At 64.4% G+C, this 56,266-nt stretch carries 55 protein-coding genes (2 of these 55 only partly in view); 12 read left to right on the top strand and 43 right to left on the bottom strand.

The genetic code is table 11. The annotated features are described in order from the left end of the window. From ada to PBR20603_RS02315, 3 genes are all read right to left on the bottom strand, one after another. Positions 1–358, bottom strand: the 5' portion of a protein-coding gene (gene ada, locus PBR20603_RS02325; protein ID WP_246174333.1) for a bifunctional DNA-binding transcriptional regulator/O6-methylguanine-DNA methyltransferase Ada. 833 nt of this gene lie to the left of the window's left edge; the window shows 358 of its 1,191 coding nt (coding positions 1–358); its start codon is at positions 356–358; its stop codon lies off the left edge, out of view. 88 nt (positions 359–446) lie between these two features. Further along, positions 447–1,436, bottom strand: coding sequence for a copper resistance D family protein (locus PBR20603_RS02320; protein WP_150557919.1), 990 nt, complete (start codon positions 1,434–1,436; stop codon positions 447–449). Beyond that, complete coding sequence (locus PBR20603_RS02315; protein WP_246174332.1) at positions 1,436–1,846, bottom strand: copper resistance CopC family protein; 411 nt, start codon at positions 1,844–1,846, stop codon at positions 1,436–1,438. The genes PBR20603_RS02320 and PBR20603_RS02315 overlap by 1 nt, the downstream gene beginning before the upstream one ends. Before the next feature lie 675 nt (positions 1,847–2,521). Here PBR20603_RS02315 and PBR20603_RS02310 point away from each other — a divergent pair. Together PBR20603_RS02310 and PBR20603_RS02305 are read left to right on the top strand one after the other, a co-directional pair. After that, positions 2,522–3,772: a GTP-binding protein gene (locus tag PBR20603_RS02310; protein ID WP_150557918.1), complete on the top strand. Its 1,251-nt coding sequence runs from the start codon at positions 2,522–2,524 to the stop codon at positions 3,770–3,772. Beyond that, the gene (locus PBR20603_RS02305) at positions 3,769–4,254 is read left to right on the top strand and encodes a 6-pyruvoyl trahydropterin synthase family protein (RefSeq protein WP_150557917.1); all 486 of its coding nucleotides are present in this window, start codon (positions 3,769–3,771) and stop codon (positions 4,252–4,254) included. The genes PBR20603_RS02310 and PBR20603_RS02305 overlap by 4 nt, the downstream gene beginning before the upstream one ends. Positions 4,255–4,269: 15 nt before the next feature. Here the strand turns inward: PBR20603_RS02305 and PBR20603_RS02300 are convergent, their stop codons facing one another. After that, complete coding sequence (locus PBR20603_RS02300; protein ID WP_150557916.1) at positions 4,270–4,989, bottom strand: pirin family protein; 720 nt, start codon at positions 4,987–4,989, stop codon at positions 4,270–4,272. A gap of 393 nt (positions 4,990–5,382) precedes the next feature. On the opposite strand from PBR20603_RS02300, the gene PBR20603_RS02295 reads away from it, so the two are divergent. Both PBR20603_RS02295 and PBR20603_RS02290 read left to right on the top strand, forming a co-directional pair. Beyond that, on the top strand, positions 5,383–6,252 hold the full coding sequence (locus PBR20603_RS02295) for a PhzF family phenazine biosynthesis protein (protein WP_150557915.1): 870 nt from the start codon (positions 5,383–5,385) through the stop codon (positions 6,250–6,252). Positions 6,253–6,275: 23 nt separating this feature from the next. Next, complete coding sequence (locus PBR20603_RS02290) at positions 6,276–6,857, top strand: IMPACT family protein (RefSeq protein WP_150557914.1); 582 nt, start codon at positions 6,276–6,278, stop codon at positions 6,855–6,857. A gap of 97 nt (positions 6,858–6,954) precedes the next feature. Here PBR20603_RS02290 and PBR20603_RS02285 read toward each other — a convergent pair whose 3' ends face one another. The 4 genes from PBR20603_RS02285 to PBR20603_RS02270 form a co-directional block, all read right to left on the bottom strand. Next, positions 6,955–7,473 (bottom strand): cupredoxin domain-containing protein, encoded by a 519-nt coding sequence (locus PBR20603_RS02285; RefSeq protein WP_246174331.1) that lies wholly within the window; start codon positions 7,471–7,473, stop codon positions 6,955–6,957. Between the two features lie 227 nt (positions 7,474–7,700). Then, positions 7,701–8,192: a hypothetical protein gene (locus PBR20603_RS02280; protein WP_150557913.1), complete on the bottom strand. Its 492-nt coding sequence runs from the start codon at positions 8,190–8,192 to the stop codon at positions 7,701–7,703. 61 nt (positions 8,193–8,253) lie between these two features. After that, positions 8,254–8,658: a hypothetical protein gene (locus PBR20603_RS02275; RefSeq protein WP_150557912.1), complete on the bottom strand. Its 405-nt coding sequence runs from the start codon at positions 8,656–8,658 to the stop codon at positions 8,254–8,256. Continuing rightward, positions 8,655–9,059 carry a hypothetical protein gene (locus PBR20603_RS02270; RefSeq protein WP_150557911.1) on the bottom strand — a complete coding sequence of 135 codons (405 nt, stop codon included), beginning with the start codon at positions 9,057–9,059 and terminating at the stop codon, positions 8,655–8,657. Before PBR20603_RS02270 ends, PBR20603_RS02275 begins: the two co-directional genes overlap by 4 nt. 659 nt (positions 9,060–9,718) lie before the next feature. Between PBR20603_RS02270 and PBR20603_RS02265 the strand changes: the two genes are divergently transcribed. From PBR20603_RS02265 to PBR20603_RS02250, 4 genes are all read left to right on the top strand, one after another. Next, on the top strand, positions 9,719–10,234 hold the full coding sequence (locus PBR20603_RS02265; RefSeq protein WP_150557910.1) for a hypothetical protein: 516 nt from the start codon (positions 9,719–9,721) through the stop codon (positions 10,232–10,234). A 289-nt stretch (positions 10,235–10,523) separates the two neighbouring features. Next, positions 10,524–10,790: a hypothetical protein gene (locus PBR20603_RS02260; protein ID WP_150557909.1), complete on the top strand. Its 267-nt coding sequence runs from the start codon at positions 10,524–10,526 to the stop codon at positions 10,788–10,790. 567 nt (positions 10,791–11,357) lie between these two features. Then, on the top strand, positions 11,358–12,398 hold the full coding sequence (locus tag PBR20603_RS02255) for a porin (protein ID WP_150557908.1): 1,041 nt from the start codon (positions 11,358–11,360) through the stop codon (positions 12,396–12,398). 250 nt (positions 12,399–12,648) lie between these two features. After that, positions 12,649–13,497, top strand: a complete 849-nt coding sequence (locus tag PBR20603_RS02250) for a 3-hydroxybutyryl-CoA dehydrogenase (protein ID WP_150557907.1) — start codon at positions 12,649–12,651, stop codon at positions 13,495–13,497. A gap of 93 nt (positions 13,498–13,590) precedes the next feature. On the opposite strand, the gene PBR20603_RS02245 is transcribed toward PBR20603_RS02250, so the two are convergent. The 12 genes from PBR20603_RS02245 to PBR20603_RS02190 form a co-directional block, all read right to left on the bottom strand. Next, positions 13,591–15,546, bottom strand: coding sequence for a hypothetical protein (locus tag PBR20603_RS02245; protein ID WP_150557906.1), 1,956 nt, complete (start codon positions 15,544–15,546; stop codon positions 13,591–13,593). Between the two features lie 315 nt (positions 15,547–15,861). Then, entirely contained in the window at positions 15,862–17,994 is a 2,133-nt protein-coding gene (locus PBR20603_RS02240) for a hypothetical protein (RefSeq protein ID WP_150557905.1), read from the bottom strand. 146 nt (positions 17,995–18,140) lie between these two features. Further along, positions 18,141–20,258, bottom strand: coding sequence for a hypothetical protein (locus PBR20603_RS02235; RefSeq protein ID WP_150557904.1), 2,118 nt, complete (start codon positions 20,256–20,258; stop codon positions 18,141–18,143). Positions 20,259–20,904: 646 nt separating this feature from the next. Next, entirely contained in the window at positions 20,905–21,852 is a 948-nt protein-coding gene (locus tag PBR20603_RS02230) for an NAD(P)H-dependent flavin oxidoreductase (protein ID WP_150557903.1), read from the bottom strand. 364 nt (positions 21,853–22,216) lie between these two features. After that, positions 22,217–23,140, bottom strand: a complete 924-nt coding sequence (locus tag PBR20603_RS02225; protein ID WP_150557902.1) for an MBL fold metallo-hydrolase — start codon at positions 23,138–23,140, stop codon at positions 22,217–22,219. A gap of 43 nt (positions 23,141–23,183) precedes the next feature. Then, positions 23,184–23,615 (bottom strand): MaoC family dehydratase, encoded by a 432-nt coding sequence (locus PBR20603_RS02220; protein ID WP_150557901.1) that lies wholly within the window; start codon positions 23,613–23,615, stop codon positions 23,184–23,186. 34 nt (positions 23,616–23,649) lie between these two features. Further along, positions 23,650–23,892, bottom strand: coding sequence for a DUF1289 domain-containing protein (locus PBR20603_RS02215; RefSeq protein ID WP_150557900.1), 243 nt, complete (start codon positions 23,890–23,892; stop codon positions 23,650–23,652). A 34-nt stretch (positions 23,893–23,926) separates the two neighbouring features. Further along, positions 23,927–24,364 carry a thioesterase family protein gene (locus PBR20603_RS02210; RefSeq protein ID WP_150557899.1) on the bottom strand — a complete coding sequence of 146 codons (438 nt, stop codon included), beginning with the start codon at positions 24,362–24,364 and terminating at the stop codon, positions 23,927–23,929. Between the two features lie 78 nt (positions 24,365–24,442). Further along, complete coding sequence (locus PBR20603_RS02205; RefSeq protein WP_150557898.1) at positions 24,443–24,961, bottom strand: YbaK/EbsC family protein; 519 nt, start codon at positions 24,959–24,961, stop codon at positions 24,443–24,445. A 57-nt stretch (positions 24,962–25,018) separates the two neighbouring features. Continuing rightward, complete coding sequence (locus PBR20603_RS02200) at positions 25,019–25,954, bottom strand: hydroxymethylglutaryl-CoA lyase (RefSeq protein ID WP_150557897.1); 936 nt, start codon at positions 25,952–25,954, stop codon at positions 25,019–25,021. A 47-nt stretch (positions 25,955–26,001) separates the two neighbouring features. Continuing rightward, complete coding sequence (locus PBR20603_RS02195; RefSeq protein ID WP_150557896.1) at positions 26,002–26,955, bottom strand: 2-hydroxyacid dehydrogenase; 954 nt, start codon at positions 26,953–26,955, stop codon at positions 26,002–26,004. A 283-nt stretch (positions 26,956–27,238) separates the two neighbouring features. Next, complete coding sequence (locus PBR20603_RS02190) at positions 27,239–27,790, bottom strand: YaeQ family protein (RefSeq protein ID WP_150557895.1); 552 nt, start codon at positions 27,788–27,790, stop codon at positions 27,239–27,241. A 144-nt stretch (positions 27,791–27,934) separates the two neighbouring features. Between PBR20603_RS02190 and PBR20603_RS02185 the strand changes: the two genes are divergently transcribed. Then, positions 27,935–28,771 (top strand): alpha/beta fold hydrolase, encoded by an 837-nt coding sequence (locus PBR20603_RS02185; RefSeq protein WP_150557894.1) that lies wholly within the window; start codon positions 27,935–27,937, stop codon positions 28,769–28,771. Between the two features lie 82 nt (positions 28,772–28,853). On the opposite strand, the gene PBR20603_RS02180 is transcribed toward PBR20603_RS02185, so the two are convergent. The 3 genes from PBR20603_RS02180 to PBR20603_RS02170 all read right to left on the bottom strand — a co-directional run bounded on the left by PBR20603_RS02180 (position 28,854) and on the right by PBR20603_RS02170 (position 31,613). Continuing rightward, complete coding sequence (locus PBR20603_RS02180) at positions 28,854–29,237, bottom strand: helix-turn-helix domain-containing protein (RefSeq protein WP_150557893.1); 384 nt, start codon at positions 29,235–29,237, stop codon at positions 28,854–28,856. 579 nt (positions 29,238–29,816) lie between these two features. Then, entirely contained in the window at positions 29,817–30,560 is a 744-nt protein-coding gene (locus tag PBR20603_RS24500; RefSeq protein WP_343041907.1) for a helix-turn-helix domain-containing protein, read from the bottom strand. Between the two features lie 129 nt (positions 30,561–30,689). Next, positions 30,690–31,613 carry a DMT family transporter gene (locus tag PBR20603_RS02170; RefSeq protein WP_150557892.1) on the bottom strand — a complete coding sequence of 308 codons (924 nt, stop codon included), beginning with the start codon at positions 31,611–31,613 and terminating at the stop codon, positions 30,690–30,692. Between the two features lie 366 nt (positions 31,614–31,979). Between PBR20603_RS02170 and PBR20603_RS02165 the strand changes: the two genes are divergently transcribed. Next, positions 31,980–33,218, top strand: coding sequence for a diguanylate cyclase (locus tag PBR20603_RS02165; protein WP_150557891.1), 1,239 nt, complete (start codon positions 31,980–31,982; stop codon positions 33,216–33,218). Here PBR20603_RS02165 and PBR20603_RS02160 read toward each other — a convergent pair whose 3' ends face one another. The 4 genes from PBR20603_RS02160 to PBR20603_RS02150 all read right to left on the bottom strand — a co-directional run bounded on the left by PBR20603_RS02160 (position 33,219) and on the right by PBR20603_RS02150 (position 36,957). Then, on the bottom strand, positions 33,219–33,464 hold the full coding sequence (locus PBR20603_RS02160) for a hypothetical protein (RefSeq protein ID WP_150557890.1): 246 nt from the start codon (positions 33,462–33,464) through the stop codon (positions 33,219–33,221). A gap of 18 nt (positions 33,465–33,482) precedes the next feature. After that, positions 33,483–33,623, bottom strand: a complete 141-nt coding sequence (locus PBR20603_RS24040) for a hypothetical protein (protein ID WP_174977750.1) — start codon at positions 33,621–33,623, stop codon at positions 33,483–33,485. A 1,005-nt stretch (positions 33,624–34,628) separates the two neighbouring features. Continuing rightward, entirely contained in the window at positions 34,629–35,843 is a 1,215-nt protein-coding gene (locus tag PBR20603_RS02155; protein WP_150557889.1) for a porin, read from the bottom strand. 214 nt (positions 35,844–36,057) lie between these two features. Then, positions 36,058–36,957, bottom strand: a complete 900-nt coding sequence (locus PBR20603_RS02150) for an NAD(P)-dependent oxidoreductase (RefSeq protein WP_150557888.1) — start codon at positions 36,955–36,957, stop codon at positions 36,058–36,060. 278 nt (positions 36,958–37,235) lie between these two features. On the opposite strand from PBR20603_RS02150, the gene PBR20603_RS02145 reads away from it, so the two are divergent. Further along, positions 37,236–38,039, top strand: coding sequence for an AraC family transcriptional regulator (locus PBR20603_RS02145; RefSeq protein ID WP_150557887.1), 804 nt, complete (start codon positions 37,236–37,238; stop codon positions 38,037–38,039). 25 nt (positions 38,040–38,064) lie between these two features. Here PBR20603_RS02145 and PBR20603_RS02140 read toward each other — a convergent pair whose 3' ends face one another. From PBR20603_RS02140 to PBR20603_RS02065, 16 genes are all read right to left on the bottom strand, one after another. Further along, positions 38,065–40,086 (bottom strand): acetyl/propionyl/methylcrotonyl-CoA carboxylase subunit alpha, encoded by a 2,022-nt coding sequence (locus PBR20603_RS02140; protein ID WP_150557886.1) that lies wholly within the window; start codon positions 40,084–40,086, stop codon positions 38,065–38,067. A 216-nt stretch (positions 40,087–40,302) separates the two neighbouring features. Continuing rightward, positions 40,303–41,358 carry a biotin synthase BioB gene (gene bioB, locus PBR20603_RS02135; RefSeq protein WP_150557885.1) on the bottom strand — a complete coding sequence of 352 codons (1,056 nt, stop codon included), beginning with the start codon at positions 41,356–41,358 and terminating at the stop codon, positions 40,303–40,305. A 60-nt stretch (positions 41,359–41,418) separates the two neighbouring features. Next, on the bottom strand, positions 41,419–42,222 hold the full coding sequence (bioD, locus tag PBR20603_RS02130) for a dethiobiotin synthase (RefSeq protein ID WP_150557884.1): 804 nt from the start codon (positions 42,220–42,222) through the stop codon (positions 41,419–41,421). Continuing rightward, positions 42,215–43,423 carry an 8-amino-7-oxononanoate synthase gene (gene bioF / locus PBR20603_RS02125; RefSeq protein WP_150557883.1) on the bottom strand — a complete coding sequence of 403 codons (1,209 nt, stop codon included), beginning with the start codon at positions 43,421–43,423 and terminating at the stop codon, positions 42,215–42,217. Before bioF ends, bioD begins: the two co-directional genes overlap by 8 nt. Next, positions 43,420–44,796 carry an adenosylmethionine--8-amino-7-oxononanoate transaminase gene (gene bioA / locus PBR20603_RS02120; protein WP_150558295.1) on the bottom strand — a complete coding sequence of 459 codons (1,377 nt, stop codon included), beginning with the start codon at positions 44,794–44,796 and terminating at the stop codon, positions 43,420–43,422. The genes bioF and bioA overlap by 4 nt, the downstream gene beginning before the upstream one ends. Positions 44,797–45,108: 312 nt before the next feature. Continuing rightward, complete coding sequence (locus PBR20603_RS02115; protein WP_150557882.1) at positions 45,109–45,900, bottom strand: enoyl-CoA hydratase/isomerase family protein; 792 nt, start codon at positions 45,898–45,900, stop codon at positions 45,109–45,111. Positions 45,901–45,934: 34 nt separating this feature from the next. Next, entirely contained in the window at positions 45,935–47,542 is a 1,608-nt protein-coding gene (locus PBR20603_RS02110; RefSeq protein ID WP_150557881.1) for a carboxyl transferase domain-containing protein, read from the bottom strand. A gap of 96 nt (positions 47,543–47,638) precedes the next feature. Next, the gene (locus PBR20603_RS02105; protein WP_150557880.1) at positions 47,639–48,061 is read right to left on the bottom strand and encodes a YchJ family protein; all 423 of its coding nucleotides are present in this window, start codon (positions 48,059–48,061) and stop codon (positions 47,639–47,641) included. Positions 48,062–48,080: 19 nt separating this feature from the next. After that, positions 48,081–48,686, bottom strand: a complete 606-nt coding sequence (locus tag PBR20603_RS02100; protein ID WP_150557879.1) for a 2-hydroxychromene-2-carboxylate isomerase — start codon at positions 48,684–48,686, stop codon at positions 48,081–48,083. A 174-nt stretch (positions 48,687–48,860) separates the two neighbouring features. After that, positions 48,861–49,538, bottom strand: a complete 678-nt coding sequence (locus PBR20603_RS02095) for an SDR family oxidoreductase (RefSeq protein WP_150557878.1) — start codon at positions 49,536–49,538, stop codon at positions 48,861–48,863. 54 nt (positions 49,539–49,592) lie between these two features. Further along, positions 49,593–50,777 carry an acetyl-CoA C-acetyltransferase gene (locus tag PBR20603_RS02090; RefSeq protein ID WP_150557877.1) on the bottom strand — a complete coding sequence of 395 codons (1,185 nt, stop codon included), beginning with the start codon at positions 50,775–50,777 and terminating at the stop codon, positions 49,593–49,595. A 163-nt stretch (positions 50,778–50,940) separates the two neighbouring features. Further along, positions 50,941–51,621 carry a carbonate dehydratase gene (can, locus tag PBR20603_RS02085; protein WP_150557876.1) on the bottom strand — a complete coding sequence of 227 codons (681 nt, stop codon included), beginning with the start codon at positions 51,619–51,621 and terminating at the stop codon, positions 50,941–50,943. A gap of 48 nt (positions 51,622–51,669) precedes the next feature. After that, positions 51,670–53,475 (bottom strand): bifunctional isocitrate dehydrogenase kinase/phosphatase, encoded by a 1,806-nt coding sequence (gene aceK, locus PBR20603_RS02080; protein WP_150557875.1) that lies wholly within the window; start codon positions 53,473–53,475, stop codon positions 51,670–51,672. A 95-nt stretch (positions 53,476–53,570) separates the two neighbouring features. After that, positions 53,571–54,752, bottom strand: a complete 1,182-nt coding sequence (locus tag PBR20603_RS02075) for an isovaleryl-CoA dehydrogenase (protein WP_150557874.1) — start codon at positions 54,750–54,752, stop codon at positions 53,571–53,573. 98 nt (positions 54,753–54,850) lie between these two features. Beyond that, positions 54,851–55,327 (bottom strand): PaaI family thioesterase, encoded by a 477-nt coding sequence (locus PBR20603_RS02070; RefSeq protein ID WP_150557873.1) that lies wholly within the window; start codon positions 55,325–55,327, stop codon positions 54,851–54,853. A 192-nt stretch (positions 55,328–55,519) separates the two neighbouring features. Continuing rightward, a complete protein-coding gene (locus PBR20603_RS02065) occupies positions 55,520–55,957 on the bottom strand; it encodes a MerR family transcriptional regulator (RefSeq protein ID WP_150558294.1) in 438 nt (145 codons plus the stop codon). 130 nt (positions 55,958–56,087) lie between these two features. Between PBR20603_RS02065 and PBR20603_RS02060 the strand changes: the two genes are divergently transcribed. Next, positions 56,088–56,266 carry the 5' portion of an MBL fold metallo-hydrolase gene (locus PBR20603_RS02060; protein ID WP_150557872.1) on the top strand. Its footprint extends 928 nt past the window's final position, so only the first 179 of its 1,107 coding nucleotides appear in the window; its start codon is at positions 56,088–56,090; the stop codon falls past the right edge of the window.

The following is a 56,266-nucleotide window of genomic DNA, read 5'->3' as shown; positions in this document are numbered from 1 at the left end:
CGGTCACCAGTGCCGCGTGACGCGCGTCGAGCGCGCCCTGATCCGGCTTGCATCGCTTGCACGGACGAAAGCCCGCGCGCTCGGCCATTGCCATGTCCTGATGGAACGCAACGTTCTCGCGCCGCGCGAGCCGTGCGCCGCATGACGGACGGCAATACACGCCGGTCGTGCGCACGGAGTAGAAGAATTCGCCGTCCGCCTGCTTGTCGCGCGCGACGACGGCGGCCCACCTGGCGTCGTCGGTCGCATAGCGCGACACGGCCGGCGCCTGCGCCGCCCGAGCCTGCGCGTCGCGCGGGTCAGGGGATGCGGTGCCGGGGCGAGGCGGACGTTTGGCGGTCATTAGGTTGGTAGGCATCACGGTGTTCTCCCGATGACTGAAGTATTGCCTTCAGTGTAGGGAGCCGGTCGTGATGCTGCGCTCCGTTTCTTGCTATCGAATTCGATCAGACGCCCGGGGGCATCGTGGTGCCCAGCTTGGCCGCCAGACTCATCACCATCACCAGCACGAGTGCCTCGATGGCGACGACGCGCGCGAAGGCTGTCGTATCGAGCGGCGCCTCACCCGTATCGAGTGCAAGACGCGGCAGAAAATGCCAGCGATTCCACGCACCGAGCAAGGCAGCACAGGCGACGAGCACGAGCTTCGTGACAAGCCATGCCAGATACGGCGTGTTCTGATCGGTGAACCACTGCGAGGGCGTCTCGCCGAGCGTGCGCCAGGCGTTGAACGCTCCCGTCACCAGCGCGACGAACATCGCCAGCGTGGCGACCGACGAAAGCCGTTCGCCGTAGGCCGCACGCGCGCCGACCGGCCAGTGACGCCAACCCGGGATCACGCATCCGGCCACGACCAACGCGCCGGTCCATGAGGCGGCGGCGCCGACATGCAGCGTATGCACGCCGATGGCGAGCCACGGCATGGAGGCATCTGCCGCGTGCCCCGTCCCCGCGCGGGCTAACGCGAGCACCACGGCGCCGGCCGCGTAGACCGTGCGCGCGTAACGTTCCTGACGATGCTCGCGTCGATGATGCCGATCGCGAGGATCGTCGGCAACGGGCAGCACCGCGCGCAGGCGGCGGCGTGCGTCATACCAGGCCCAGGCGCCCGCACACAGCAGCGCGACGCCGAACCCGGCGACCCACTGCATCCGGCCGAAATGGGACTGCGTGAGCACCAGCCACACATCGCCGAGCATGGCGGACGTGCTCTCCCAGTCACCGCCCGTCATCGCCTCGGTACTTGCGAGCACATACGCGATCCACGCGAGCCCGGCGAGCCCGGCGGCAAAGGCGGGCAGCACGCGCAAGGTGAGCCCGCGCCGCACGGCGTGCGGGCTGCGCAGCAGCAACACGCCCAGGGCGAGCGCCAGCGCGAGATTCAGCAACCCAGCCGTGGCGGGTTGCCACGTGCCGGCGGCCAGATCGCCCGGCATCACTTCACGGTGAACTTGAAGTTGCCTTGCGTGCGATGGCCGTCGCTCGCCACGGCGATCCAGTTCGCCTGGTAGGTGCCGGCAGGCAGTACGGGAAGCGACAGTGTGAGTGTCTTGCGCGTGGCGTCGAGTTCGGGCTTCGCCTGCGTGACCGGCTTGCCCTGGGCGTCGACGACGCTCAACTTCGAGAGGGCGCCTTCGAGCGCCGAGTCGAACGTGACGCGCACCGCCTTCGGCGCTTCGACGGTGGCCTGCGCGGCAGGCTCGCTCGACACGGCGTGCGCATGTGCCCACACCCCCTGAGAGAGCCCGGCCAGACCGAGGACTGCCGCAAGCGTGAGTCCCCGCGTCGCGCGACGCAGCATAGCGGTGGCACGAGGGGCGTTGGTAGCGATCTTGGAAGTACGCATATCGAGTTCGGCGAAAAGACGGAAGTGTCAGGAAAGCGGCGTTTGCGGGCGAACTGGTGGCTTGCGCACGGCATCCGCACTCGGTGCCAGCACGGCCGGTCTGGCCCGCACAGATACGCGACCTGCGCCGCTCGCGCAGTATCGCAGACCTTGCAGACCGGTGCAGCCGCCCGGCGGTTCCGGCCAGGCACGTCACGCGGCAATGTGCCGCGCCAGCCGTCGTGCAGCATGCCGGGAATTTGCAACTGAGTTGCAAAATAATGACATCCACCGTATCATCGCGACATATTGCAACTCGGTTGCATTAATTCGGTTGCATTAATTCGGTTGCATTAACTCGGCTACGGATCGCGCGGCGATGAGCGGTGAAATGAGCGGTGAAGCCGGTGCGAAGTGCGGGCGCTGCCACGTCGTTCTCGCGGGTCTTGCGCCATGCGGTGTCCGGTGAACGGCTGGCATCGCCACGAATGCGCGCCGACGCGCCCGTCTCGCGTGATGCCGTGCCGGTCCCCCGGCGGCACGCGCCAACGGCATCGCGAATTGCCGTGCCGGCCATCCCAGGCGGCGGGTGCGGCAGGACATCCCGGGCAGGGTGACGTCGGCGCGCATCCTTCGGGGGATCGCGTACGCTGAGCGCGCCTTTGCCCGCCCCAAAGAACACAGGACTTTACCGTTATGACGCTCCCTCTCGCGAACTCCGGCGGCACCGATCGCCGTCTGCCCGTCACCGTGCTTTCCGGCTTTCTCGGCGCGGGCAAAACCACGCTGCTCAATCACGTGCTGCGCAATCGCGACGGCCTGCGTGTGGCCGTGCTCGTGAACGACATGAGCGAGGTGAACATCGACGCCTCCTTCGTGGAACGCGGTGCGGCCAACGCGGGCGCAGCGCTGTCGCGCACGGAAGAGCGTCTCGTGGAAATGAGCAACGGTTGCATCTGCTGCACGCTGCGAGAGGACTTGCTCATCGCCGTGCGCGAACTTGCGCAGGATGGCCGCTTCGACTACCTGCTGATCGAGTCGACCGGCATTGCCGAGCCGATGCCGGTGGCTGCGACGTTCGAGTTTCGCGACGAGGCCGGTCAGTCGCTCGCCGATATTGCCCGTCTGGACACGATGGTGACGGTCGTCGACGCGTTGCATGTACTCGAGGACTTCCACAGCCTCGACACGCTCGCGCAGCGCGGCGAGGTGGCGGGGGAGGAAGACGAGCGGCGGCTTGCCGAACTGCTGACCGAGCAGATCGAGTTCGCAGACGTGGTGGTGGTGAGCAAGGTGGATTGTGTCGACGCGGCGCGTCTTGATGCCGTCAAGGCGCTGATCACCGGTCTCAATCCGTCGGCCCGCATCGTGCTGGGCGAGCGCGGGCAGGTGCCGCTGACCGAGGTGCTGGGCACGGGGCTTTTCGATCCGGAGCGCGCGGAGCAGATGGCCGGCTGGGCGCAGGCGCTTGCGGGCGAGCACGACTCCGAGGCCGACACGTACGGCGTGACGAGCTTCGTGCTGCGCCAGCGCGAACCGCTGCATCCGGCGCGCTTTGCCTCGTTCATGTCGATGCCGTTCGATGGCCTCATCCGCGCCAAGGGCTATGTCTGGGCCGCGAATCGTCCGGCGTGGGCGCTCGCCTACTCGCGCGCAGGCAACACCGCGACGCTCGAGCCCGTGGGGCATTGGTGGGCGGCCACCGATGCGGATCAGTGGCCGCCGGAAGGCGACCCGCAGCGCGTGGCCATCGAGGCGAACTGGGAAGCACCCTGGGGCGACCGCATCAACGAAGTCGTCTTCATCGGACGCGACATGGATCGCGACGCGATCGAGAAGGCGTTCGACGCATGCCGTCTGAGCGTGGTCGAACTGTCGCTGGGCGACAGTGCGTGGCGCGACGCCGAGCACGCGCTGCCACTGGAAATGGAAAGCGAGAGCGCATGAGCGGCGCGGAATCGGGCAAGCCGCGAAGCGTGCGCGAGCGCCCGCTCAAGCGCACGGCGCAACGCAGTAACCAAAGTCTTGCCGTCGCGCAAACGCGCGCGCAGTTCACGCTGTCGCGCAGCTTCGTGTTCGAAGCCGCGCACACACTGACCCGGCGCGATATCGATCCGCCGGGTATCGACGCGAGCCGCCGCATCCATGGTCATAGCTACCGTGCCACGGTCGAAGTGACGGGCCACCCGCAAGGCGAGAGCGGTATGGTGCTCGACCTTGCCTGCTTGGACGCCGAGCTGGTCCGCGTCAGCGAGCGGCTCGATCATCGTCTGCTCGACGACGTTGCCGGTCTTGGGCCGGCCACGCTGGAAAATCTTTGCGCGTTCATCTGGCGTGCGCTGGCGCCACATCTCACCGGGTTATCGCGGGTGACGGTCAGTCGCGACGCGCGTGGCGATGCCTGTTCGCTCACCACGCGCGACGCCTGACTCACCCGCCTCGCCTTAGAAGTCGGGCGTTTCCACCGGACGCAGGTCGAACACCAGGACTTCGGCGCCGGTGCCGTTCGAGAGCGTGAGCGCGGTTTCGTCGCGCACGCGCACGCCATCGCCTTCACCCAGCGCCACGCCATTCACGCTCACGCTGCCGCGTGCGACATGCACGTAGGCGTAGCGGTTCGGTGCGAGCGTCAGTGTGGCCGACTCATCGCCGTCGAACAGACCGGCATACACCCGCGCATCCTGATGGATGTGCAGCGAGTTGTCGCTGCCGTCCGGCGAAATGATCATGCGCAGACGGCCGCGCTTCTCTTCCGGCGTGAAATGCTGTTGCTGATACTCCGGCGCAATGCCCGTCTGATTCGGCACGATCCAGATTTGCAGGAAGTGCACCGGCGAGGTGGGCGAGTGATTGAACTCGCTGTGTGCCACGCCGCGCCCGGCGCTCATCAACTGCACGTCGCCCGGCTCGATCACCGAACCCGTGCCCATGGTGTCCTTGTGTTCGAGCGCGCCTTCAAGCACGTACGAGAAGATCTCCATGTCGCGGTGCGGGTGCTTGCCGAAGCCCTGTGCCGGGGCCACGCGGTCGTCGTTGATCACCAGCAAATCGGAGAAACCGACTTGCTTCGGATCGTAATAATTCGCGAACGAGAACGTGTGGCGTGAGCTCAGCCAGCCGTGATCGGCAACGCCTCGGTCTGCAGCTTTTCTGATGTCCAGCATGATGGGCTCCTGTGTGTCTTCATCGATTCGTTAAGAGGCTTGGTTGGCCTCGATGAATGTCATTTTAGAGTCCTGACGGAGAACTACAATCTGTCTGGTCTGTGAATAATTGTCATCTGAATTGTGACAATAGGGGGCGGCGAATATTGCCTGCTTTCCGGTGACGAGACGGATGAGTCTTACGGTGCGGGGTGCAAAAGGCCGAAAGGGCCGAAAGCGCCCGCATTGGCGCGCGTACCGCCGCCCGATGTGCGAGACTACGATCCTTCTTTCGCAAGGCCGGTCGGCCGGCCAACGCAGCACGGCTGGCCGACCGGCGGTTATCGGCGCCTCCTGCTCAAGCGGCTCGAGGGCCGTACCGTCTTCTGCCGCACCCCCAACTGGAGATTTGTCATGAGCCGCACCTATGCATTTCGTATCGTCAATGTGTTCGCTGAAACCACCTTCGGTGGCAATCCGCTGTGCGTGTTCGAAGACGGGCGCGGCCTGAGCGACGACGAAATGCGATTGCTGGCACGGCAGTTCAATCTGTCGGAGACGACGTTCATTCTTCCCTCGGAGACGGCCGACGCGCATGTGCGCATCTTCACGCCGGGCTACGAGATGCGTTTCGCCGGGCACCCGACGCTGGGCACGGCTCACGTGCTGCGGGCCATGCGTGCGCTGGGCGACGACGTGATGTTGCAATTCGCCGCGGGCCTCGTGCCGGTCAAGGCCGACGGTGACCACTGGACGTTGACGGCGCCGTCGTCGGGCGAGCCGAAGATCGAGAAGGCGAGCGAGGCCGATGCGGACATCGCCGCGCTGGTGCGATTGAGCCGAGACGATCTCGCGCAATCGCCGCAATGGGTCGACACCGGTGCCGATCAACTGCTGATCCCGCTGCGCGACGCCGACGCTGTCGCACGGGCACAACCCGACAGCGCACGCCTGGAACGCTGGCCGCTCTCGAGCCTCGAGCGCAAGACGGGCTACGTGTTTTCCATCGATGGCGAGAAGGGCGGCGAGTTGCAAGTCACGGCGCGCTACTTCTTCACGACGCAGGGCGGCGGTGTGAGCGAGGATCCGGGCACCGGATCGGCTTGCGCCAATCTTGGCGGCTGGCTGATCGGGCAGGGCTACCCGCTGCCGGTGCGCGCACGCGTGACGCAGGGTGACGCCATCGAGCGTCCGTGCCGCCTGACGCTTGAAGTCACGGCAAATCGGGAGATTCGCGTGGGCGGCAATGTCATCGAACTCGCGCGCGGCGAGGTGCGCCTGTAAGGCGCGCGAGGGACGAGCGCCGTATGTACGCATTGGCAACACAGGTCGAGACCGAGCTGGACATCAAGAAGAGCCGGTTCATCGGCATCGTCATGCCCGTGGCCTCGCGAGAGGCCGCGATGCGCGAGCTCGACGCGTTGCGCGTGCGTTATCCCAACGCCACGCATTATTGCTGGGTGTTGTTGTGCGAAGGGGCGTCGGGTTTCGACGACGATGGCGAGCCCGGTGGCACGGCGGCCAAGCCCATGTACAACGTGCTCATGCACAAGGGGTTGGCGAACGTGTTGGCGGTTGTCGTGCGGTACTACGGGGGCATCAAGCTCGGCGCGGGCGGGCTGACCCGGGCCTACGGACAGGCGGTGAGCGAAGCGCTGAAGCTCGCGACGCTCACTGCTGTCGAGCCCACCACCGAGCCGCGTTACCGATGCGCCTTTGCTCACGAGGCGACACTGCGCCGGCTGGCAGAGCGTCATGCCGCCGAGGTGCTCGACGCCGCTTACGACGACGCGGTCACGCTCAGATTGCGGCTGAAGGCGCGTGACGTGGCGGCGTTCGAGGCCGACGCAACGCAAGCGCTCAGCGGCGCGCTGGCGCGGTGCGACTGATCGGCTATGAACGCCGGCAGTCACACCGGACTCGCGCGGGATGCCGGTGGGGCCGACGCGTTTCCAAAGCGCCCGCCGCACCGCCTTGGCTCGGCGCTTAGCGCACGTTGACGACGCCGCGCATGCCAGCTTCGAAGTGTCCCGGTTCGAGGCAGGCGAATTCCACTGTCCCCGGCTGGGTGAAATGCCACACGAGCGTCTTGCGCTCACCGGGCTCCACTGTCACGGCATTGGGTTCGGCGTGAGACATGCCGGGCATCTGCTGCATCATCTTGGCGTGCTCTGCGAGCGATGCCGCCGTGCCCAGCGTCATTTCATGACGGATCTTGCCGTTGTTGGTGACGACGAAGCGCACTGTGTCGCCGCGACGCACCGTGAGTGTGGCTGGCGAGAAACGCATGGTGTCGCGCATATCGACGTCTACCGTGCGGGTGGCCTGCGCCTCGTTGCCCGGTTCGCCGATGGCGGTTGCCGCACCGCCGTGACTGTGCTGCATGTGCATGGCGTGCGGCTCGTCGGCAAGCGCGGGGGCGGCGAACAACAGCGAGGCGGCGCCGAGAACGAAAGGAACGCACAGGGCATGGGGGAAGCGCGCAGGCACGCGTGAGCGAATCATGATTTGACTCCGGTTTTGCCCGCGTCGGCGGGCTGACGGTGGGTAGAGGGTAACGCTGAAGTGCTGCCCTGCCACGGACTCGCGGCACGACTGGCCGGCGAACGCGGGCCGGTCAAGAAACAGGGCGGGAAGTCGGTTCGACGGGGAACCGAGACGGTGGGCTATCGGCCGGGGCTGGCTTGGCATCCGCAGATGCAGCCGTCGCCCGTGGGTCCGATGCGGGACCGTCAGGCGACGCGGGCTTTCGGAGGGCGCTCGGGCACGGCAACGACGGCGCTGCTGGCCGACGTGCGCAGAAAGGGGATGGCGGTGGACGGCTGCGCGTCCGGCAGGTGGATGACGACACTTGGCGGGAGCGCCGTGCAGACGACGCAGGCGGTGCATGCCGGGCAACGGGTGTGATGGCCGTGCGCATGACCTGACGATGCGGGGTCCGGCGATGTGTTCTGAAGCGCCATCGGATGTGGCGTCACGTCGTCGGCTGCGGCATCGTCATGGTGATGCATGCCGGGCATGGCTTCGCCGTGCCCGGACGTCATCATCGTCTGATGTATGGCCAACATGGCCGTGGCGTGATTGTCGCGCGCGGCCCGCATTGCCGACGCCGATGCCGATGCGGTGCTTCCCGGCGCGCAATGCGTGCGCAGTGCGGCCACGGCCTGCAACGGCAACGTCACGCACAACAGCCACAACACGAGAAGTTTGCGCCAGCGATTCATGCCGCGCAGTCTAGCATCGCCCGCGCGCCGCTCGCAAATCGACGCGAAGGTGCTGCGCACTTCAATGCTCGAACAGATGAAACGCGTCGAAGTGTGCGCGCCAGCGGGAGAGTGCGATGAGATTGACGACACACACCACAGCGACCAGCACGAACAGCGGCGCAGAGACTTCGATAGTGTCGCTGGCGAGAAGCGAGATGAGTGTCAGCCCGATCATCAGTGCCAGCATTCCCCGGTGCAGCCACGCGGCCAGCCGAAGATGCCGTTCGGATTGCGCGACGAGCACCACCAGCGAGACATAGAACGGGGCGGCAAGCAGCGCCAGCACGCACAGGGCGAGCAACACGCCGAGCACGCTGGCGAGCAACTCGTGTCCGTCCGCAGCACTCGATTGCACGCCGACCACCGTTGCGGCGGCGAGATAGAGCACCATCAAACCATCCAGAACGATCGCGAGTCGGCTCATGGCCTTTCTCCGGCTATCGATGACAGGTCAAGCCACACCGCCGCCGCCATGATGCTAGCGCAATCGGACGCTGCGTGAATACGGTAGATCGACACGTTGCCGCTGTCGTCGACACAGAACAGATCGCGCTCGAGATCGGCAGCGATGTCGAGCCGTTGCTGGCATCGGTAGAAGCCCAGCGGGGTGAGGTCCTGAACGAGCGCGGCGAGTGTCTCGGGATAGAGATAGAGGTGTCGCGGCCAGTGCGCATGACGAAACCGGAACTTGCCAACGGCGCCGAGCACATGAGAGACCGTGCCGCCGTGGCCGCGAACGTGCTGCATCAGGCGCCACATGTCGTGCGCCGTGCCGGCGTCCGGCATATCGGGGCGCAGACCGCCAGGAAGGGTGAGGTGTCCCATCGTTCACCCCGCGTAACGCACAACGACGCGAGCGCATTGCAAGCAATGCACCGCTGATGACGTCCACGTATCCACAAACACTCCGTTGACTTCCCGAAAGTGAGTGCCCGGCGAATGTTGATCTTGTGTCTTGATAGTTGCAGAGCGATGCTGCGCGCGAAATCCGCACTTTCGCTTAATCCGTCGGTATGAGGTGTGGCTCGGGGCTGACTGACGATGGGCAGAGCGGCAGAGGGGCAGAGGGACGCACACAAATGGAAACCGGCGGGCTAAGCCGCCGGTTGAGGCCCCATCGGGGCATCGCCAGCCGCGTGTACCGGCGCGGCATGGTAAGGGCCAAGAAGACTTGGCACTTGGGGGTATGGCCGTCATGCACTGAACCACCATCGGTTCCCGGCCGTGCCCATGCAGTTTCACTGCGAGTTGAGTATAGGTCGCTTGCGACGCTCGCGAATCGTCCTTTTGGATGAGCGCATGTCGCGCGCGAACTATCCGGCGTACACGCACTCGAATTGGCGCGCGATTTCCCCTGTGACCGTGGTTTCATCCGCGCCGACTTTGCGTTCTAATGGCACCATTCATAGCCGATTTCGCAAGTGGCGCAGTCCTGCATGGCAACCACGTTGCGCGCCACCGCATCCAGTTAGAACATTCCAACAATGGCAACGAATTCACGACAACGATGGGCCCTGCTGGCTTGCCTTTGCGCAGCGCAGACGGCCTTCGCCGCCGACCAGTGTGAGGGCATCCTGATGCTGGCGAAGAGCGCGCAGAGCGGTTTTGAAGATATCACCGGCCCGCTCGCGGCCAAGAACGAGCGTGGCGAAAGCTATCAGGCCACTTACTCGGTACCCGGCGGCGACTGCAAGGTGTTCCGCGCAACGGGCCTGGCGCCGACCTACGAGTGCATCTGGGATTACCAGAAGATCACGCCGATGGATTTGCGCAGTCAGGCGCAAGTTTTTGCCACGCAGGTCTCTCGCTGCACCCGGGGCGTGACCACGCTGCGCACGACGACGACAAACACGGCCGGTCTGCCCGCCGAATGGCAGAGCGCGAGCAAGAAGTACGCGCGTCCGGTCAACTTCACCGTCACGGCGCAGGATCTGGTGATGCCGCGCGGCGAGCGTTTGCGCGAGATCTCGCTGTCCGTCGAGAAACAAGTCGAAAAGTAAGTCGAGTGTTGCATTCGCCGACGTTGAATACCGTCTCGACGTCGGCAGGGTGGGACGGCCGCGAAGCCCCGCCGGATAAGGCGTTGGCGCACTTCTTCGGTGGCCGTGTTGCCGCCGTTACAAACGGTTGCAGACCACGCCAGGCATTAACACTTTTTCGGTCGACGCTCGTTCGGCTGACCCGGTACAGTCACTCTTGAGGCGTATGGCGCACATGCAATCTGCAGGTGCCGAATGCGTCCCGTGCCAACCGGCCCCACTCAGGGCCGGGTGCCGTGGCTGAACCCAAATGCGTGCCCGACTTCGCTACTGTTTCCTGTTGCTGCTTGTGTGTGCCTACCCCGCCTGGGCCGAGGGTGGGCGTGGGCGCGACGTGCTGGATGTGAACAAAGCATCGCTTCGGGAAGACATCAGCCGTTTCAACGCCGATCGCGGCCGTGGACAGGCGGCCTATCCGAACTGGGCGGCGCCGGCGGAACCGCGCGAGCGTCAGTACACGCCACAGGGCGAGCCGCGTGGCCCGCGCGGCGGCGAAGGCAACCGTCGCCATCGCTAGCCGCCGTCGCGGCACGCTGAGGTTCGCCATCGCCATCGCCATCGCCATCGTCGAGGCCATAGCCGAAACCGATTCCAATTCCATTACGGCGCCCGGTGTCGTCGCCATCCCTTCTTGATGGCGTCACAGCGCCCCGCGAGTTGCCCGGCGTATTTCCGCTTTTTTTTCCCCTCTCCCCTCCCGGATGCACCGAATGTTGCACATGTGCAACATTGAAGACGGCCGACTTTGCTCAAAGACGTCCGCCGGTCGCGCTTAACCTGTGCCGTTTAATCCCGCATGTCGCAGCGAATGTGAGTGATCGCTAACCTGCTCATATAAGGGATATATCGATCTCGTTATACCGGGATTAACAGTGGCGCGGGTGGTCGGCCGATTTTTGTCTCCCCACCATTTCCCGGCCACCTCGTGTGGTGCTTTTTTCGTGCGGCTCCGGCCTATCAGTGCATGGCGGGGCTGTGCGAGAATCACGGCCGTTTATCAGGGAGGCGCTTCTGCAGCAGGCGCCAGCAGGTCTCGCACAAGGCGGGAACAGGCACACAAAATACATAAACCAAGGAGAAGTCAATGAAGCGGAGTATGGCCAAGGGCATTGGCGGGGCACTCGTGTTGGGCGCGTGCATGAGCGCACCGGCATTCGCACAATCGAACGTCACGCTGTACGGTCAGGTCGACGCCTGGATGGGCGCGGTCAAGAACCCGGGGGGCGATCGTGCCTGGACGCAGGGCGGCGGCGGCATGTCGACATCGTACTGGGGCATGAAGGGTAACGAAGATCTCGGTGGCGGCCTGAAGGCTGTGTTCGTGCTTGAGGACTTCTTCCGTCCGCAGAACGGTCAGTACGGCCGCTTCCAGGGCGACTCGATGTTCTCGCGCAACGCCTATGTCGGTCTGTCGTCGGATACCGCCGGCACGGTCACGATCGGCCGTCTCACCACGTCCTACTTCGTCTCGACGATTCTGTTCAACCCGTTCGTCGACTCGTACACCTTCAGCCCCATGGTGTTCCACACGTTCATTGGCCAGGCCGGTCAGGGCATCGTGGGCGATTCCGGCTGGAGCAACGCGGTCATGTACACGACGCCGAACTTCAAGGGGCTGTCGGGTAGCGTGTCGTACGCCTTCGGCAACAAGGCGGGCGAAACCGGCCAGAACAAGTGGAGCGCATCGGCGCTGTACTTCAACGGCCCGTTCGCTGCGACCGTGGCTTATCAGCAAGTCAAGTTCGACGCCGTGCCTGACGACCTCGCCGGCATGGCCGGTTTCCGCAGCCAGCAGGCCCTGCAATTGGGCGCGACGTATGACCTGCAGGTCGTGAAGCTCTTCGGTCAGTATCAGTACATTCGCAACAACATCACCGGCGGGGGCGTGTCGGAGAACGGCGGCCAGCTCGGCGTGTCTGTGCCGCTGGGTAACGGCAGCGTGCTCGCGTCGTACGCGTACACCAAGAGTTCGGGCGCGAGCAACGTCAACCGCAAGACGTGGGCGCTCGGCTACGACTACAACCTGTCGAAGCGCACCGACATCTACGCTGCCTACATGAACGACAAGGTCAGTACGCTTTCGGGCGGCGACACCTTCGGCGGTGGCGTTCGCATGAAGTTCTGATATTCCGGCGCACGCGTACACAAGACGCGTGCCGGGAAGATCGCAGAAGGGGGCAGACGCCGTTTGGCAGGCGTCTGCCCCCTTCGTTCGTTGACCGGTGAGCGATGGGCGCGACACGCCGCGCACTTGCGTCAGTGTGTTTCGCACAGCGGTTCCATGTGCCACCGATTCGACATCTCCACGCTATGATTTGTGCACCGCGCAAGACGGTATTCCCGCCACCTTTCAGCACAAACGGAGTAGAGACGACATGACGATTCAACACGTAGGCATCATTGGCGCAGGCACGATGGGCAACGGCATTGCACAGGCGTGTGCGGTGGCCGGATTGCCGGTGACGATGGTCGACATCAGTGATGCGGCCGTGCAGAAGGGGGTGGCGACGATTGCCGGCAGTCTCGACCGCCTGATCAAGAAGGACAAACTCACTACTGCCGACAAAGAGGCAGCGCTTGCACGTATCGCAACGGCGACCGACTACGCCGCGCTGGCGAAAGCCGATATCGTGATCGAAGCGGCGACCGAGAACTTCGATCTGAAGGTCAAGATCCTCAAGCAGCTCGAGGGCGTGGCAAAAGACGGCGCCATCCTTGCGTCGAACACGTCGTCGATTTCGATTACCAAGCTCGCCGCCGTGGTCGCCAGGCCGGAACAGTTCATCGGCATGCACTTCTTCAATCCGGTGCCGCTCATGGCACTCGTGGAAATCATTCGCGGTTTGCAGACGAGCGACGAGACGCACGCGCGTGTCGACGCGCTTGCACGCCAGCTCGGCAAGTCGCCGATTACGGTGAAGAACGCACCGGGCTTCGTCGTCAACCGCATTCTGGTGCCGATGATCAACGAGGCATTCTTCGTGCTGGCCGAGAACCTCGCGTCGCCCGAAGAGATCGACGAAGGCATGAAGCTCGGCTGCAACCATCCCATCGGACCGCTCGCGCTGGCCGATATGATCGGTCTGGACGTTTGCCTGTCCGTGATGAATGTCTACTACGAAGAGTTTGCGGACTCGAAGTACCGTCCGTGCCCGCTGCTCAAGGAGATGGTTGCCGCCGGATACCTCGGCCGGAAGACCGGACGCGGCGTGTACACGTACTGACGATGGTTTGACCGCCCGGGATCGGCGTACGTGTCGTACCGATCCGGGCGGGAAATGCGCGCAATGGAAGATAGGGAGCGCGTCAACAACGAATCAATTCGATGAAGCGGGTCCAGCGTCCGATAACTCGGTGTCTTCCGACGACGGGCTGTTGCCTCTGCTCTCGGTGTTCGACGTCGATTGACCGGGCGAATGCGCTTCACCGGTCGAGCCTCTCGGGTGCGCCTTGGGGTTGCCCAGCGGACGCGTAACGGAGACGGTATAGGGACTCCCGGGCGTATGTCCGATATCGACGAGTGCCCGGTTGATGATGCGGCCAGCGTCGAATCGGTTGGCCGCACCGGCAAACGAAATGGCTTTCGTTCTGCTCCACGGGTCCAGAAGTATCGTCGAATGACGCGTCAGATACGCGGCTTCCCGGAAGAACTCGTGGCTGATGCCGTCCCGGCGCAGCGGGTGCGGAGGCTGTAGCGTCGAGCGGTCCATCAACGCGATAAGGTGCTCGGATTCCGTGTAAAGCACCATGACATGAGGCGACCGGTTTTGCGGCTTGATCGTGATCATGCGAATCCGGTTTTTCGAGATGCCGTTGTCCAGGAGGAAATGAAAAAGAATTTCAGCGTTCTCCTGACAAAATGCTTCGGTCGAGGGGCCCCACTGGTAATAGAGCGTCGTGATCTCCGACGCAATGCGCTGTTGCTTGACCAGCGGTGCGTCTGGATCAATCTGCTTTTTCATGGCGCCGCGCAGCGCGGCACGATGATTGATGATTGAATTGTCGCGAATGGAATGCAGATCGGCGCGATTTGTTCGTCGCAGATGCAATTCACTTAATTCGGCAAACGCGTATTGAATCGCCTCTTGTACGCCTTCGTCAGGAAGATGACGCACGGCACTGAAAATGTCGTCGTAGCTGGCGGCTATGCTGTCGGGCGGCTGAGCGAGCCGGCTCGGAACACACCCGCCACCGCACATTCGTAACGGCGCATGGGCGTGCCATTGCCCCGTGTTCGCGTCATACGTGACCGGCACTTGCGCCCGGCTTTCGCTGCCTTGGGGCGCGTCGATCAGCCAATGATCGGCACTTATGCCGCGCTGGGCCCGGTAGTAGCCTGCTTCGCCCTTCAGGTAGTAATGCCCATTCACCACGACGACACGCGATGGAACGTCTGCCGGAAGCTGTTCCGCCGGCAGTTGCTGTTCATAGCCACGCAGATGCGCTTGCTCGTCAACGATGTAAAACGGGCTTGCCGGAGCGGGGGCGGGTGCCTGATCAACGGTCGACGGGAAGGGCGCCGCGCGCGCCACTTCTACCGCGCCGGCTGCTTCGTCTTCGACAGGCTCGCTGAACGGATCGCCGGGGTCGACGTTCTCAAGTCTCGGTTCGAGGGGTTTTGCGCCGACACGTTGCACCGGCCGATATTGCGTCACGGGTCTCGGTGCTGAGGGCGAGCCGGCCGGCCCGGACGATTCTGCGTGAGACCGCGATGCCGGACCCAGGCTGCGAGGGTCGCCATATTGCAGAACGCCAGCGATCTTTTCGGCGCTGGGGACCCTGCCGTCCAGTTCGTCCACGGCGATGTCCGCCAGCTCGCCCGGCAGCCGCAACATGCGAACGTTGGGCAGCAAGCCGGTCGCGAGGTCCAGCGTATCGGTTCCGATCTGAACACCGCGGCGCACGCCCGGATCGACCTCCTGACCGCTAAGCGCCTCATAGGCATCCCCCACCGATTCCCCCAGATAGTGGAAGGGCGCTCGCGCGGCAGCCACCGCCTTCAGGAAATCATGAAACGTGTAATCGGACTTGATTGACGATAGCGCCAGGGGCTGAATGATCACGTCGCCGACCTCGGATGATGCCGGGGCGTGCGTGCGAGGCAGTGCTTCAGGCGCGAATGTCGCGGCGACCGCATAGTCTGCCAGATGCTCCGGGGCGGGGCGCGGCTCGCGTTTCGGCACCATGCCCGCAGCGGGTGTTGCGAGATTCGCCACGAGCATGATCGCAAACGCGGCGGGCCAGACGGTCCCCTCCGGTCGCTTGCTGCTCACGCTCCGCTCGCGACGCACTGCGGCGCGAGAGCCTGCGTCGGAGCGCACGCTGCGCGCGCCGCGAAAGGTATGCGGAAAACCTGCTGCGGCATTCGGCTGGCGTCTGACAAACTGGATTTCACTTGGTAGTCCGTAACATGTGTGAATGCTTGAGGCGCGGTGGTGCAAAGCAAATGGCATGAGTTTCTCCGAAGCGCCCGATGAGCACCATGTGCCGGGGCTGACATGCAATGAATACGCAGGGAAATTCGCTGCCGCGCTCGCCATCATCAGTGAGGCGTGCAATTTGGAGAGCGGCGCGGCGGCCAGGCGGTGTTATCGCATCGCAGGTGGGCCGCCGTGAGGCAGATGGCTGCGCGGGCTTGCGCTTGCGCCGGATGCTGCAGAAGCACGGCCGGAGCTTCCGGATGCGTCCGAACTCCCCGCACTTCCCCGGCTCGCCATGCTGCCTTGGCCGGCTGTGCGGGAGCGTTGCCCACGGAGCGGACGTGTGATCGATACGACGTACGGGCTGCCGGGTCGATGCCCGGTGTCAGCAAGGGCGGCGTCGAGTGTATCGGCCAGGCGCTGTTCAGACGTCGCATGTGCAAACGAAGTCGCTTGGGTTGAACTCCAGGCGTCCAGAAGCACCGTGGTGTCGCGCGTCATGAATAGCCATGCCGAGAATGACATGTCGTCTACACCGTCGGTGTAGCCGATCACGGGCGGTTGCGGTGTGGCCAGTTCCAGCAAGTCGAGAATGACTTGCGACTCGGTGTAGAGCACCACGACATGGGGCGGCCGGTCACGGGGTTGAACGGTAATCATGCGAATCCGATCGTCGGGGACACCGTGCTCCAGCAAGAAGTGGAAAAGCACTTCGGCATTTTCCTGACAAAAGGCTTCGGCTTCGGCTTCACGGCTCCAGTAGTAATGCGTCGTCGCGATCGCGGCTTCGCGCTGTTGGACGAGCAGGGAGGCTTTGGGATCGATCAGCTTCATGGCCTCGGCCAAAGCCGCGCGGTGTCCTGTCATCGCGTTGTTCCGCATCGGTCTCAGTTCGCCCCGATGGGTTCGCATCAGGCGCAAACGGCTCACATCGTGGAATGCCCGTTCGATGGCGGTGCGCACGTGTGCTTCGGGAAGATGACGTACCGCGTCGGCGATCTGCTGATACTTGATCGCAATGCCGTCGGGGGTGGCTTTGCGGCTCGGTGCGCAGCCACCTCCGCCGCACAGGCGTAACGGCGCATGGGCGCGCCATTGACCGGACGCGGCGTCATATGTCACCGGAACCTGTGCTTTCGCGTCGCTGCCCTGGGGGGCGTCGACGAGCCAATGGTTGCCGTCGCGTGCACGCGTCGCGCGGTAGTAACCGGCTTCACCCCGGATGTGGTGATGGCCGTTCACGAGCATCAGCCGCGCGTGACGGTCTGTCGGTAATGCGTCGGGCGTCAGGATGCGTTCATATCCCCGCAAGAATGCGCGTTCGCTCTCGATCTTGAAGTCGGCAGGCGAAGGGTTGACCGTGTCGGGGCTGTGCGGTGCCTGCGCAATGGCATAGCTTTGCGCTTCGTCGGTATCGCGTGCGCGCTCGTGCACGAGAGGCGCCTGCGGTGGCACGGGAGCTCCGTCGGCCTCGGGGCGGACGTATGTTTCGACGGGCTCTGACGGCAGCCGTCGGACGACATGGGCGGCGTTGGCGGCGTCGGGCAGGAAGGGCAGATTGACGACCCGCTGCGTGGCACGTCCCCCTTCCGACCCGGCAAAGTTGCGCGGGTCCACCCGTTGAACCGTCTCGTCCATCTCGCCTGACGTCAGCGGCGTGCCCCCCACTTCATTCGCGATTCTCAGTTGCTGCACTTGCGGAATCAGGCCGGTCGCCATACCGATCAAACCCGCGATCTGTTGCAGCGTCGCACCCGTTCTCGGGTCGAGCGCGTTGCCACTCAGTAGCTCGTGAAAGACGCAAATGGATTCGCTCAATTTGCGCAATGGCTGGTCTCCGGCGGATATGGCTCTCAGCACGTCGCCGAAGGCGTAGTGCGTTCGAATGGGCGAGTGTTCGATAGACACGCGCAAAACGTCGGCCTGCTCGTTCTCTCGCATCACGCTGATTTCTGCCGGGGGCGGCGCCGGATTCGCCGGAATACGACCGCCTTCGCCCGGATCGGCCGGATGCATGTCTTGGTCGCGTTGTGGCTCGTCGGTCGGGAGGGCATTCGGCGTGCCCGTATTGGCGGCAACGAGCATCACTGCGAAGGCGGTCCGCCAGGCCATCGGTGAGGCCGGGCTCAAGCGTATGCGCATGTCTACGGCGTGTGCGGCATGCGTTGCGCGCGCGAGGCACACGTGACGCAATTCCGTGGCGAAGGGCGCGCGCGGTCTGGGTTCCCGGTGATTTGCCGTGGGCGGAATGCCGTAGTGAGGTGTGGCGTTGGTGAGACGGTGATGTGACAGATATGGCATGACCCTATTTCCATAAGGTGTGCGACGCGTTGAAAGGAGCGGGCCCGGGCGGCTCACGCACGGCATCGGCGTTACGGGGTCCGCAAGCGCACCGGGGTAATGAGGTAACGGGGTAACGAGGTAACGAGGTAACGGTCAAGCCGGAATCAAAGCGGCGTGTCGTGGTCACGTTTCGGCGATGCGCCGGGTGGGGTCCGATGCGACGGGCCGGAGCGTATCGAGTCGCCCGCCGAACTGCCCTGGCTCCGCATGCTGAGGGAACTCCCGCTTGACGACGCGGCACGCTCCCGAGGCGCCGGGTACGGCCGAGTCAGCGATACCGTATAGGGACTGCCGGGAATTCGCCCTGTGTCGGCGAGTGCGATTTCGAGCATGCGCCTCACGTCGTCGGCGTCGTTGGTCCAGGGAAACGACGACGCCTTGATTCGGCTCCAGGGGTCAAGCAGTACGGTGGAGCCGCGCGACAGGAAGAGGGCGCCAGCAAACATGTCACCGGGAATGCCGTCATCGTGACCGAAGACGGGCGGCTGCGGCGTCGTCAGATCGAGCAGATCGATAAACGGGTCGGACTCCGTATAAAGCACCATCACATGCGGCGGGCGGCCTTGCGACCTCACGGTGATCATCCGGATGTTGTTGCCGGGCACGCCGCGTGTGAGCAGATAATGAAACAGGATTTCCGCGTTCTCCTGGCAGAACGCCTCGGAGCCCAGGTCGGCGAGACTGTATTCAATGTAGTTGTCATAGTGCATCGCCGTGATGAGGGCGGCCTCGCGTTGCTGTTCGAACAACGTCGAATGCGGATCGAGTCGCATCAACTGGCGCACCAGAATACGACGGTGCTCGACAATCGAGTTATCGCGCAATGACCGTAGGTCTTCACGATTGGTGCGCATCAGATGCAAGTGCGCGAGATCGCTGTATGCCTGCTGTATCGCGTCGCGCACGTCGCGGTCGGCAATATGGCGAATCGCCTCGGCGACGTCGTTCTTGCTCATGGCGACGCTATCGGGTGTGGACTCCCGGCTCGGGCCGCACCCCCCGCCGCACAACCGCAACGGCGCATCTGCCTGCCACTTGCCGGTCTGCGCGTCGTATCTCACCGGCACTTGCGCACGGGTGCCGCGCGGCGCATTGATCAGCCAGTGATCGGCGCTCTGGCCGGGCGTCACATGGTAGTAGCCGGATTCCCCAACGAGATAACGACGACCGTTGACGGCGATCAGCTGGCGATCCGGCATGGAAGGCATGGCGTGCGACGGCAGCGGCTGTTCGTATCCCTGCAGGTAATGATGTTCGCCTTCGATGCGCATTGCCTTGGCAGAGGCGGCATCATCGGTGTCCGGCAGGTGTGACCTGTCGTCTCGCTGGTCAGCGATGACGGGCGCGGGTTGACTATCGGGGTCGAGATCGTCGGCAACGCCGTCGGACGGCGCGACCGCAAGGGCATCGTCAACGGGCGCAGGCTCATGCATGGAGGCGCGTCTGAACCAAAGCGGGGGGACTTCCGGTGCTTCCGGTGCTTCCTGTGGTTCTGGCACGCCGTTCCCGAACGTGCGCGGGTCGCTCAGTTGCACCAAGCTGGTCAGCTCTGCCACTTGCGGGAATTTGCCATCGAGTGCGTCGGCAGTCAGCCCGGCCAAATGAGCGGGCAATCGCGCCAATTGCACCCTGGGTATCAAGCCCGTCGCGGCGTCGACAACGCCACCGATGCGCTTGGCCGTCTCAAGTGCCGGTGGATCGACGTCTTCACCGCTGATCGCGCTGTACACGTCCCCCAGGGTTTTGCCAAGACTGCGGAACGGCGCACTGGCGCTGGCGACCGCTCTGAGAAACTCCCGAAGGGTGTAATGAAGTTTGATGCCCGGCGCAGGCAGTGGATACATTTCGACTTCGGGCGATGCGTCAGCCAGCCCCACCGATGCGCTCGCCGAGGCATTGCCGGCCGCGTCCTCCCACTCCCGCTGTCCACCTTGAAAGCGGGGAAGCGTGGGCATGGCCAGCGCGGAGGGAGCGATGAGGTTTGCGACCAGAATCACCGCGAATGCGCTCGACCACGGGCTGGCGGACGAAGACGACTCGATACGGGCACTTGGCCGGCCCGATACGGCACGACCGAGGCGTTTGCGGCAATTGCGAGAGCCGTTAAATTCGCGAGGGAAGGCCGGCGTGGCGAGCGCATGTGTCTCGCGGGAGACGTCAATACGCTCGGTCTGGTAGCAGGGGGGAGCATTAATCGCACGACAATGCGACGAATACCGCATGAAATGACCTCCTGAAGATTGGCTGAATGTGTTGATGGCCGGACGGGCGCAATGCCGGTCCAGCCATTGACGAAGACTGCCATCGGGAGAGCCGGCCTGTTTGCGCTTCGGCCGGGGGCGTTATCGATTCCGTCGCAATGCGGCGAGACGGTGACGGAATTCATGCCGCGTCATGTGTCATGTGTCACCTGGCAGCGGCGGCATCGCGCTTCGACACTGAACGGGGTCTGGCGTGTGACTCGGATTCGGGGCGGTTCAACGGCCCGGGACGCGACAGCATGGTTCCCTCGCTGCCGGACACGTTTTCAAGACTGTGTCCCTGCTGCCCCCGCAGCCGGCACTTCCCGGGCTGGAGATGTTGCGCTGACGTGGTCGGAAAATGCGCAAGCCGAAGGGCCGAAGGGCCGGGTGACTGGATGAGCGGCACGGTGTACGGTTGGCCGCTTTGGTGCCCGGTGTCCCCGATCGAGTTATCGCCAGAGCCCCTTGTGTCGGGGCGGCTGGGGATCGAGCAAGGGACTGGCGTCGGAAGAATGATCCGGTGGATGACCAACGAGACGTTCGTTGGCGCCGGGGGAGTGTCGTGCGTTGCGCCGTCGGCGTGACGATCCGGGCGCACGACACACGCTCGCGCGTGCGTGAGCGCTCAGATGGCGAGCCGCCGGCGCGTGTCGTCGTATTCCTGCTTCAGACGCGCGATGATCTCGGCCGCCGGGCGAACGTCGTCCATCAGCCCCACACCCTGACCGGCGCCCCAGATGTCCTTCCACGCCTTTGCCTTGGCGAAATTCATGGCGGTCTTGTCGGCCGTGGGCAGGTCGTCGGGATCGAGACCAGCATTCAGAATGCTCTGGCGGATGTAGTTGCCCGACACACCAGTGAACAGGTTCGTATAAACGATGTCGTTGGCACTCGCGTCGACGATGGCTTGCTTATAGGGATCGCTCGCATTCGCTTCCGTTGAGGCGATGAAGCGCGTGCCGATGTACGCGAGGTCGGCACCCATGGCCTGTGCCGCGAGGATCGACCCGCCGTTGGCAATCGCGCCGGAAAGCACGATGGGGCCGTCGAAAATCTTGCGCACTTCGCCTACCAGCGCGAACGGCGAGAGCGTGCCCGCATGTCCGCCTGCGCCGGCGGCAACGAGGATCAGCCCATCCACGCCAGCTTCGAGCGCCTTGTTCGCATGACGCAAATTGATAACGTCGTGCAGCACGATACCGCCGTAGCTGTGGACGGCATCGAGCACTTCCTTCGGCGGCGCGCGCAGGCTGGTGATGAAGATCGGCACGCGATGCTCCACGCACACGCGCACGTCATGTTCGAGCCGCTGATTCGATTGATGCACGATCTGGTTGACCGCGAGCGGGCCCACGACGGCGTCCGGATTCGCGGCCTTGTACGACGCGAGTTCCTCGGTGATGCGAGAGAGCCAGTCTTCGAGAATCTGCGGCTCGCGCGCATTGAGCGCGGGGAACGAGCCGACAATACCGGCCTTGCACTGTGCGAGTATCAGTTCCGGGTAGCTCACGATGAACATCGGCGAGGCCACAACGGGCAGCGCCAGGTTTTGCAGAATCTTGGGAAGGGCCATGAAGTCTCCTTAAGCAGGACGTTCGGCGGTCGGTACCCTTTGCGTCGGTGCGCAATTTGCAGCGGTCCATTTTCGCGAACGATCGTTCGATTATAGGGGGATTCGTGCGTTGCCCGGTGAGCGGGCACTCGAAGAAGTCTTCGGTTCTGACGCACCGAATGGCCCCGTATCAGGGAAAGTCCCCTTGGGGGGGGATGGGGGACGCGTCTAGGATGAAATCGCGTGCCAGGTGGCGTCGGTATCATGACGTCACAGGACGAACGCCGCGTTAGCGACCGCAGCGTTCGTCCGGCACGTCACGTCCTCAAACGCCGCTTGCCGTGACTGGCAGGCGGCGTTGTTTTTTTGCCCCGCGCGGCGACACTCATACGGCGTAAAGCGTGTCCGTCTCGCTGTCATGGCGCAGCGCGCCCGCCTTCGCCAGTTCCGCCACGAGCGAGTCGAGCAGATCGGGCCAGCCCGACGGGGGCGCCAGCATCGCGGCCGCACTGCGCCACGCGCGCGCGGTATCGAGCGTGGCCTTGAGCGTCGCGCCTGCCATCTCTGCCTCAGCCATCAGACGAAAGACGATCAGCACCTTGAGTGCGTTGCGCGCGTTGCGTGCGGGATCGCTTTGCAGATAGTCGAGGCGTGCGCGTGCGGCGCGCAGGGCGCCGTCAATGCCGCCGAACGGCTTGCCGTGTCCGGGAATGACCAGCGAGACATCGAGCTGCTCGATGAGATTGAGCACGGCGGCTTGTTCGGCGAATCCCGACTCGCCATCCAGTTCGGGGAAGATCACGCCGAATCCGCGCTCCCATAGGGCGTCGCCGGAAATCAGGATGCCGTCGGTGGCGTTGTAGAGCATCAGGGCGTGCGGGTCGTGACCCGGGGCACCGAGCACCAGCCATTCGTGCTCGCCGAACGTCATGGCGTCGCCCGGCGAGAGCGTGTCGTCGAAGGTGAAGCGCGCGCATTGCTGCCCCGTCGCTTCGAACGACAGGCGCTGCTCGTCCCAATGGCGGACCGGATCGGCTTGCGCCGCCGGCACCCACGTGCGGCAGCCGTAGCGTGCCTGTAGCGCGGCGTTGCCGCCGCAGTGATCAGAGTGCAGATGCGTATTGACGAGCCGCGCGAGCGGCTGACCGTCCGGCAGCGCGTGCGCGACGAGCGCCAGCGTCTGTTCCGAGTGCGAGACGTAGCCGCTGTCGACCAGCGTGGGCTCGTCGCCGAGGAACAGGACATTGTTCGATGAGAGCCAGCCGCGCTCGAACACGCGCAGCCCGGCAGGAAGGGCAAGCGAGGTCATGGGCGTATCTCGTGAAGTGATGACACGGGGGATGGGCGGTGTTTCAGGCCGGTTTGGCGCACACGAGGATCTTCGCCGTGGCGGCAATTACCGTCTCGCCGCGTTGGTTGATCGCCTCGCCGTCGAGCGAAACGATGTCGCCCGTGAGCTTTTCTTTCCACAGACTGTCGGTGACCGTCCAGCGCACGGTGATGTCGTCGCCCGCATGCACGGCGCGGCGCAGTTTCATGTCGAATTCGAGCCCGAGCGGCTGGGCTGTCTTCGAGTAATGCGTGGCGAGCAGGGCAGCCAGATATGACATCTGTTGCGTACCGGAGGAGATCAGTCCGCCGAAACGCGAATCGGCACCCGCGTAGTCCGCGTCGTGATGCAGCGGATTGAAGTCGTGCGCCAGCGTGGAGAACTCGCGGATCGAGTCGGGCGAGAAGTGATGCGTGGCGGAGAACGTCTCGCCGATGGCAACGATTTTTCCCATATGCGGTAACGAAAGAGTAGGGCGCCGGGGCGCATCATGAGTTGTCTGCGCCGGGGGCGCCGATGACCACGCGACGATGCTGTACCGGCGGTTCCTCGTGCTCGGCACGCCGCGCGGGCAGCAACGACCAGATATGGCGCTTGTCGTCGTCGTCCATGGACGACCACGCGGCGATCTCACTGAGGGTGCGCCAGCAGCCCGAACACCAGCCGGTTGCCGGATTCATGCGGCAGATGTTGGTGCAGGGCGACGGGACGGAAGACGCGTGTGTCGTCATGGCAGCCATAAGGCGACGGTGGGTGGCGCGGCGTTCAGAGGGACAGGCCGAGCTTGGCCGCCTTCTCGCGCAGCTTGCCGTGAAAGCGCGCCTCATCGACGATGACGCGCTCATGCGTTCCTGCGCTGACTTTTTCCAGGCCGTCCCAGGCTTCGACTTCGAAGCGCAGTGTCCGGCCCGCGACGTCGACGAGCTTGCCCTGAATACGCAGCGTGTCACCTGCTGGCGTGGCGGCCAGATGCGAGAACGAGACGAGCGTGCCAAGCGATTGCTCGCGCGGCCAGTCGAGATACGGGCGAATCGCCTGCAGGCACGCGCATTCGAGAATGCCCGCGAGATAGCCCGTGGCCAGCACGGCCGGCATGTCGCGGCACAGTTCGACATCGTCATACAGTTCGGGGACCACGGCCTTTTTCGGCACGCGATAAGTCCACTCGAATGTCAGGCCCGGTACAAGTTCGGGGCTCGGCATGGCACGTCTCCTTGATGTTGTTCTTGGCTACGACGCTCAATCTTGCCGCCGCCGTGGCGCCGGCATTCGCTCAGACGCTCAGTCTCTGAGCGCCACGTCGACGACCGGCGCGCCCGTCATCGCAACGAGCTGCTGCGGCGTGAGGTTGAACACGGCATGCGGGTGCCCGGCGGCGGCCCACAGGCTCGCGAGCTTGAGCAGGTCTTCGTCGATCAGCGTGACCGGCGAGACGACATGCCCGATCGGGCTCACGCCCCCGATCGAATAGCCTGTCTTCTCCTTGACGAAGCGGGCATCGGCGCGGGCGAGTTCACCGACTTGCGCCGCCACCTTTTTCTCGTCGACGCGATTGATGCCGCTGGCAATCACCAGCACAGGCGTGTCGTCCGATGCGCGGCGAAAGATGATCGATTTCGCGATCTGCGCCACGTCGCAACCGAGTCCGGCGGCGGCCTCGGCAGACGTCTTGCCGGTGGCCGGCAGCAGCACGATCGGCTGATCGTGGCCTATGCCGGCGAGCAGTCGCGCGACGTGGCGTGCGCCTTCGGGAAGATCCTGCGCGTGCGCAGGTTCGGGAATCTGGGGTGTTTCGCTCATGTCGGGTCGATGTCCTCGAATCACATGGGGGGCGCGGATACCTTGTCCGGCACGGTGTCAGGCGCTGGCGGGGGCGGTGTCTTGCAGCTTCGCGAGCATGGCGCGTCCCACGCGCGATGCGTTCGGGCGGCCGATCGCCTGCGAAATGAAGTCGCCGGTGCGCACCACGGCCTCGAGATCGATCCCCGTCTCGATGCCCAGTCCGTGCAGCAGGTACAGCACGTCTTCCGTGGCGACGTTGCCCGTGGCGCCCTTGGCGTACGGACAGCCGCCGAGACCGGCAACCGACGAGTGGAAAATCGTGATGCCGGAGAGCAGCGCCGCGTAGATGTTCGCCGTCGCCTGGCCATACGTATCGTGGAAGTGACCGGACAGGCGCTCGATCGGGAACACTTTCGCGCAGGCTTCCATGACGTCACGGGTGCGCGAGGGCGTGCCCACGCCGATCGTGTCGGCGATGTCGATCTCGTCGCAACCGAGCGCCGCGAGCCGCTGCACGACGTCGACCACGCTGGCGACAGGGACTTCGCCCTGATACGGGCAACCGAGTGCGCACGAAATGCTGCCGCGAAGACGCAGGCCGGCGTCTTTCGCCGCGCGCGCCACCGGCTCGAAGCGCGTGATGCTCTCCTCGATGGAGCAGTTGATATTGCGTTGCGAGAACGCTTCGCTCGCAGCGCCGAAGATCACCACTTCATCGGCCTTCGCGGCCACTGCGCCCTCGAAGCCGCGCATGTTCGGCGTGAGTACCGAATAGATCGTGCCGGGACGGCGCTTAATGCCGGCCATGACCTCGGCGCCGTCGGCCATCTGCGGCACCCATTTGGGCGAGACGAACGACGCCGTCTCGACATTGGCGAAGCCGGCAGCCGACAGGCGGTCGACCAGCGCGATCTTGATGTCGGTCGGTACCGGTTGCTTCTCGTTCTGCAGACCGTCGCGCGGGCCGACTTCGACCACTTTTACGCGCTGCGGCAGTTGGGACGTCACCATGAGTTGTCTCCTCGTAGGGGCTGGCAATGGATCTGGCGGGGCGGCGTTTAGTATCCGCGCGTCAGATCGACGATGCCGGTAATGGCTTCGCCGCGCTCGAGGGCGGCAATCTTGCCCGCGATCTGCGCGACCGTCTCGTCGCGCAACGTCAGGGCCGAAATGTGCGGTGTGACGGTGACGCGCGGCTCACGCCAGAACGGATGGTCGGCGGGCAGCGGTTCCGTGCGAAACACGTCGAGCGTTGCGCCGGCGATCTGGCCGCTTTCCAGCGCGGCCAGCAGGTCGGGTTCGACCAGATGTGCGCCGCGTGCCACGTTGATCAGGAACGCGCCCTGCGCCAGCTTCGCGAACAGGCTGGTGTTGAGCACATCGACCGTTTCCGGCGTGAGCGGCAACAGGTTGACGAGAATGCGCGCACCGGACACGCAGGCGTCGAAGCCCGCACTGCCGTGATACAACTCGACGCCGCTGCCATCCGCGCCCTCGCTGCGTTGGCTGCGGCTCCACGCGCGAACCGGAAAGCCGAACGACTTCAGCGTTTTGGCGACGTGCGCGCCGAGCGTGCCGTAGCCGAGCACTGCGACAGGGAAGTCCGCGAGACGGTTCGGCTTCTGAAACTTCCATTGCCCTTGGGCTTGCTGATCGTCGAATACGTCGAGACGGCGGAAGTAGCGCAGGGCGGCGGCGCTCACGTACTGCGCCATCTGGTCGGCCATGCCGGCGTCTTCCAGACGCACCAGCGGCACGCCTGCCGGCAGGCGTTGCGCTCCTTCGCCGCGCGTGCCGAGCACCCCGTCGACACCGGCCCCCATATTGAAGATGGCTTTCAGGCGCTCGCGCGGTTGCAGCACTTCCGCGTTCGGCTTCCAGAGCACCAGATAGTCGGCCGGCGCGGTATCGCCGGGCTGCCAGGCGCGGATGCCGGCCTGCGGCAGATGCTCGGCGAGGCCGGTCTCGTACGGGGCGGTCTTGCCGTCCGGGGAAAAGATCAGGATGTCCATGAGGTGCGGGGCAAACGCGTATAGGAATGAGGCACGGCGACAGGGCTGGCGGTCTTGCGACACCTCCGCGCATCGAACGACGCCGGGGCGTGCGGTCGACCCGGTAGGCCGGTCATTCCGGGCGCGGTCTCGGTTACTCGATTGACGTTAACGTCAAGTGTAACGCAGCTTGTGGTGTGCCGCGTACTGGGGCGAGGCCGGAGGGGGGAGAGGCAAGCGGTGAGAGGCGGGGGACGGAGCGGCTGGGACCTCCGCCCCGCGTCAGTGGTGCGACGGGAACGGGTCAGTCGTTGGCGGCGGCGCGCAGCGTGACGAGGTTGACCGGCAGGTTGTGGTTGTCGTCCGCGATCCAGACTTCGCCGTCCTGAATCGTGCATTGCAGGCGCATCGTGCGCGAGGCCAGTGCCGTCAGCGCTTCGGCGGACGCTTCATCGAGCATGCGCACGGTGAGATTCGACAGGCGGGTGATCTGCGACTCGGTCGCTTGCCACCAGATCGCGGCCGGCTTGCCGCCGTAGGCCAGAACGTCCACATGCTCCGCCCGGCCGGCTGCCTTGACGAGGCGGCGCGCGTCGGGCTGCCCGACGTCGATCCACCGGACGATGTCGCCCCCGAAGTCGTGTTCCCACAGATCGGGCTCATCGGCCGTGGAGATACCCTTGCCGAACGAGAGGCGCTCGCCCGCGTACAACATGAAGGCGAGCAGGCGCACCATCATGCGTTCGTCGGTTTCCGACGGATGCCGGGCCAGCGTCAGGCTATGGGAGGCGTAATAGTGGCGGTCGAGGTCGGTGATTTGCACCTCGGCCTTGTAGATAGTGGCTTTGAGTGCCATGCCGGGAAACCGCAGGAATGAAGAAAGTCGCAAGCATACACCAGCACCCGGTGCCCGCTCTTTTGCCTCGCACGGCTTGCCGCGCCGCAGCGAGGGGGCAGCAAGCTCGGTATACTGGCTGCCCGACTTTCCTGATGTATCTCCATGCCGGTTTCTGCACCGCAAACGATCGACGTCAACGGCTATCCGATGGCGTACGTCGAAACCCCCGCACCTGCCGACGCCGTCGGCGCACCGCTCGTGCTGGTTCACGGCTCGCTTTGCGATTGTCGCTACTTCAAGCCGAACATGACGCCGCTGGGACAACGGCGGCGAGTGATCTCGGTGAGCCTGCGCCACTATTGGCCGGAAGCCTGGAGCGGCCGTGACGGCACGTTCTCCGGCGAGCAGCACGCCGAGGATCTGGCCGCGTTCATCACGGCGCTCGGCGTCGGTCCCGTTCACGTGCTTGGCCATTCGCGCGGCGGCTATGTCGCGCTGCGCACGGCACTGCTGGCGCCGGACACCGTACGTTCGCTGATCCTTGCCGATCCGGGGGTGGAGATCAGCGGCGGCCCGGTTCAGGTGCCGCCCGACAGCGAACGAGGTAATTTCCGCCAGGCGGCGCTTGCCGCGATCGAGGCGGGCGATATCGACGGCGGTCTGGCCATCTTCATCGATACGGTGAGCGGACCGGACACGTGGCGCCGCATGGTGCCCTGGTTCAAGCAGATGGTGCGCGACAATGCGCTTACCTTGATCGGTCAGGTGGCCGAGCCGCGCACGCCGTTGCCGATCGATGCCCTCGGCGCCTTGCATGCGCCGGTCTTGCTGATGGGCGGCGCGGAGAGCCCCGCGCCCTATCCGGACGTGTTGAACGCGCTCGCGCACGCCATGCCGGAAGCCCGCCGCATGGTGATTCAGGACGCATCGCATGGCATGAACCTCGCCAATCCGATTGCGTTTCACCGCGCGGTGGACGCCTTCCTCGGGAACGACTAACGCCCGGAACCGATGGACGCCTGGACGACGGTGTTGCCTGACACCTGACGCGAGCCCGTCGCCTCGACTTCTCGTTTCATCCTCATTCGTCGCGCAGCACGCCAGGACCCAGCCGCAGGCTCAGCGTACGGACCAGATCGGCCATCCACGCCTGATCGCGGTCCGACAACTTCTGCATTGCCCGGTTGAGCGACGGATACGGATCGCACGGCGCCGCCGCACCCGGTCCAGCGTCTGCTGCCATGCCGTTTGACGAATCGAACGCCAGCAGCTCATGCGGCGGCAGCCCCAGCGTGTCCGCCAGAATGCAGATGTTGCGCAGCGAAATATTGCGCTTGCCACGCTCGACACCGCTCAGATAAGAACGCGCCAGTCCGCTTTCCAGCGCCAGCTTGTCTTGCGCCCAGTTGTATTTCTTGCGCAAGCCGGCAAGGTGTCTGCCGAATCGAAATAAATTGGTGTCCATAAGAATGTTTTCCTTGTTAGGGACGAGAAGATTGAAACAAAAATCCGGTATTGAGGACGGTGCCTCGGGTATCCCCCGTTTGCGAGGCACGAACTGCCGGGGCCGCAATGCGGATTTTTTGCGAACTTTCGGAGAAGGCACAAAATGCGCGAGTTTTCCGAGGGTAGTGATGGCGCCAGTCTGCGTACCGCTGCGAAGGCATTGCGATACGTCTTGTCGCACTCCCATCTACCGGAGCCGCGCAGTGTGACACCGGACATGCGGAACCAAGCCGTGAGGGGATTCTGAAAGGTTCTGCTTTGGGATGTCACTCGATGTCGACGGGGCGAGTCCCATCCTGCGTCGAACCGTACGAGGTTGCAGCAGGCGTCAACCTGCTGTCATGCCCGTGGTGACTGGCGTACACGCGTTCTGCAACAAGCTGTGAGGCGTCGTTTGGCGCAACGCCGGACGCCCGCAGAGGTGATCGCTTTCGATAGGGGGCTTGGTAACTCTTACTGGACGAACGATCGCGCAATGCCCCCGAGATACGCGGGGGACTTTGCGCAATGTCCTAAGAATCAAATGCCCTGCTATCGCTCACTCTTCCTCGCCGCTGGCAAAACGCCGCGAGTCCTCGCGCGCGATGGCATCGGATCTGTGCGTCGAGGCAGGTTCACCGGAGGTGTTTGCATTGCCAGACGACATGTGCTCCGGCTCGCGGACGTGCGTTGCCGTATTCGCGCAGTTGGCCCTGTCGTCGTCGACGCGATAGCCCGCTTCCATGGACGCAGCGAATTGATGAGGTGCGGGCGAACCAGGGCCGACGAGGGCGCGCTGCGGGGCGTTGCTGAATGACGGGCGCGACGCAGTGGCGTCGTCAATGTCGTCGAGGTCTTCCCCCTCGTCGCCAACGTTGTCGCCGTGCGTGGAGGGCGACGCTGCGCCGCAGTCTGTGCCGGGGCGTGCGACGGCCGGGGCCGCGTGACTCAGACGCGAACTGAGGCTTCGGATGATTTCGGCGAGCCAGACCTGGTCGCGGTTTTCCAGCCGGCACAGGGAGCGGCTGATTTGGGGCAGCGGTGTGCGCTCTGACGGCGCCGTGGTGTCTCCGGCGCCGGACGCCGCCTGAGCGAAGCGCAGCATCTCTGACGTTGGCACACCGAGCGTATCGGCCAGCACGCAGATATTGACGAGGGCGACGTTGCGTCTGCCGCGTTCGATACCGCTGACATACGAGCGTGCCAGACCGCTCTCGAGAGCAAGTTTCTCCTGCGACCAGCCGCGCGCCTTTCGCAGGCGTGCCAGATGGTCTCCGAACAGCGCGAGTGGATTCGTTTGCATGGCGGAACTCCGTTGACGAGTCACACAGCGTAATCAATCCCCCCGCGCCCTGCGACGTTATATCGCTCTCCTCCCCATGCGTGACAGGCGGGCCTCTATAAAGAGTCGGTGACGCTAATAGCGCAAAATTTATCGGACGCTTCCCAATTCATCGGACAGCGCGGGTATCGGTTCACGCGCTTTACGGATCGGCAAGTGCCAGTTTTCCCCCAGCGCGACGCCCGCCAGAATGAGTGCGCCACCGATGAGGTGATAGCTCGCGAGATGCTCGCCAAGGCCGAACGCGGCGATGAGTGCCGTGAAGATCGGTACGAGGTTGATGACGACGGTGGCGCGTCGCGGGCCGATACGCGCGACACCGATCATCCAGATAAACGGCGCGGCCACCGAGACGGGGAGGGTGGCGAAGGCCAGTTGTGGCAGGTTGTCCATCGAGACACCTGCCTTCGGCGAAAACAGATAGAAGGGCAGCAGGACGACAACAGCGCACATGATCTGCACGTAGAGCGACGGCAGCGGCGCGAGCGGCAATTGCCACTTGCGCAGCAGCACGCAATAGATCGCGTAGGCGAGCATGGCGGCGACCATCATGGCGTCGCCGACGCCGATACCCTGATCCGCCAGATGCAGAAAAGAGCCGTGCCCGACCACCTGCAACACGCCGACGATCGACAGTACGCCGCCGGCGAGCGCACCCGCAGTGAGCGCGTCGCCCAGCACGATGACGGCAAGCGTCAACGTGGTGAGGGGCAGCAGCGCCAGAATGATCCCCATGTTGGTGGCACTCGTGTAGTGCGCGGCCGAGTAGGCGAGGCCCTGATAAATCGCCATGCCAAGCACGCCGAGCGTTGCGTACTGCGGCAGATGTGGCAGAAACGTCCGGCGTGCGCGCCACAGCGCCGGCAATGCGAACGGCGTGAGAATCAGCCAGGCGGCGAACCAGCGCAGAAATGCAATCTCGGCAGGGAAAATGTGACCGACAGCGAGCTTGTTGACGATCACGTTAGCTGACCAGATCAGTACGGCAGTCAGCGGCAGAATGAAATTGAACATGGGTCAGGTGCCGGCGGGTTGTACGGCCGGCGAATCATGAAAGCGGGCGGGAAGTCGGAAGTGGGGGCCGGGCGACGCCGGTCGTGCGCGTCGTGTGGCAGTACACGATGTTGCGAATTGTCCGCCTGAAAGTGCCGGGTCGCATAGCGGATTTAAGACAAACGATAAGGCATTTCAGACGCGACGTTGGCGCCCGGCAACGACCGCTGGTTGGACCGGTTCGACCAATCTGTCCTGGCGCCACGCGCCGCAGGTAGAATGGCGCCATGCCAGGCTCAGAAACGTGGATCGCGTAGGCGCCATGCCGAGCCAGGCCCCACGGTGCGGTGGCATCGTGCGTGTTTCGTGATGGATGATCGGAGCAGCATGGTGTCATTGAGTGAGCAAGACCGTTTGGCGCACGCCGACGGTTCACATCAGCAGCGTAATGCGTCGTCCCTCTCTGCCATTGACCCGGCAGTCGCGGGGAAGGGAAAACGTTTCGTACGACGTATCTATCGTCTGCGCACGATTGGCCTGGGCATCGGGTTCCTCTGCGTTGCCGGCGTGTTCTATCGCCACGAGCCGTCCGCGCCGCTGTGGCTCTGGGCGCTGCTGATCTTCAACGGATTTGTCTGGCCACATCTGGCTTGCGTGCTGGCGCTATCGCGCCCCGTCCCTTATCGCGCCGAGCGCGCCAACCTGCTGGTCGATGCCGCATTCGGGGGCTTCTGGGTCGCCGCGATGCAATTCAATTTGTTACCGAGCGTGGTGGTGCTGACGATGATGTCGATGGACAACATCGGCGCGGGCGGCATTCGACTGTTTCTTCAGGGATTGCTCGCGAACGTGGCCGGTGTGCTGATCGGCATTGCGGTGCTCGGCTTCACATGGGCACCGGCGTCTGACACGTTCAATGTCATCACCAGCTTGCCGATGTTGATTCTGTATCCCATCGCGCTGGGAAAGGTGACGTATGACCTGGCGCAGAAACTGGCGCAGCGCTCGCGTGAGATGGAGTATCTGTCACGGCACGACGGGCTGACGGGTTTGCTCAACCGACGGGCATGGGAGCAACGGCTGGCCGAGATTCATGCGCATTGCCGGCTCACAGGGCAGCCGGCGTGTCTGGTACTGATGGATCTGGATCACTTCAAGCGCATCAACGATACGTTGGGCCATGCGGCGGGCGACACAGCGTTGCGACGCTTTGCCGGGCTGCTGCGTCAGCGCTTGCGTGAGATCGATGCCGTTGGCCGGTACGGCGGGGAGGAGTTCGGCGCCGTGTTGGTGAATACGGGCGGCGTGGCGGGCCAGGATCTGATGTACCGCCTGCTCGCCGATCTGCGTGCCCGGGTTGCACAAGCCGAGGCGCAGATCCAGACGCAGATGGCACAGACGGTATCGTTACCCGAATGCACTGTGAGCATTGGGCTGGTGCCGATCTCGAAAGCCTTCGATACCCCGCAATCGTGGCTTCAACTCGCCGACCGTGCGCTGTATCGCGCGAAACGCGCGGGGCGCGACGGCATGGTTGTCCTCGATGCGGAGGGCGCGGTGAGGACAGTTCGAGAGGGCGGCACCGACGCTGACGGAGGCACCGGCGCAACCGCCGGCGCGCGCTGATCAGCGCGAGCAGAGGCGCGAGAATGCGCTGCGCAGGGCGGCGGGCAGTGCGGCAGCGAAGCCGAACGGACGTGCGAGCGCAGCCAGCCCTTCGCCGTTGAGCACGCGAGCGCCTTCCAGATGCGTGGCCAGCAAGCAAAAATCCTCACGCTTCATGCCAACGCGCTGGCATGCCTTGTCAAGCTGTTTCAGATCGTTCGGGTGCAACGAGATGGTCAGGGTGATGCGCTCTAAGTCGGTATTCATTCTGTCAATTTTCTCTTTTCAATCCATCGGGCATGCCGCGCGGATGGGATGCGCATGCCAAGCGCCCACGCGATAACGCAGGCGAGCGTGACTCGACGGCGCGCGATCGGCCGGTGTGGCCGACATGGCAAACACGTCGAGCGCGGAGAAAGACGCCATCGTGGCGGCGATGTCCGTTCTGACGATGCCTGCGATGTGTGATCGGGGCGTCGGGTTGTCTGATGCAACGCGTGGGCAATACGAGGCTGTGGGCGCGCAATCCGCCGCCTCAAATGCGGGCGGCGGTACGGCTCTGACGCGTGGGAGCGATGCCTCGTAACAGCAGGGAGGGATGACTCTCCATCCGGGCATGGCGTATGCGCCGGAATACAGCATGAGTACTGCGAACTACCATTGCGGGTACTGCTTGAATTCACTACGAAAACGGCTGTTGCCAAACGTCGGCAACGGGTGGTGCGGTGATGCGAGACCTTCCGTACTGCAGGACTGCGGGTGATGCGTGTACAGCGATGCAGACGTGAAACTTCCGATGCTGCGACTTGCTGAACTGCTACTGCGGATAAAGCGGAACTACCCGAACGACTTAACTTCCGACTGCTACTGCTACTGCTACTGCTACTGCTACTGCTACTGCTACTGCTACTGCTACTGCTACTGCTACTGCTACTGCCGGACGACGCTGATTTATGCGGCGTCCTTAAACTGGATGCGCGAGCAGCGCGTATTGCGGTGGCTACGGCGATATCGCAACACGCGCTCCAGGTGACTCGCTGCGGCTGTGCGTGCCGCGCGACGATGCAACTGCATCACACGCGCTGCCGAGACCGTAACGGCGACGGTGGCAACGACCAACCAACTGACGAAAACCACGGCATTTCTCCCGGATGACTGCAGCGTCTGAAAAACCGGAGCGCGTCGAATTCAAAGGGAAATCCAAAAAGCGTGGTTACTGCCGGTTGCCACTGCATCGAACATCAATGGAGTTGAATTCTAAATAGATTCCCGAATAGGGTAAACCCTTAAAATCGCGAATAGTGTATTTTTTTAGACGAATCCATTCCATTTTCCAAACAATCGTTTGAAATTTGAGCGGCGGAATGCATCGAGAGAATCGGCCCGAAACCGCATGCTTCAACGCGTTCGGGCCGATTGCCGGACGAAGAATCAGAAGCTGTGCTTCAAGCCCATGCCGACCAGCAATTGGGTCCGTGCGCCGGCGTCGAGACCGTACGAACCGACCGAGGCGGTAGCTTTCACAACGCTGCCGCGATCCAGCGTCTTGCCGACAGCCTGCTGGTAGCCGCCGATAACGTATGTCGACGTACGCTTGGAGAGCGCATACGTCACGCCGGCGTTGAACTGGTTGTAATGCGCACGGACAGCGCGAGCGCCGCGCAGGCGGGTATAGCTGTAACCGATCCCCGTGTTGATTGCCGGCGTCAGCGCGTAAGTGGCGAAGGCGTTGACCGTGTCGAAATTCGCCGTGCCGGTGAAATCCGAAAGACCATCGCTCGCGTATTGCGCGTTTGACAACGACAGCCCCAGAATTGCCGGGCCTACCGCGTACTTTCCGCCCACGCGCACAATGCGCACCTTGCTTGCCGCTCGGAAGCCGCGGTTGATCGCTGAGCCGAACAGCGAGCCCGCGCTGCTGGTCCAATCGCGATAGCCATAGTCGTGATGCTGCCTGTCGAGCATCCGCTTGCTGCCACCATCCGCGACGAAGAAGCCTGCGCCGAGCGAAACCGGACCATTACTGTAGGCACCCGCGAAGCCAAAAGTGCGGCCGGCCCCGTCCTTGCCTGCCACATTGCCCGTCGCGTACATGCCCTCGAATTGCAGGCCGCCGAAGTTCGGCGTGGCGTAGCGGATCGAGTTGTTGACGCGCGCGCCGTTGTCGTAGTTGTCGACGTCGCCAGGCGTGGCGAAGAAGCCGCCGAAGTAGCCGTCGGCGGTCGTGCCCTGCACGAGATTGACGACCGGGTCGTATTGACGGCCGATCGTCACTTCGCCCCATTGGGTGCTCTTCAGGCCGACGATGGCCTTGCGCCCGAACGCACGGCCGCCGTTACCCATCTCGCCGTTGACCGCGTTGAATCCGCTCTCCAACTGGAACAGTGCGGAAAGCCCCTGACCCAGGGGTTCCGTGCCGCGCAGGCCCCAGCGGCTGCCGGAGATGATGTTGCTCGTGATCATCGACTTCGACTGCGGGCCGTTGCGGGTGGCGGTGTGATTGGCGTGTACGAAACCCGAATCGATCGTGCCGTAGAGGGTGACGTTGCTCTGCGCACTGGCACTGGCAGGCAGCGACAGCAGCGTGAGCGTGGCAGCCAGCGCGAGGGCGCGCAGACCGGTGGGCGTATGTGGGAGTTGAGTCATGGTGTCGAGCGCCTTGCCGCGCATGGTTGAAATCGACACCGAGAATATTTCCGAACACCTATTCGGATTCCTTATGAAAATTCCGAATGAGCGAAAATCCGCATGGCAGCGACCGCTTCTCTGGGTCGCTGCCGGAGTTTCTAGGAACCCTCCTCAAAATTTCTCGCTGAATAACGCAGTAAGCGGTAGCGCGGAGACATCCCCGCTGAGGGTGTCAGGACTTGGCCTTCGGCAGACCGGCGCGTCGCAGCGCCACACGCGACAGCGCGGCCCAGTCGAGCTGGCCTTCGCCGTGTGCGAGGCTGTCGAGATGGTTGTCGCGCAGCACAGTGCCGAACGGCATCGGCACGTTCGCGGCTTCGCCCGCAAGCAACGCCAGGCGAACATCCTTGGCGCCGAGCACAAGTTTGAAGCCGGCCGGCTCGAAGACCTCCTTTGCAATCGCTGCGCCGTAGCCCGTATAAGCGGGTGTCGCGAACACTGCGGTGGTGATCATGTCGAGGAAGTCGGCGCCGGCCACACCGTGACCTTGCGCGAGCGCGGCAGCTTCGCTCATCGATTCGATGGCGCTGGCGATCATGAAATTCGCAGCGAGTTTCACGACGTTGGCCTGCTCGGGCGAGTCTCCGAAGCGCCAGGTGCGTTGACCCAGCACATCGAAGATCGGTTGAACGGTGTCGATGACCGCCGTCTCGCCCGCCGCCAGAATGTTGAGATTGCCCGCCTCGGCGACATTCACACGCCCCAGCACCGGTGCTGCGACATAGCGCAGGCCGAGTGACTCACATTGCGCCAGCATCTCCCGGGCGAACTCGAGCGAGACGGTGGCCATGTTCACGACGATGGCGCCGCGCGGCAGCGCGCCCAGCGCACCGCCGCCGGCACCTTCGCAGAGTACGGTGCGCGAAGTGTCGTCATCGGCCAGCATGGCGATCAGAACGTCTGCACCGCGAGCGGCATCTGCCGGGGTAGCGCCCGGCGTGGCGCCATCTGCGGCCAGCGCGTCGACGGGGCCGCGCGAGCGATTCCACACGCGCAGTGCGAATCCCGCCTTAAGCAGATTGCGCGCCATGGGGGCGCCCATCGTGCCGAGTCCGAGAAATCCGATATTCATACGTTCTCCTGATGCCAAGGATGTAGGTGTCGCGCGGGGGAAGAGGGGGCAAAAAGCCCACAGCCAATGGTCAACAGGCAATGGGCTCGCCAGCCAGGGGCGCCACGCACGGGTGCGGCCCGCGTTGTTCGAGAGCATGACACCGAACACGAGTCGACGCAGAGGAGACGGGGCGAGGTGCGCCCGGGGGAGGTGCGCCGCCAGCGACGGGAGTCGCGGCACGGGTAAGATGCGCGTGATGCCGCCCGTCGCCGGGCGCGCCCGTTCCCGCCATCGCCATGACCCTCCGCAATAACTGGCCGAGTTTCAAGAAGCTGCCGTATCCGGTGTATTTCCGGTACGACGAGTTCGACGCCCAGACGGCGTGGCTGCCGCATCGTCACGACTGGGGAACGCTCAATTACGTCGCGAATGGCGTGATGCAGTTGGAGATCGAGGGAACCCGGCTGCTGTCGCCGCCGCAATATGCCGTGTGGGTTCCGCCGAAGGCCGCGCACGCGAGCTTCAACGCGCATGCGGTGATTTACCGGTCGGTGTACATCGACGCGTCACTCGCGAGCGTGCTCCCCGCGAACGTCGCCACCTTGCGAATCAGCGCTCTGCTGCGGGCGATCCTGTCCGATTTCGCCGAGCGAGGCGTGGCATGTCCGCGCACCGAGGCCGACCGTCGTCTCGCGCAGGTGCTTATCGATCAGCTGGCGCTCGCCCCGGCCGAGCCGCGTTTCTTGCCGCTGGCCAGATCCCCGTCACTGGCGCGTGTGCTGGAGGCATTACAGCGCGAGCCTGCCGACAACCGCACGCTCGCCGCGTGGGCCGAAACCGTCTCCATGACGGAGCGCACGCTGGCGCGCCATTGCCGCACGGAGTTGGGGATGACGTTGGGGCAGTGGCGGCAGCGCATGCGCTTTCTGCGCGCCATCGAGGGGTTGGAGGCGGGGCGCACCGTCAAGTCGATTGCGCTCGATCTGGGATACGCGACGCCTTCCGCCTTTATCGAGATGTTCGCGCGCCAGTCGGGACTGACGCCGCAGCAGTTCCGGCGTCAGGCGATTCCGGGCGCGGCAGGACACGATCCGGCGTGATACCGGATCGCCTCCCGATTGGCAGTTACCGCTTGAACGCCAGCAACTGCGCGCCCTCCGGCACCTGATCGCCGACGGCGTACAGCACCTCTTCGATCTCCCCGTCGGCCGGCGCGCTGATGGTGTGCTCCATCTTCATCGCCTCCATCACGAGCAGCGGCGCGCCTTTCTCGACCTTCGTGCCGGCCGGCGCGAGTACCGCAATGACCTTGCCCGGCATGGGCGCCGTCAACCGGCCCTCACCGCCTTCCTGGGCGCCTGCCTGTGCCAGCGGGTCATGCCAGCGCAGCGTCCACGACAGGCCATCCGCGAAGACGTGGGCGGTCTGCTGCTCGAAGTCGACGTGACCTTGCACGCGCCGCTCGCCGAGCGTCACGCGGTAAACCCCGCCGTCGTGAGCGTAGCGATACGGATAGGTCTGCCCGTCGACCGTCAGCGTGCTGGCCTGCGCACCGCTCGTGAGAATGACGTCAAGACGCGTCTCGCCATGATCGAACGACAGGGTGCGCTGGTAATCGCCGTTCAGACGCCAGCCGGTGGCGAGTTGCCACGGCGAGTGATGGTCGATGCTGTCCTGATACTTGCGGCGCCCGATCACGGCTTCGCGACCGAGCTGTGCGGCCACAGCCAGCGCCAGCGTGGTCGCGGGCACCGGGGCGGCCGCCGGGAACAGCGTGTCGCGATGGCGCTCGATCAGACCGGTGTCGAGATCGGCGCCGGCGAACGGTTCGCTGGCGACCAGGCGTCCGAGGAAGGCGATGTTCGTCTGCACACCGACCACGCGGTACTGACCCAGCGCGCGGCGCATGCGCGCGAGCGCTTCGTCGCGGTCCTGTCCCCACACGATCAGCTTGGCGATCATCGGATCGTAGAACGGCGAGATGGTGTCGCCTTCGCGCACGCCCGAGTCGATGCGCACGGCGGCCGGTGTCGCCGCCCCGCCGATCTCGAATTGAACCGCCGCGGGCGGGCGCAGTGTAGAAAGCGTGCCCGTCGACGGCAGGAAGTTGTTGTCCGGGTTTTCCGCGTAGATACGCGCTTCGAGCGCATGGCCGTGAATGCGCAACGCTTCCTGCTTGCGGGGCAGCACTTCGCCTGCAGCCACGCGCAATTGCCACTCCACCAGATCGAGTCCCGTGATCATTTCCGTGACCGGGTGCTCGACTTGCAGGCGCGTGTTCATCTCCATGAAGTAGAACGAGCCGTCCTGATTGGCGATGAACTCCACCGTACCGGCACCGACATAGCCCACGGCGCGCGCGGCGTTGCAGGCGGCTTCGCCCATCGAACGGCGGCGCTCGTCGGTCATGCCCGGTGCGGGCGCTTCTTCCAGCACTTTCTGGTGACGGCGTTGCACCGAGCAGTCGCGCTCGAACAGATAGACGCAGTTGCCGTGCGTGTCGGCGAACACCTGAATCTCAATGTGACGCGGACGCGTCAGGTACTTCTCCACGAGCACGCGCTCATCGCCGAAGCTGCTCGCCGCTTCGCGCTGGCACGACGCGAGCGCGGCGCGGAAATCCTCGCTGCGCTCCACCACGCGCATGCCCTTGCCGCCACCGCCTGCGCTGGCCTTGAGCAGCAAGGGGTAGCCGATCTCGTCGGCGCGTGCGTGCAGGAAGGCGGCGTCCTGATTGTCTCCGTGATAGCCGGGGACCAGCGGGACGGCCGCGCCTTCCATGAGCGTCTTGGCGGCGCTCTTGCTGCCCATCGCATGGATGGCGCCGACCGGCGGGCCGATGAAGACGATGCCCGCCTCGTGGCATGCGGCAGCGAACGCCTCGTTCTCTGACAAGAAGCCGTAGCCCGGGTGGATGGCTTGCGCGCCGGTGGCCTTGGCGGCGTTGATGATGGCGTCGATGCGCAGGTAACTGTCGCGCGCGGCGGCACCGCCCACGTGTACCGCTTCGTCGCACACGGCGACATGTTTGGCGTGCGCGTCGGCGTCGGAATAAACGGCCACGGTGCGAATGCCCAGGCGTGCGGCCGTTGCCGCGACGCGACAGGCGATTTCGCCGCGGTTGGCGATGAGGATCTTGTCGAACATATTGCCTCCGGAAAATGATCGATTGGGGCGGCGCTTGCACCTCGGACCTGCACCTTGCACCTCCGCTTGTGACGGAGGGCCGCGGCACTTGCGCCATTCTCGTTGCTATCCAACTTCGCCGCCACGGCGGATCGTCTTCTGCGATCTCGTTGCCGTCGCGGCGCTTAATCTGTCAACACCTTCTTCAACGCCAGCCCGTTGTCATGCAGAACGCACTCAGTGCGTGGCGCAGGCCGTGAGGCCATCGCACTCGCCGGCATCGGCGGCGCCGAGCTTTTCCTCGGTCGAGGTGCGCATGCCAAGGCGCGCGAGCAACGCGCGGTCATGTTCGGCTTGCGGGTTCTGCGTGACGAGCAGCTTCTCGCCGTAAAACATCGAGTTGGCCCCGGCAAGGAAGCACAGCGATTGCAGGGCGTCGTCCATCATCTCGCGACCCGCCGACAAACGCACCATCGCGCGCGGCATCGTAATGCGCGCCACCGCGATCATGCGAACGAAATCGAACGGATCGACGTTCTCGTTGTGTTCGAGCGGCGTGCCTTCGACCTTCATCAGATTGTTGATGGGCACCGACTCGGGATACGGCGACATGTTGGCCAGTTGCGCGATGAGGCCGGCGCGCTCGCGGCGTGTCTCACCCAGCCCGACGATACCGCCGCAGCAGACCTTCAGCCCGGCGTCGCGGACTCGGGCGAGCGTGTCCAGACGGTCCTGATAAGTGCGCGTGGTGATGATCTGGCCGTAGAACTCGGGCGACGTATCGAGGTTGTGGTTGTAGTAATCGAGACCGGCCTCGCGCAACTGTTCGGCCTGTCCGTCACGCAGCATGCCGAGCGTGACGCACGTCTCCAGACCCAGCGCCTTGACGCTGCGCACCATCTCGCCCACGGCGTCGACCTGATGGGGCTTCGGGCTGCGCCACGCGGCGCCCATGCAGAAACGGGTGGCGCCGGCGTCCTTGGCGCGCTGCGCGGCGGCAACGACTTCCTCTACCGGCATGAGCTTCTCGGCTTCCACGCCAGTGTCGTAGCGTGCCGATTGCGGGCAATACGAGCAGTCCTCCGGACAGCCGCCCGTCTTGATCGAGAGGAGCGTCGAGAGCTGTACCGCATTGGCGTCGAAGTGTTCGCGATGCACCTGCTGTGCGCGGAAGATCAGATCGTTGAACGGCAGCGCGAAGAGCGCCTCGATCTCGGTGACGGTCCAGGGCTTGTCGTTGCGGCGCAGCGCTTCGTCGTGTCCGTGAGCGGCGGTGTGGGCGTGAACTTGCATGGTGTGATTCCTTGAATTCGGTATGTCGGGGGGGATGTCGCGCGATAGGGGATCGCGCGCTCAGGGGGCGGTGTGCGGGCGCGTCGTCAGCGACGCCTCCACCGCACGAGGCCGTGTCGTGTCGACCAGCGGGGCAATGTCGAGATAGCCGGATGCCGTCGCTGCGTCGGGGTGTGGCAGATGCGGCACGCGCCCGAGCAGCGGCGCGGACAATCGTGCCGCAATCGCGTCGACGTTTGCCTCCACGTGGCGCATGTCGGGATCGACGTGATTGGCGACCCAGCCCGCGAGCGTGAGTCCGCGCGACGCAATGGCTTCGGCAGTGAGCAGTGCGTGGCTGATGCAACCCAGCCGCAGGCCGACCACGAGAATCACCGGCAGGCCGAGTTGACGCGCCAGATCGGCGGTATCCGGCGCGCTCGCGTCGGGACCGAGTGGCACGCGAAAACCGCCTACGCCCTCGACGATCACAAGGTCGGCGCGTGCGGCCACACGCGCATAGCCCGCGCGGATCACGCTGCAATCGAGGGCAATGCCTTCGGCGGCCGCCGCGATGTGCGGCGCGGTCGCGTCCTTGAGCACGTACGGGCAATACCAGTCGTCCGGCAGCTTCAGGTTGCTCGCCCGATGCAACTGCTCGACGTCGTCGTTGACGAAGCGCCCGTTGTGCTCGGAGGCGCCCGCCGCAACCGACTTGAGCCCCGCGCACACCAGCCCGCGACGCGCAGCCGCATGCAGCAACGCGGACGAGACGAGCGTCTTGCCGATCTCGGTGTCGGTGCCGGTGACGAAGAACGCGTGACGGGCTGGCGCCGGTCGTTCGGCGGGGGCTTCGGAGGCAGCGATAAGGTTCCGATCAGCCATGTGCGTGCTCCGTCCAGTCTCGGTCGAGTTGGTTGATGGCGGTGGCCAGCCGCGCGACGTCGTCTGCCGTGTGTGCGGCACTGAGCGTCACGCGCAGGCGCGACGTGCCCGGTGCGACGGTCGGCGGACGGATCGCGGGCACCCACAAGCCGGCTTCCGCGAGGCCCGCCTGGGCGTGCAGCGCCGCAGCGTTTTCGCCGAGGATGATCGGCTGTACAGCCGTCGGCGAGACCATGTGCCGCCAATGCCGCAGCGTGAGCGAATCGCGCAGTTGGGCAATGCGGGCTTGTAACGCAGCGCGACGCTCGCGGCCCTCGCTGCCCGCAATCAGGGCAACGCTCGTGAGCAGCGCGTGCGCCTGCGAAGGAGCCGCCGCCGTCGTGAAGATATACGGGCGTGCGCGATTGATGAGCCAGTCGATGACACGATGGTTTGCCGCGACGAACGCCCCGCCGACGCCGGCGGCTTTGCCGAGCGTGCCGATGATGACGAGGTTGGGCGAGCGCAGATCGAAGTGCTCGAATACGCCGCGGCCGTTTTCGCCCACGACGCCGAAGCCGTGCGCGTCGTCCACGATAAGCCACGCGTTGTGCTGTTCGGCAAGCGCGAGCAGTTGCGGCAGCGGCGCGATGTCGCCGTCCATCGAGAACACACCGTCGGTGACGATCAGCTTCGTCTCGGCCGTGCTGGCGGCGAGCAGCGCGGCCAGCGCCTCGACATCGCCGTGAGCGTAGACATGCGTGCGGGCGCGCGACAGCCGTGCACCGTCGATCAACGACGCATGATTGAGTGCCTCGGAGAAGATCTCGGCGTCTTTGCCCGCGAGCGCGGAGATCGTCGCCAGATTGGCCATATAGCCGGTGCAGAAGTACAGCGCGCGGCCGTCGACGAGATGCGGCGACATGAAGTCGCCGAGTGCGGTTTCGAGTTCCGCATGGGCCTGCGAGTGACCGCTGATGAGGTGCGATGCCCCGCTGCCCGCACCGTAGCGACGGGCACCTTCGATGAGCGCTTCGACGACCTTCGGATGGGCGGCCAGACCGAGATAGTCATTGCTGGCGAACGCGAGGACGTCGCGGCCGTCGGCCCGCAAATGCGGCTGGCACGGTGTGGACACCACGCGGTGACGGCGTCGCAGGTGCGCGCGGTCGATCTCCGCAAGTCCGGCGTCGAGGCGAGAGAGCAGGGGATGGGACGTCATGCCGACACCTCCATGCCGTGCGTCATCGTGGCGTCGAACGCCGCGAGCGTTTGTTGTGCGAGCCAGTCGACGGTACCGTCGTCCAGCACATACGGCGGCATCAGATAGACCGTGGCGCCGATGGGGCGCAGCAGCACACCGCGTGCGCGGGCTTCGGTGTAGAAGCGCTTCGCGAAGGCCGCTGCGGCGCCAGACGTATCCGGCAACACCGCATCGAACGCCCAGATCATGCCGCGATGGCGGAAATGCCGGGCGCGCGGGTCGTCTGCGAGCGGGGCGAGCGCCTGCGTGAGACGCGCCGCGCGAACGGCGTTGCGCGCGAGAACGTCGTCGTCGGCAAAGATGTCGAGCGTGGCGAGTGCGGCGCGGCACGCGAGCGGATTGCCGGTGTAAGAGTGCGAGTGCAGGAAGCCGCGAGCGGTGTCGTCGTCGTAGAACGCGTTGTAGATCGCGTCGCGCGAGAGGACCAGCGAGAGGGGCAGATAGCCGCCGCTGATGCCTTTGGACAGCGTGAGCAGGTCGGGCCAGATGCCGGCCTGTTCGCTCGCGAAGAACGTGCCGGTGCGTCCACAGCCGACGGCGATTTCGTCGGCGATCAGATGCGCGCCATGCTGGTCGCATAACGCGCGCACCAACCGCAGGTATTCGGGATCGTGCATCGCCATACCGGCGGCGCACTGTACGAGCGGCTCGACAATGACGGCGGCGACGCGGCCTTCGCGATTGACGAGCAACGCCTCGAGTTCGGCTGCGGCACGGCGCGCTACGTCGACCGGCGTTTCGCCCTCGTGCGCGAGCCGCGCGTCGGGCGAGGCCACCACGTGGGCGTGACGCAGCAGCGGGTCGTAGGCATCGCGGAAAAGCGCGACATCGGTCACGGCGAGCGCGCCAAGGGTTTCGCCGTGATAGCCGTGACGCACGCACACGAATTCACGCTTGTCGCTATGGCCTTGATTGCGCCACGCGTGAAAGCTCATCTTGAGGGCGATCTCGACGGCGGAAGCGCCGTCGGACGCAAAGAAGGCATGGCCCAGCACGCCACCGGTCAATGCCGACAGCCGCTCGGCCAGTGCCACGACCGGCTCGTGCGTGAAGCCTGCGAGCATCGCGTGCTCGAGACGGCCGAGCTGATCCACGAGCGCCGCGTTGATGCGCGGGTTCGCATGGCCGAACAGATTGACCCACCATGAACTGATGGCGTCGAGGTAACGCTCGCCGCCGGTATCGACGAGCCAGGGGCCCTCGCCGTGAGACAGCGCGACGAGGGGCAGCTTTGCCTGTTGCTTCATCTGCGTGCAGGGGTGCCAGACCTGTCGCAGACTGCGCGCGGCGAGATCGCCGGGACCGGCGGGGGGGCGCGGGGAGGCGTCCATCATTGACTCCTTGGTTGGCCGCGACGGGCGACGCTCGCACGGGGACGTGCGTCGTCCGTCCGGCTGGCCGGTGGCGGGCGTCGCGTTTGGCGCTGCCGCACGGGGCCGGAGGTGGGGGATGGGCGCATGGTAGGCAAAGCGTTTTGGCAGGGCAATAGGCGGAATTGGCGCAAAAAATCGCTGGTTTATGTGCCGTAGCAAGACGTTATCGATAATTTCGTAAAACCCGCCGATAACGTTGCGGCATCTCCGCCGTCAGCCCTCCTCAAAAAAATTTGTAACCGATGATGCGTGCTGGCGCTCGCGGCGGGCTCAGGACGCCGCGCGCCACGACGGCGAGCGCTTCTCAAGGAACGAACGAACCCCTTCGCGGCCTTCGTCCGACGCGCGAATGGTCGCAATGCGCTCCGCCGTCTCGGCGATGGCGTTCTCATCGATGGCGCGGCTCGCGAAGTCCTGCACCAGGCGTTTGCACTCCTTCACGGCGTTCGGGCTGTTATCGGCGAGCGCCTTGGCGAGCGCCTGTACGGTGTTATCGAGCGCGTCTGCGGTAACGACTTCGTGGACGAGACCATGCCGTTGTGCCGTCGACGCGGTGAAGCGTTCGGCCGTGAGGAAGTAGCGGCGCGAGGCCGCTTCGCCGAGGGCGCGAATGACATAGGGGCCGATCGTGGCCGGCATCAGACCCAGCTTGGCTTCGGACAGGCAGAAGTGCGCGGTGTCCACGGCGACGACGATATCGGCCACTGCCGCCAGACCCACGCCGCCGGCGTAGGTGTCGCCCTGCACGCGGGCGATCACCGGCTTCGGGCAGCGGTAGATGGTATTGAGCATGACGGCCAGCGTCATCGCGTCGGCACGGTTCTCGGCATCCGAGTAACCGGCCATCTTCTTCATCCAGTTCAGGTCGGCGCCGGCGCAGAAGGCGACACCTTCGGCAGCGAGCACGATGACGCGCACGTCGTCGTTCGTGGCGAGCGCACGAAACGCGCCCGTCAATTCCTCGATGACCGTTTCGTTGAAGGCGTTACGCACGTCCGGACGATTGAGCGTGATCGTGGCGACGTGGGCATCGACGCTGAGTTTTAGCGTGGCGAGATTCATGACGTGGAATTCCTCGATGGACCGGTGCAGGCGGTTACATGCGGAACAGGCCGAAGCGCGTTTCCGGAATCGGCGCATTGAGCGAGGCCGACAGGCCCAGTCCGAGCACGGTGCGGGTGTCGGCGGGGTCGATCACCCCGTCGTCCCAAAGGCGGGCGCTCGCATAGTACGGGTGCCCCTGGCGCTCGTACTGATCGCGGATCGGCTGTTTGAAGGCATCTTCCTCGCCGGCGCTCCACTGACCGCCCTTGGCTTCGATGCCGTCGCGCTTGACCGTCGCCAGCACCGACGCGGCCTGCTCGCCGCCCATCACCGAGATGCGGGCGTTCGGCCACATCCACAGGAAACGCGGGGAGTACGCACGGCCGCACATGCCGTAGTTACCGGCGCCGAACGAGCCGCCGATAATGACCGTGAACTTCGGCACGTTCGCGGTGGCGACGGCCGTCACCATCTTCGCGCCGTGCTTCGCAATGCCCTCGTTTTCGTACTTGCGTCCGACCATGAAGCCGGTGATGTTCTGCAGGAAGATCAGCGGGATCTTGCGCTGGCAGCACAGCTCGATGAAGTGCGCGCCCTTTTGCGCGGACTCAGAGAAGAGAATGCCGTTGTTCGCGACGATGCCGACCGGATAGCCCCACAGATGCGCAAAGCCGCACACGAGTGTGGTGCCGTAGCGCGCCTTGAACTCGTCGAATTCGGAGCCGTCGACCAGACGCGCGATCACTTCGCGCACGTCGAACGGTTTCTTCGTGTCGGACGGGATGACGCCGTACAGTTCGCGGGCATCGTACTTCGGCTCGACGGGCGGTCTGAGCGCGACGGTCGCCGGCTTCTGACGATTGAGGTTGGCGGCGATGCTGCGCGCAATGGACAGCGCGTGTGCATCGTTCTGCGCGAAGTGATCCACCACGCCCGACAGACGTGTGTGGACGTCGGCGCCGCCGAGGTCCTCGGCGCTGACTTCCTCACCGGTTGCGGCTTTCACGAGCGGCGGGCCGCCGAGGAAAATCGTGCCCTGTTCCTTGACGATGATCGACTCGTCGCTCATCGCCGGCACGTAGGCGCCACCGGCCGTACACGAACCCATCACCACGGCGATCTGCGGAATGCCCTGTGCGGACATCTGCGCCTGGTTGTAGAAAATGCGGCCGAAGTGATCGCGGTCGGGGAAGACGTCGTCCTGATTCGGCAGGTTGGCGCCGCCCGAATCGACCAGATAGATACACGGCAGATGGTTCTGCTCGGCGATCTCCTGCGCGCGCAGATGTTTCTTGACGGTCATCGGGTAGTAGGTGCCGCCCTTGACCGTGGCGTCGTTGCAGACGATCACGCATTCCTGACCCGAGACACGTCCGATACCGGTGATGATGCCGGCGCCGGGGGCATCGTCGTGATACATGCCGATGGCGGCGAGCTGCGAGAGTTCGAGAAACGGCGAGCCCGGATCGAGCAATTGCTGGACACGCTCGCGCGGCAGCAGCTTGCCGCGGCCGACGTGCTTTTTGCGTGCAGCCTCACCGCCGCCACCGGCCAATTGGGCCACCCGTTCGCGCAGGTCGTCGACCAGGGTCTGCATCGCGGCCGCGTTGCGTGCAAAGTCTTCGCCGCGCGGGTTGAGTTTGCTTTCGAGAATCGGCATGTGACGAAATCCGGTGGAGAGTGAGTTGTCGTTGAATTCGTTATCGGTACGTGCGTGAACGTGTTTGAGCGTGTGTGAGCGTCTGCCCGCGCGGTCTCAGTCGAACAGGTCGCCGTCGAGGTAGCGCCAGCGGCCGTCGTCCGAGCGCTCGAAGCGGCTGCGCTCGTGCAAGCGGTGGGCGCGTCCGCCGATCTTGTAGCGAGCGACGAATTCGACCTCGGCGTGGCTGTCGTCGCGTTGCTGATGCGCCCTGATCTGAAGGCCGAGCCACTGCGGCGCGTCGTCGAAATCGAGCGTGGCGGGACGCGTGCGCGCCGCCCACGTGTCGAGCAGATACGGCGCGTTGTGACGCACGAACGCCGTGTAACGCGAGCGCATCAGCGCTTCGGCCGTGGGGGGAATGTCGCCGCGCTCAAGATAGCGCCCGCAGCAGTCTTCGAACGCGAGTCCGCCGCAAGGGCAGGCTTCGCGCCCGGGGTTCTGTGTCGCGGTGCTGCGCGCCGGTTGGGGTCTTGCCATTGTGTGTCTTGCCTTGTTGTCAGATCTTGCCTTGCTTCAGACAGGCCTCGACCTGCAAGAAGCGATCGAAGCCCCAGAACGGTTCGCCGTCCACGATCACGAACGGCGATCCGAAGACACCGCGCGCGATGGCCAGATCGATTTCAGCCTTGAGGTGGTCCTTGGCGGCGGGGGAGTGCATGCCGACGTCGAGCGCCGCACCGTCGATGCCGAGGGCTTCGCCCAGGCGCACAAGTTCGGCCGGGTCGCCGATGTTCACGTCGTCGACGTACAGCGCCTGGAAGATCGACTTCGCGAACTCCGCCGACAGATCGCCGCCGCGATGGTCCTGCACCCAAAGCACGGCGCGCTCGGCGGCTTGCGTCGGGATCGGGAAGTGCGTCGGTCGCTTGTACGCGATGCCGTGAAAGCGCGCCGTGCGCTCCACGTCGTGTCGCAGATATTCGGTCTTGATCGGATGCTGCACCGGCGCACCCGAGCCGTTCACCTTGTAGACGATGTCGAGCAGGATCGGATGCCACGCGACACCGCGTCCGCTTTTCGCGGCGATGTCGTCGATGCGCGTACTCGCAAAATACCCATACGGGGATGCGAAGTCGAAATAAAAGTCGATGGCGGCCGTCATGTTGGCTCCGTTTCCGAGTGACGTGTCTGGCCCGCGAATCAAAAGATACGGCGGTGTGGCAACAGCTTGTTATTCCGTCTGACGCCGGGCGATCTTTGCCCGATCGTTACCTTGCCTCTTTCTGTGCTCCGTTACCGCACGGAGGGTTCACACTTGCGGCCCGCGACCCTGCGATTACCAGGTGAGTGCGTTGCCGTCGTAATTGAAGAAACCGCCGTTGTGCGTGGCGCGTTCACCCGGCGCGCGGGCGAGTACGCGACGCATGCCGGTCACGCTCGTCTGCACGTCGATGTCGGCGTTCTCGCCCCCCATGTCTGTGCGTACCCAGCCCGGATGCATCGCGACGCATGTGGCGCGCTGCGCTTCGAGCGAGACGGCCTTGACCACCGAATTCACCGCCGCCTTGCTCGCGCGGTAGAGCCAGCTTCCGTTCGACTCCATCAGGGCAATGCTGCCCATGCGGCTCGAGAGAAAGCCGAACGTGCCGCCTGCGGCTTCGACGAACGGCAAGACGAGTGGCGCCGCCTGCATGGCGCCGAGTACGTTCGTGTGGAACACGCGGTCGAACGCTTCCTTCGTGACCGGCGCGAGGCCGGCCGTACGATCCGAATTCACGCCCGCGTTGTAGACGGCAACATTCAGCGCCACGCCGTCGAGCTGCCACGACAGGCCCGAGAGCGATTCGACGCGTGTGACGTCGAGCTTGAGCGGCTCCGCACCCAGTTCGCGCAGGGCCGACAACCCATTGTCGTCACGCGCCGTGGCGAAGACGTGCCATCCGTCCTCGCGATACTGCCGCACGAATTCCATGCCGATGCCGCGCGAAGCACCGATGATGAGCGCAGTTTTCATGACGGGTTTGTCCTTGTCGGTCAGTGCCGGAGTCAGAGGGCGCAAAGCAGCGCGTCAGACGAGTTCGATGGCCATTGCCGTGGCTTCGCCGCCGCCGATGCACAGGCTCGCGACACCCCGTTTGCCGCCGGTCTTGCGCAGCGCGCCGATCAGCGTGACCAGAATACGCGCACCGGACGCACCGATCGGATGACCGAGCGCACACGCGCCGCCGTGAATATTGACCTTCTCGTGCGGCAGATCGAATTCGTGCATCGCGGCCATCGTCACGACGGCGAAGGCTTCGTTGATTTCGTAGAGATCGACGTCTTTCGTCGACCAGCCGGTTTTATCGAACAGCTTGCGCATGGCGCCGATCGGTGCGGTCGTGAACAGGCCGGGCTGTTGAGCGAAGGTGCTATGGCCGGCGATGCGCGCGAGCGGCGTGAGGCCGAGGCGCCTGGCCGTCGATTCGCGCATGAGGACGAGCGCGGCGGCGCCGTCCGAGATCGACGACGAGTTGGCGGCTGTCACGGTGCCGTCCTTGCGGAAGGCGGCCTTGAGGGTCGGAATCTTCTCGGGATTGGCCTTGAGCGGCTGTTCGTCCTGATCGACAACGGTATCGCCCTTGCGGCCGGGGACCGTCACGGGCGTGATTTCCCACGCGAACGAACCGTCCTTGGTCGCGTGCTGGGCGCGTTCGAGCGACGCGATGGCGAAGGCGTCCTGGGCTTCGCGGGTGAACGCGTAACGATCGGCGCATTCCTCGGCAAAGGTGCCCATCAGGCGGCCTTTCTCGTAGGCGTCTTCCAGGCCGTCGAAGAACATGTGGTCGATGACCTGACCGTGCCCCATGCGCATGCCGGTGCGCGCCTTGGGCAACAGATAGGGCGCGTTGCTCATGCTTTCCATGCCGCCGGCGACAACGACATCAGCGCTGCCGGCAACGAGCATGTCGTGCGCGAACATCGCGGCGCGCATGCCGGAGCCGCACATCTTGTTGACGGTCGTCGCACCTGCGCCGAGCGGCAGCCCGGCGCCGAGCGTGGCCTGACGCGCCGGTGCCTGGCCCTGACCGGCAGGCAGCACGCAGCCCATCACCACCTCGTCGACCTGTTCCGGCTTGAGACCGGCGCGCTCGACGGCGGCACGAATGGCGGCGGCACCCAGTTGCGGCGCCGCGACATCGCCGAATACCCCTTGCAGGCCGCCCATCGGCGTGCGGGCGGCGGATACGATAACGATCGGGTCTTGTTGCATGGCAGTCTCCTGTAATCGGTGGCGGGGCTGCCGATCCGTCCTCTCGGACGGGGTTCGTCAGCCCCCGAATATCCAATGCTTCAGTCCTTCCATCGCCCACGCGCCCAGCCTAGGGTCGCCAGCGGTCAGCGGATGTCCGGCTTCGCCGGACGGCGCCGATCGCTTAAGCGCGCGGATTGCGTAATTCGTCCATTGCCGCGACGCAGCGGGCGTAGATACGCGGCAGCGTTTCGAGGCTGTTCACGGACATGCGCAGATCGCGCACCAGCCCGTCGCGCAGACCGTACACCCAGCCATGCACCGTCACAGGTTGATTGCGGGCCCAGGCGTCGCGCAAAACCGTCGTGTGGCAGATATTCACGACCTGTTCGATCGCGTTGAGCTCGCACAGGCGGTCGTGACGCGCATCACGCGAGGGCAGAGCGTCTATCTGGTCGATGTGCTGCTCGTAGACATCGCGCACGTGGCGCAGCCAGTTGTCCACGAGGCCCATCTTGGCGCCGTCGAGCGCCGCGCCCACGCCGCCGCAGCCGTAGTGGCCAACCACCATGATGTGGCGCACCTTCAACACCTCGACGGCGAATTGCAATACCGACAGGCAGTTCAGATCGCTATGCACCACAACGTTCGCGATATTGCGGTGGACGAACACCTCGCCCGGTGCAAGGCCCGTAATCTGGTTGGCGGGCACGCGCGAGTCTGAACAACCGATCCAGAGATATTCCGGGGACTGCAGCTTCGATAGCCGCTCGAAAAATGCGGGATCTTCCGCGTTCACGCTGGCAACCCAGGCGCGATTGTTATCGAGCAGGTGGATGAGAGGTTGGTCTTTGTCTTCGGTCATGATCGTGTCATCCGGCGGGCGTGTCGTGTGCTGGGAGACGTCGCATGCTCAAGCGGCCGCCGCGCGAGGCGGGGTGCTCGTGACACCGCTGCCGGTGCCGTAGCGATTGACGAAACGCAGCGAGACATCGTACGGATAGAAGTCGTGCATCTGTCCGGCTCGCACCCGGTCCTGATGGTCCTGCCACAGGCCGGGGTCGAAGAAATCCGGATGATGCTGGCTCAGAGAGTGCCGCACGCGCGCGTCTCCCGTCAGAAACGTCTCAAACGTCTGCGGAAACACGTCGTGCGGGCCTACACGGTACCAGACTTCCCCCGACATCGCCTCTTCTTCGTTACGCGGTTCCGGCACTCGACGGATGTGGCAATCCGTCAGATATTCCAGTTCGTCGTAGTCGTAGAACACCACCCGGCCGTGACGCGTCACACCGAAATTCTTGTACAGCATGTCGCCCGGGAAAATGTTCGCCGCCATCAGTTCCTTGACCGCATTGCCGTACTCGCGCATGGCGTGGTCGACCTGCGCGTCCGACGCGGTCTGGAGCCACAGATTGAGCGGCGTCATGCGGCGTTCGATATAGCAGTGGCGGATCACGAGTGCGTCGCCATCGACTTCGAGTAGCGAAGGCACTTCGCGCCGCAGGTCGGCGAGCAGGGCATCGTCGAAGCGCGAGAGCGGGAAGGCCACGCTCGAGAACTCCAGCGTATCGGCCATCCGGCCAACGCGATCATGCTGCTTGACCATCAGGTACTTCGCTTTCACGTGCTCGCGCGTGGTCTCCTTGGGCGGCGCGAAGCGCTCGCGAATGAGCTTGAAGACGTACGGATAGGAGGGCAGCGTGAAAACCAGCATCACCAGGCCGGGAATGCCCGGCGCGCTCACGAACTTGTCGCTCGAATGCTTCAGGTGATGCAGAAAATCGCGATAGAACAGGTTCTTGCCGTGCTTTTGCAGACCGATCGACGTATAGATCTCGGCCTTGGGCTTGCCCGGCATGATGGTGCGCAGGAACTGCACGTAGGCCGAGGGCACTTCCATATCGACCAGGAAATACGCGTGCGTGAAGCCGAACACCACGCGCAGCTCGTCACGTCGCAGCAGGACCGTGTCGAGCGTGAGCTTGCCGTTCGCATCGTGCATGATCGGGACGGCGAACGGCGTGGTCACGTCGCCGTTCACGATACGGCCGACGATATAGGCTGCCTTGTTGCGGAAGAACAGCGACGCGAGCACGTGAATCTGGAAATTCGGCGCCGGTTCGAACTCGCCGAACGCCTCTTCGATGGCACGCTTCACGTAGCCGACGTCGCGCGAAAGGTCGGCGAACGCTCGGGTGAGCTGGAAATTCGTGACGATGCGCGCCAGCGTGGCAGCCATGCCGTCTTGCGCCGGGTAATAGACGCGATAGGTCGGCTTCGCGGCGGGCGCGTCGTTCTCGATGTATTCGGTCGCCACGGCGGGGCGCACGAAGATGAAGCGGTTGTTGAAATACGAGCGGTGCAGGATCTTGCAGCACACCGAGTTGAAAAACGTCTCGGCCAACTCGGGCTGACGATGCTCCGTGAGCAAGCCAATGTAGTGCAGCTTCACTTGCTTCCAGACATCGTCGTCGAGCGACTGGGCGTCGAACTCGTCTTCCAGCGTCACGGTGCATTCGCGCACGCGTTCGTCGTAATAGGCGATGCGATCGCGCTGGAGCTTCCGGATGCCCGTGAAGTCGCCCGCCTCGAAACATGCCTGCGCCGCGACACATACCTCGCGGAAGATGCGGTAATGCTTGTCGAAGCCGTCCAGCATCGTGCGGGCGACGTCGAAAGCAAACTGCGACGACAGGAGTTTCGGGAAGTGATTCATACCGGTCGGGACAGGCGCAGGGGCTTTTCCTTGCAGGCTCGGTGAATTGTAGCGCTGCGGCCTGCGCCTGAATGTCCGTCGTGGATTGCGTTGGGTTACAGGGTTTCCGCGAACAGTTCGCGGCCGATCAGCATGCGGCGGATCTCCGACGTGCCCGCGCCGATTTCGTAGAGCTTCGCGTCGCGCCACAGACGGCCGACCGGGTACTCGTTGATATAGCCGTTGCCGCCCAGAATCTGGATCGCTTCACCGGCCATCCACGTCGCCTTTTCGGCGGTGTACAGAATCACGCCTGCGCAGTCCTTGCGCACCTGGCGCACGTGATCGCTGCCGAGCGACTCGAGCTGACGGCCCACCGCGTACAGGTACGCACGGCTCGCCTGCAGGATCGTGTACATATCGGCGACCTTGCCCTGAATGAGCTGGAATTCGCCGATCGACTGGCCGAACTGCTTGCGGTCGTGGATGTAGGGCACGACCACGTCCATGGCGGCCTGCATGATGCCCAGCGGGCCGCCGGCGAGCACGGCGCGCTCGTAGTCGAGGCCGCTCATGAGCACCTTCACACCGCCGCCGACCTGGCCGAGCACGTTCTCTTCCGGGACTTCCACGTTCTCGAACACCAGCTCACCCGTGTGCGAGCCGCGCATACCGAGCTTGTCGAGCTTTTGCGCGACCGAGAAGCCCTTCATGCCCTTTTCCACGAGGAACGCGGTCATGCCGCGCGCACCGGCTTCCGGATCGGTTTTGCCGTAGACGACCAGCGTGTCGCAATCCGGGCCGTTCGTGATCCACATTTTGGTGCCGTTGAGCACGAAACGGTCGCCGCGCTTCTCGGCGCGCAGCTTCATGCTGACGACGTCCGAGCCAGCATTCGGCTCACTCATCGCGAGCGCGCCGATGTGCTCGCCGGACACCAGCTTCGGCAGGTACTTCGCCTTTTGTGCTGCAGTGCCGTTGCGATGAATCTGGTTGACGCAGAGGTTCGAGTGCGCGCCGTACGACAGGCCAATCGATGCCGACGCGCGCGAGATTTCCTCCATCGCGATCATGTGGGCCAGATAGCCCATGTTCGCGCCGCCGTACTCTTCCGAGACCGTCATGCCGAGCACGCCGAGGTCGCCCATCTTGCGCCAGAGATCCATCGGGAACTGGTCCGTGCGGTCGACTTCGCCGGCGCGCGGGGCGATTTCCTTGGACGCGAAGTTCGCGACCGATTCGCGCAGCATGTCGAGGTCTTCGCCGAGCATGAAATTGAGGCCGGGCAACGTAGTCATGACACAGTCTCCAGAGGGTGGCGCGTGGCGGCTCGCCCGCGCTGATGTTCGATGATGTTTCGAGAGGCGTTGATTCGGTGAATCGGGTGCGGCGGCACTCAGCGAGTCGTGGACGCCGGGGGCGTGGCCGCCAGCACGAACAGCGTTTGCTGCATCAGGGCGCATAGCGTCCATTGGCCGTTCTCGACGACGAACAGTTCGGCCGTGGCGATGATGAGTGTGCGTCCGGCTTTCACGACCTGACCGCGTCCGACCAGTGTATCGCCCTTGCCGGGTGCAAGAATGTTCAGTTTGTATTCCGCCGTGACCAGTTCCTTATCGGGCGTGATACAGGTGTAACCGGCGTAGCCGCCCGCCGAGTCGGCGATGGCCCCGATAACGCCACCGTGGAAATAGCCGTGCTGCTGGTTGACTCTGTCCGAGAACGGCAGAGAGATTTCGCAGTGACCCTCGGCAAGATGCGAGAGTTGTGCGCCCCAATGCGTCATCACGCCCTGTTTGTCGAAGCTGGCGCGAATTTTCGCGGCGACGGCGTCGGCGAGCGGGGCAGCGTGAGAGACCGGAGTGTTGACCATAATGGGAGCAAAAGCGCCGACAAGGCTGGGTTCGAAGATACTACTTTACGTTTACGTAAACGTAAAGTAAGGGGTTTCCTGAATCTGAAAATGGCGTCGTCGGGGGGAGGGGGAGGCCCGCCGGACCGGGCGCAAGCCGGACAGCGGACAGAGCGGACAGCGGGCGGTGGCGGCGGGGTAAGGCGTCGCGAATCAGTGCGACGCTGCGGTGGCTTTCGTACGACGGGTAATGGAGGCCGGCGCCGCCTCGCCCGCAGCCTCGAGCAAGGCGAGGCATTGGGCTTCGTGTTGCGCGACTTCGTCGAGCGTGGCGTGAAGGTCTTCGAGTTGCTGTTCGAGCACTTGCCGGTGTTGCGAGAGCGTATCGAGGAACACCTTGAGCTGGGGCACCGTATCCTTGGGCGACTCGTAGAGATCGAGAATGGTCTTGATTTCCGAGAGCGTGAGGCCGAGACGCTTGCCGCGCAGCGTGAGCTTGAGGCGTGTGCGATCCTGACCGGTGTAGACGCGATGGCGTCCGCCGGGGCCTTCGCGGGCGGGGGTGAGCAAACCCTGATCCTCATAGAAGCGGATCGCGCGGGGGGTGATGTCGAACTCGCGGGCGAGGTCGGTGATCGTGTATGTGAGCATCGGGTTAAGCAAGTGCTTACCATTGCAGATAGAATTGCCGTTTACGTTAGCGTCAACTTGCATCGTATGCAATCGGTGACGGCGTCAACCTGACAACAAGAGAACAAGCCCATCTGGAGCGTGGCCCCCCGTGAATGCCCTCGAACAACAACTGAACTATCCCCTTGGCGATTTCCTTCCGGATGGCGGCACGGTGCACGAGGTGGTGCCGGGTGTCTTCTGGGTACGCATGCCGTTGCCGTTCGTGCTCGACCACATCAACCTGTGGCTGCTGCGCGATGAGGTGAATGGCGTCAAAGGCTGGACGGT

Source organism: Pandoraea bronchicola (assembly GCF_902459805.1).
GTDB lineage: Bacteria > Pseudomonadota > Gammaproteobacteria > Burkholderiales > Burkholderiaceae > Pandoraea > Pandoraea bronchicola.
Note: the sequence above shows the minus strand (reverse complement) of the source record. Positions and strands in the feature narration are given on the sequence as shown.

Bases quoted from the DNA above. Each gene is read 5' to 3' on its own strand.
- PBR20603_RS02320 (WP_150557919.1), bottom strand. From the start codon at position 1,436: ATGCCGGGCGATCTGGCCGCCGGCACGTGGCAACCCGCCACGGCTGGG.
- PBR20603_RS02315 (WP_246174332.1), bottom strand. From the start codon at position 1,846: ATGCGTACTTCCAAGATCGCTACCAACGCCCCTCGTGCCACCGCTATG.
- PBR20603_RS02310 (WP_150557918.1), top strand. From the start codon at position 2,522: ATGACGCTCCCTCTCGCGAACTCCGGCGGCACCGATCGCCGTCTGCCC.
- PBR20603_RS02305 (WP_150557917.1), top strand. From the start codon at position 3,769: ATGAGCGGCGCGGAATCGGGCAAGCCGCGAAGCGTGCGCGAGCGCCCG.
- PBR20603_RS02300 (WP_150557916.1), bottom strand. From the start codon at position 4,989: ATGCTGGACATCAGAAAAGCTGCAGACCGAGGCGTTGCCGATCACGGC.
- PBR20603_RS02295 (WP_150557915.1), top strand. From the start codon at position 5,383: ATGAGCCGCACCTATGCATTTCGTATCGTCAATGTGTTCGCTGAAACC.
- PBR20603_RS02290 (WP_150557914.1), top strand. From the start codon at position 6,276: ATGTACGCATTGGCAACACAGGTCGAGACCGAGCTGGACATCAAGAAG.
- PBR20603_RS02285 (WP_246174331.1), bottom strand. From the start codon at position 7,473: ATGATTCGCTCACGCGTGCCTGCGCGCTTCCCCCATGCCCTGTGCGTT.
- PBR20603_RS02280 (WP_150557913.1), bottom strand. From the start codon at position 8,192: ATGAATCGCTGGCGCAAACTTCTCGTGTTGTGGCTGTTGTGCGTGACG.
- PBR20603_RS02275 (WP_150557912.1), bottom strand. From the start codon at position 8,658: ATGAGCCGACTCGCGATCGTTCTGGATGGTTTGATGGTGCTCTATCTC.
- PBR20603_RS02270 (WP_150557911.1), bottom strand. From the start codon at position 9,059: ATGGGACACCTCACCCTTCCTGGCGGTCTGCGCCCCGATATGCCGGAC.
- PBR20603_RS02265 (WP_150557910.1), top strand. From the start codon at position 9,719: ATGGCAACGAATTCACGACAACGATGGGCCCTGCTGGCTTGCCTTTGC.
- PBR20603_RS02260 (WP_150557909.1), top strand. From the start codon at position 10,524: ATGCGTGCCCGACTTCGCTACTGTTTCCTGTTGCTGCTTGTGTGTGCC.
- PBR20603_RS02255 (WP_150557908.1), top strand. From the start codon at position 11,358: ATGAAGCGGAGTATGGCCAAGGGCATTGGCGGGGCACTCGTGTTGGGC.
- PBR20603_RS02250 (WP_150557907.1), top strand. From the start codon at position 12,649: ATGACGATTCAACACGTAGGCATCATTGGCGCAGGCACGATGGGCAAC.
- PBR20603_RS02240 (WP_150557905.1), bottom strand. From the start codon at position 17,994: ATGCCATATCTGTCACATCACCGTCTCACCAACGCCACACCTCACTAC.
- PBR20603_RS02235 (WP_150557904.1), bottom strand. From the start codon at position 20,258: ATGCGGTATTCGTCGCATTGTCGTGCGATTAATGCTCCCCCCTGCTAC.
- PBR20603_RS02230 (WP_150557903.1), bottom strand. From the start codon at position 21,852: ATGGCCCTTCCCAAGATTCTGCAAAACCTGGCGCTGCCCGTTGTGGCC.
- PBR20603_RS02225 (WP_150557902.1), bottom strand. From the start codon at position 23,140: ATGACCTCGCTTGCCCTTCCTGCCGGGCTGCGCGTGTTCGAGCGCGGC.
- PBR20603_RS02220 (WP_150557901.1), bottom strand. From the start codon at position 23,615: ATGGGAAAAATCGTTGCCATCGGCGAGACGTTCTCCGCCACGCATCAC.
- PBR20603_RS02215 (WP_150557900.1), bottom strand. From the start codon at position 23,892: ATGACGACACACGCGTCTTCCGTCCCGTCGCCCTGCACCAACATCTGC.
- PBR20603_RS02210 (WP_150557899.1), bottom strand. From the start codon at position 24,364: ATGCCGAGCCCCGAACTTGTACCGGGCCTGACATTCGAGTGGACTTAT.
- PBR20603_RS02205 (WP_150557898.1), bottom strand. From the start codon at position 24,961: ATGAGCGAAACACCCCAGATTCCCGAACCTGCGCACGCGCAGGATCTT.
- PBR20603_RS02200 (WP_150557897.1), bottom strand. From the start codon at position 25,954: ATGGTGACGTCCCAACTGCCGCAGCGCGTAAAAGTGGTCGAAGTCGGC.
- PBR20603_RS02195 (WP_150557896.1), bottom strand. From the start codon at position 26,955: ATGGACATCCTGATCTTTTCCCCGGACGGCAAGACCGCCCCGTACGAG.
- PBR20603_RS02190 (WP_150557895.1), bottom strand. From the start codon at position 27,790: ATGGCACTCAAAGCCACTATCTACAAGGCCGAGGTGCAAATCACCGAC.
- PBR20603_RS02185 (WP_150557894.1), top strand. From the start codon at position 27,935: ATGCCGGTTTCTGCACCGCAAACGATCGACGTCAACGGCTATCCGATG.
- PBR20603_RS02180 (WP_150557893.1), bottom strand. From the start codon at position 29,237: ATGGACACCAATTTATTTCGATTCGGCAGACACCTTGCCGGCTTGCGC.
- PBR20603_RS24500 (WP_343041907.1), bottom strand. From the start codon at position 30,560: ATGCAAACGAATCCACTCGCGCTGTTCGGAGACCATCTGGCACGCCTG.
- PBR20603_RS02170 (WP_150557892.1), bottom strand. From the start codon at position 31,613: ATGTTCAATTTCATTCTGCCGCTGACTGCCGTACTGATCTGGTCAGCT.
- PBR20603_RS02165 (WP_150557891.1), top strand. From the start codon at position 31,980: ATGGTGTCATTGAGTGAGCAAGACCGTTTGGCGCACGCCGACGGTTCA.
- PBR20603_RS02160 (WP_150557890.1), bottom strand. From the start codon at position 33,464: ATGAATACCGACTTAGAGCGCATCACCCTGACCATCTCGTTGCACCCG.
- PBR20603_RS24040 (WP_174977750.1), bottom strand. From the start codon at position 33,623: ATGGCGTCTTTCTCCGCGCTCGACGTGTTTGCCATGTCGGCCACACCG.
- PBR20603_RS02155 (WP_150557889.1), bottom strand. From the start codon at position 35,843: ATGACTCAACTCCCACATACGCCCACCGGTCTGCGCGCCCTCGCGCTG.
- PBR20603_RS02150 (WP_150557888.1), bottom strand. From the start codon at position 36,957: ATGAATATCGGATTTCTCGGACTCGGCACGATGGGCGCCCCCATGGCG.
- PBR20603_RS02145 (WP_150557887.1), top strand. From the start codon at position 37,236: ATGACCCTCCGCAATAACTGGCCGAGTTTCAAGAAGCTGCCGTATCCG.
- PBR20603_RS02140 (WP_150557886.1), bottom strand. From the start codon at position 40,086: ATGTTCGACAAGATCCTCATCGCCAACCGCGGCGAAATCGCCTGTCGC.
- bioB (WP_150557885.1), bottom strand. From the start codon at position 41,358: ATGCAAGTTCACGCCCACACCGCCGCTCACGGACACGACGAAGCGCTG.
- bioD (WP_150557884.1), bottom strand. From the start codon at position 42,222: ATGGCTGATCGGAACCTTATCGCTGCCTCCGAAGCCCCCGCCGAACGA.
- bioF (WP_150557883.1), bottom strand. From the start codon at position 43,423: ATGACGTCCCATCCCCTGCTCTCTCGCCTCGACGCCGGACTTGCGGAG.
- bioA (WP_150558295.1), bottom strand. From the start codon at position 44,796: ATGGACGCCTCCCCGCGCCCCCCCGCCGGTCCCGGCGATCTCGCCGCG.
- PBR20603_RS02115 (WP_150557882.1), bottom strand. From the start codon at position 45,900: ATGAATCTCGCCACGCTAAAACTCAGCGTCGATGCCCACGTCGCCACG.
- PBR20603_RS02110 (WP_150557881.1), bottom strand. From the start codon at position 47,542: ATGCCGATTCTCGAAAGCAAACTCAACCCGCGCGGCGAAGACTTTGCA.
- PBR20603_RS02105 (WP_150557880.1), bottom strand. From the start codon at position 48,061: ATGGCAAGACCCCAACCGGCGCGCAGCACCGCGACACAGAACCCCGGG.
- PBR20603_RS02100 (WP_150557879.1), bottom strand. From the start codon at position 48,686: ATGACGGCCGCCATCGACTTTTATTTCGACTTCGCATCCCCGTATGGG.
- PBR20603_RS02095 (WP_150557878.1), bottom strand. From the start codon at position 49,538: ATGAAAACTGCGCTCATCATCGGTGCTTCGCGCGGCATCGGCATGGAA.
- PBR20603_RS02090 (WP_150557877.1), bottom strand. From the start codon at position 50,777: ATGCAACAAGACCCGATCGTTATCGTATCCGCCGCCCGCACGCCGATG.
- can (WP_150557876.1), bottom strand. From the start codon at position 51,621: ATGACCGAAGACAAAGACCAACCTCTCATCCACCTGCTCGATAACAAT.
- aceK (WP_150557875.1), bottom strand. From the start codon at position 53,475: ATGAATCACTTCCCGAAACTCCTGTCGTCGCAGTTTGCTTTCGACGTC.
- PBR20603_RS02075 (WP_150557874.1), bottom strand. From the start codon at position 54,752: ATGACTACGTTGCCCGGCCTCAATTTCATGCTCGGCGAAGACCTCGAC.
- PBR20603_RS02070 (WP_150557873.1), bottom strand. From the start codon at position 55,327: ATGGTCAACACTCCGGTCTCTCACGCTGCCCCGCTCGCCGACGCCGTC.
- PBR20603_RS02065 (WP_150558294.1), bottom strand. From the start codon at position 55,957: ATGCTCACATACACGATCACCGACCTCGCCCGCGAGTTCGACATCACC.